Here is a 47,263-nt window from a genome sequence, read left to right as displayed (position 1 = left end):
CCGCCACCCCTGCCGAACCCACCCCCCAGCTCCGCCGGATATCCGTGGTGCGCCCGCCCGACCGGGTGAGCGGCCCGCCCCGCACCTGGGACTGGATCCTCGCCGCCGATCCCGGCCTCGGCCATCTGCAGAACGGCTGGCGCACCCTGCTCGGCATGGTCACCGGGCTCGCGGCCGGCTACGGCACGGGGCAGGCGCTCGGCGTCCCCGCGATGCTGGGCCTGATGGTCGGCGGAATGCTCGGCCTGATGTCGGGCTTCGCGGTCTCCGAGAACACCGCCCGGCGCACCGCCCGCTCGATGCTCTACCTGCCCGTGCCGTACGCCGCGTCGCTGGCGCTCGGCGCCTGGCTGGCGCCGCACCGGGGTCTCGAACTGGTGCTGATCGGGGCCGCGTTGACGGCCACCTTCCTGCTGGTGCGGCTCGGCCCGCTGGGGCTGCTCACCGGGATGATGCTCTTCAACGGGCTGCTGGTCACCATGATCGTGCCCATTCCGACGGCGCTGCTCGGCAAGCTGGCGCTCATCGCGCTCGCCGCCGCCGTCGGCATCCTCGCCGTCCGGCTGCTGCTCGCCCGGCCCACCCCGCGCGAGGACCTGCTGCGCACCCAGCGGGCCTTCGTGGTGCACACCCGCGCCGTGGTGGACGCGGCCGCCGCCGCGCTGGAGCCCGGCGCCCGGCCCGAGCGGGCGCTGCGCCGGATGGACCGCGCCCTGCAGCGGGTCAACGTCACCACCCTCACCATCGACGGCCGGCTCGCCGAGCCCGAGATGGCCGCCGACCCGGAGGCCGCGGAGCTGCTCCACCAGCACCTGTTCGACGCCGAGGTGGCGCTGGACGGGCTGGGCCGCGCGGTGCGCGGCCTCGCCGGCCGGCCCGGGGTGCCCGGCCCGCTGCGGGAGGCGCTGGTGGTGGCCCTCCGCATCGCCCGCGACGCCCATCTGGGCCGGGTCGGCGCGCTGCACCCGGCGGCGGACGTGGTCCGCCACGAGGCGCGCACCGGCACCGCGGACGCCGAGGCGGCCGCGCGGGCGCTGCGCGCCGCGGAGCTGCTGGACGCCCTCGCCGACTCGCTGGCCCGCTGGCTGGAGCTGGGCCGCAGCACCCCGCGGGCGGCCGGCCGGGTGCCGTTCCACCCCACCGTGGTGCTGGAGCGCGGGCTGCCGGCCGGCAGCGGCCCGGCGGCCCAGGAGCTCGTCGACCGCAAGGGCGGCAGCGGCTGGCGCCGGGCGGTGCCCGTGCTGCGGGTGCCGCTGCAGGTCGGGGTCGCCGCGGCGGTGGTGATCCCGGTGGCCGACGCGGTCAGCGGGCACCGCTTCTACTGGGGCCTGATCGGCCTGATGATCGTCTCGTTCGGCACCAACACCACCCACGAGAAGCTCCGCAAGTTCGCGCACCGCATGGTGGGCACGGTGATCGGCGCGGTGCTGGGCATCCTGACGGCCCGTCTGCTGGCGCACATCGGCGGGCGCGCGCACGTCTGGTGGATGCTCGCGGTGATCGTGGCGTGCATCGCGCTGGGCGCCTGGGGCATGCAGCGCAAGTACGCGTACTGGGTGATCGGCCTGGTCGTCGCGCTCTGCCAGATGTACGCCTTCGAGACGCCGATGTCCGGGATGGACGGGCTGCTGGCGCTCCGCCTCGGCGAGAACGCGCTGGGCTTCGCGATCGGCACGGCCGCCGCCGCGCTGATCATCCCCGTCTCGACGCGCGGCGTCCGGCTGGAGGCGGTGCGCGGCTGGCGGCAGGCGCTCGCCGAACTCGCCGAGCAGGTCGCCGAGCGCTGGCGGGAGCCCGAGGCTCCGGTGCGGCTGCGCGGCTCGGCCCGCGCGGTGGACGCGGCGCTCTTCCGGGCGCAGGCGGTGGCCCGGCCGCTGGTGCGGATGCCGTCCGGCCTCGCCTCCCGGCGCGATCTGGGCCTGGGCCTGGCGGCCTCGGCGACCCGGCACGCCAAGCGGCTGGCCACCGCGGCGGACGTCGATGTGCAGCTCTCCCCGCGGGTGCGGGCCGAGGTGGGGCGGATCGCCGGGCGGCTCGCCGAGTCGCTGCGCGAGGTCGACGCGCCCTGGCACCGGATCGCCCCGGCGGCCCGCGCGCTCGCCGCCGACCCGGACGCGGCCCGCCTCGCCGTCGCCCTGGACGAGCTGGCCGCGCTGGACGACACCCTCGCCCGCCTCGCCGAGTCCCGCGGCCGCCCCCTGGAGGACGACCCGGCCACGGCGCCCGTCCGCCCCCGGGCGCGGGCCCGCGGCATCCTGGTGCGCGGCGAGGTGCGGTGCGCCGAGCACCCGGACGGCTGCGCGGGCTGGGTGACGGTGGTCGACGAGCGGGGCCGGCGGCGGGCCCGGGTGCGGATGTGCGCGGGGCGGTTCACCCTCTCCGGGCTCGCCCCCGGCGGCTGCACCCTGGTCGTCTCCGGCGCCCAGCACCCGCCGCGCGCCGAGTTCCTCCTGGTGCGCGGCGGCCCGGGCAGCGAGCAGCACCTTCGGATGCGCCTCTGAGCCCGCCTCCCCGACCCCGCCTCGCCCGTACGGCGGATCTGCGAGGCTGTGGGGGACGCCGAGCGGAGGGAGCGCGCACATGTGCGGACGGTATGCGTCGAGCGCCAAGCCGGAGGACCTGGTCGCGCTCTTCGGGGTGGAGTACCGGGAGCCGGAGGAGACGCTCGCGCCCGACTGGAACATCGCGCCGACCAAGCCGGTCTGGGCCGTGCTGGACCGGCCGCGCAGGGACAGCGGCTCGGAGGAGCCCGTCCGCCAGCTGCGGGTGCTGCGCTGGGGCCTCGTCCCGTCCTGGGCGAAGGACCCGGCGATCGGCGGCAAGATGTTCAACGCCCGGGCCGAGACGGTCGCCGAGAAGCCGGCCTACCGCCGGGCCTTCGCGCGCCGCCGCTGCCTGCTGCCGGCCGACGGCTACTACGAGTGGCACACCTATTCGGCGGCCGAGGCGAAGGAGCGGGGGGTGAAGAAGCAGCCGTACTTCATCCATACCGCGGACGGCTCCCCGATGGCCTTCGCCGGGCTCTACGAGTTCTGGCGCAACCCGGAGGCGCCCGAGGACGACCCGGCGGCCTGGATCGCCAGCTGCAGCATCATCACCACCGCGGCCGAGGAGGAGCTCGCCCCGATCCACCCCCGGATGCCGCTGGTGCTGCCCTCCGACCGGTTCGACGCCTGGCTGGACCCGTCCCTCACCGAGCCCGAGGCGGTCCGCCCGCTTCTGGAGGCTCCGGCGCCGGGGCGGCTCGCCGTGCGGCCCGTCTCGGCGGCCGTCGGCAACATCCGCAACAACTCTGCCGAGTTGATGGCGGAGGCCGAGCCGGCCGGGGGCGGGACGCTCTTCTGACGGGTTGTGCGGGCCGGGAATGGAACGGCGCCGGAGGGCGTTGACACCGTCCGCAGGGATTTGAACGCCGTCCCGGACCCGGAACGACACGACGGAGGTTCTCGTCGGATGAGTGGCATCGCATGCCCCGCTCGGCCGAGCGGCTCGACCGCGCTTTACCCGGCCGCACTATTCTCCATTGCTGGCGGCTCCACCCAGGAGTCCGCCGGCGAACACATGGAGGAGGTGGTTCCGGTCACCGGCACCGAGAAGGCCGAGCAGGCGGCGGCACAGGCCGCGAAGACGGCGGAGGCGCCCGGCGGCGAGAGCGACGAGGAGCGCACCGCGCGATTCGAACGCGACGCGCTGGGCTACCTCGACCAGCTGTACTCCGCGGCGCTGCGGATGACCCGCAACCCGTCGGACGCCGAGGACCTGGTCCAGGAGACCTACGCGAAGGCGTACGGGTCGTTCCACCAGTTCCGCGAGGGCACCAACCTCAAGGCGTGGCTGTACCGCATCCTCACCAACACCTTCATCAACTCGTACCGCAAGCGGCAGCGCGAGCCGCAGCGCGGCGGTACCGAGGAGATCGAGGACTGGCAGCTGGCGCGCGCCGAGTCGCACATGTCGACGGGGCTGCGCTCCGCCGAGTCGCAGGCGCTCGACCACCTGCCCGACTCGGACGTGAAGCAGGCGCTGCAGGCGATCCCGGAGGAGTTCCGGATCGCCGTCTACCTCGCCGACGTCGAGGGCTTCGCCTACAAGGAGATTGCGGACATCATGGGGACACCGATCGGAACGGTGATGTCCCGACTGCACCGCGGCCGCCGTCAACTCCGCGGCATGCTGGAGGACTACGCGCGCGAGCGCGGCCTGCTGCGCGGCGCGGACGCGGACTCCCTGGCGGCGTCGTCCGCCCAAGGCAGCAACGGGGCCGAAGCGAAAGGCGCGGAGTCATGAGCTGCGGCGAGCCGCACGAGACGGCCTGCTCGGAGGTGCTCGACCACCTCTACGAGTTCCTCGACAACGAGATGACGGACGTCGAGCGGGTCAAGTTCCGCGAGCACTTCGACGAGTGCTCCCCGTGCCTGGAGAAGTACGGCCTGGAGCAGGCGGTGAAGAAGCTGGTGCACCGCTCCTGCGGCTGCGACGACGTCCCCGACGACCTCCGCGGCAAGGTGCTCGGCCGGATCCGCCAGCTGCGCGCCGCGGCGGACGTGCCCGGCGAGGCGTGACCGTCTGACCGCCCGGGTCCGACCCGGCGCGCGGCGGCAGGGCGCGCGCCGGTGCTTTGCGCCCGCACCCCCCGTACGGCCCCGTTCGACCCCATCAGGGTCCAGGATGTCCTCGGATGTCCGTGGATTCCCCTTGGGGACGGGCGGGGCCGTATGGTGTCGACGCGCGGCACCCTGCGCCGCCAAAGCGCAGGCCGGGCGGAGAGTTTCGTCGATGGGGTGGGGAAAGTGTGGAAGATTGTCGACCGCTGCGGGCGACACCGTGCGCGGTCGCCGCTGGGGCGGCATCGTGGAGGGATCCGCACCGCTGGGGCCCTCGGTGGATCGGCGGTACGGTGCGGAGCAGCAGGCGGGGCAGCAGGTGGTCCGGCAGTGAGGACGTCGCAGTGAAGTTCTTCGGCAAGTCGCGGAACCGGCCGTCGGCCACCTGGCGGCAGACGACGGACCGCGCGTTCTCGATGATCGACAACGGCCGCTACGAGGACGCGGGCGCCCTGCTGGTGCGCGCCGCGGACCTGGAGCCGTGGCTCTCCGACTCCTGGTACAACCTGGCGCTGCTGCACAAGTTCCGGCACGACTGGGAGCAGGCCCGGATCGCCGGCCTGCGGGCCGTCGCCCTGCTGGACCGCGACCAGGACGCGCCGGACTGGTGGAACCTGGGCATCGCCGCCACCGCCCTGCACGACTGGCCGCTGGCCCGGCGCGCCTGGCAGGAGTACGGCCTGCCGGTGCCGCAGGGCGACGGCGCCATCGAGGCCGACTACGGCTCGGCGCCGGTGCGGCTCTCCCCGCAGGGCGAGTCCGAGGTGGTGTGGGGCCGCCGGCTCGACCCGTGCCGGGTCGAGGTGCTCTCCATCCCGCTGCCGTCCTCGGGGCGGCGCTGGGGCGAGGTGGTGCTCCACGACGGCGTGCCGAACGGCGAGCGGGTGACGCTGGACGGCGACGTCTACCCCGTCTTCGACGAGATCGAGCTGTGGGCGCCCTCGCCGGTGCCGACGTTCGTGGTGGTGCTGCAGGCCGCCACCGAGAAGGACCGGGACGCGCTGGAGCGCGCGGTGGCCGCGGCGGGGTTCGCCGCGGAGGACTGGTCCTCGTCGGTGCGGCTGCTGTGCCGGGCGTGCTCGGAGGGCCGGATGGTGACCGGTTCGGGCGAGCCGGGCGACGAGGCCGAGTTCGGCCACTCCACGGGGATGCCGGGCGGCTCCGGCGAGGGGCTGCCGCCGCACGACCACGGCCATCTGGGGCGTGCGGGCGGCGTGGAGTGGCTCGCCGAGCGCGAGTGCGGCATCGCGGCGCCGACGGGCCTGGTGCGCGGCCTGCTGGACGCCTGGGCCGCGGAGGCGCCGGACGCCCGCGACTACCGGGACCTCGAAGAGGTCTGCTGAGCGGGCGCCGGGCCGGCGCGCGCCCCCCGCGCGGCTAGAGGTCGAGCCCGTACGCGTGCAGCAGGGCCTCGGGGATCGGGTACCAGTCGCGGTCGGGCAGCCGGGTGAAGCCGAGGCGGCGGTAGAGGCGCTGCGGCGTCGCGTTGGAGGCGATCACCGAGAGGACGATCCGCTCCAGGCCGGCCCCGCGGGCGCGGTCGACGCAGGCGCGGACGAGGGCCTCGCCGACACCCCGGCCGCGGGCGGCGGCGTCGACGGCGAGCATCCGGAACTCGGCCTCGCCGGGGCGGGCGATCTCGCGCATCGCGCTGGCGGCGGTGACGTACGTCACCGTGCCGAGGACGGCCTCGCCGCCGTCGGTGGCCACGAGGAGGTCGGCGACGGCCGCGCGGCCGGCGGCGTCGCGCAGGTGGACGAGGTAGCTGTCGTCGGGGGAGAGGCCGGCGCCGTCGACGTACGCGGTCGCGGTGAGCGTGCCGATGCGGTCGAAGTCGGTCGGGGTCGCCTCGCGGATCTGCATGTCCATGCGGTCCAGTGTGCTCACCGCCGCCGCCCCTGTTCGAACTTCGGCGCCTCTGCACCCCGGCACCCCGCCCGGGGCCAGTCGCGCGGTGGCTCAGCAGCAGCGGAAGCCCTGGCGGGGGTCGGACTCGCGGGCCTTCATCCGGCGGATCTCGAACTCGCGCCGCGACAGCGGCTGGTGGCCCGCGGCGCGCTCGCGCTCCACGTAGCGGTCGTAGGCCGACTCGCCCGTCAGCTCGCGGACGTACCACCGGATCTTCGCCGTCACACCGCTCATTCCCGCCGCCTCTGTCCGCCCTCGCTGGTCAGCCCCGCCTCGGCCAGCTCGGCGCGCTCGGCGCGAGTCGCGACGAGCCCCGCCGGGGCCACGTACCGCGACTCTACATACGGCGTCTCCTGGGGGCGATGGGCCTCCGGCCGGCGCACCGCGGCGACGCACACCCGGGCCGCGTCCGCCAGCACGATGACGATGAGCACCGCGAAGACGGCCGAGAGCACCCCGTCCACCGTGGAGTTGGTGACCACCGTGTGCATGTCCCCCATGCTCTTCGCGGGGGCCAGCACCTTCCCGTGCGCGATCGCGTCCTGGTAGGTGCTGCGCTGCGCGAAGAAGCCCAGCTTCTTGTCGCCGGAGAAGACCTTCTGCCAGCTGGCGGTGAGGGTGACCGCCGCGTCCCAGACCAGCGGGACGCCCGTCACCCAGGCCCACTTCAGCCGCCCCGACTTCACCAGCAGCACCGTGCACACCGCCAGCGCCACCGCCGCCAGCAGCTGGTTGGCGATGCCGAAGAGCGGGAAGAGCTGGTTGACGCCGCCCAGCGGGTCCTTGACGCCGGACCACAGGAACCAGCCCCAGAGCGCCACCACGACCGCGCTGCACAGCACCAGACCCGGCCACCAACTCACCCGCTTGAAGGGCTTGATGACGTTGCCGAGGGTGTCCTGCAGCATGAAGCGGCCCACCCGGGTGCCCGCGTCCAGCGCCGTCAGGATGAAGAGCGCCTCGAACATGATCGCGAAGTGGTACCAGAACGCCTTCATCGAGGCGCCGCCGAACGCCTTGGCCAGGATCGTGGAGAGCCCGATGGCCAGGGTGGGCGCGCCGCCGGTGCGGGAGAGCAGGGTCTTCTCCTGAACCGCGTGCGCCGCGGCGGCGAGCTGGCCGGGCGTGATGGTGTAGCCGAGGTTGGCGACGGCGTGCGAGGCGGTCGCCACCGTCTTGCCGATCACCCCGGCCGGCGCGTTCATCGCCAGGTAGAGCCCCGGGTCCAGGACGGACGCGGCGAGCAGCGCCATGATGCCGACGAAGGACTCCATCAGCATCGCGCCGTAGCCGATCATCCGGACCTGCGTCTCCTTCTGGATCATCTTCGGGGTGGTGCCCGAGGAGATCAGCGCATGGAATCCGGACAGCGCCCCGCAGGCGATGGTGATGAAGACGAACGGGAAGAGCGAGCCGGCGAAGACCGGTCCGTCGCCGCGGGACGCGAAGTGCGTGATGGCCTGCATCTTCAGGTCGGGCAGCGCGATGAGCACGCCGACCGCCAGCAGCGCCACCGTCCCGATCTTCATGAAGGTGGAGAGGTAGTCGCGCGGCGCCAGCAGCGTCCACACCGGCAGGATCGAGGCGACGAAGCCGTAGCCGACCATCCACGCGGTGAGCGCCTTGGGGGAGAGGGTGAAGGTCGCGGCCCAGGAGGAGTCGGCGACCCAGTGCCCGCCGAGGATGGCGAGGATCAGCAGGGCGATGCCGATCAGCGACACCTCGGAGATCCGCCCCGGCCGCAGCCAGCGCAGATAGCCGCCCATCAGCAGCGCGATGGGGATCGTCATGCCGATCGAGAAGGTGCCCCACGGCGACCCGGCGAGCGCGTTGACGACCACCAGCCCGAGCACCGCCAGCAGGATGATCATGATGGCGAAGACCGCGACGAGCGCGGCGGCGCCGCCGAACGGGCCGATCTCGTCCCGGGCCATCTGGCCGAGCGAGCGGCCGTTGCGGCGCACCGAGAAGAAGAGCGTCACCATGTCCTGCACGCCGCCCGCGAAGACGACTCCCGCGATGATCCAGATGGTGCCCGGGAGGTATCCCATCTGCGCGGCGAGGACCGGGCCGACGAGCGGGCCGGCGCCGGCGATGGCGGCGAAGTGGTGGCCGAGCAGCACGCGGCGGTCGGTGGGGTGGTAGTCGACGCCGTTGTCGAGGCGCTCGGCGGGGGTGGCGCGGGTGGCGTCGACGCGCAGCACGCGGGTGGCGATGAAGCGCGCGTAGAAGCGGTAGCCGATGGCGTACGAGCCGAGGGCTGCCGCCAGCATCCATGCGGCGGAGACGTGTTCGCCGCGGGCGAGGGCGAGGACGGTCCAGCCGGCGGCGCCGATGAGCGCCACGGCGGTCCAGATGATGACGCGTGTTAATGCGGGCACGGTTGGACGTTAGGGCAGGTGCGTGTCGGCCGCCAGACCGTGGTGGGTCGCTGTTGCCGCTCCTTGTTCGAACCTCGGCGCCTCTGCACCCCGGCACCCCGCCCGGGGTCGGCGTGGCGAGGGCGCCGCGGGTGGCCAAGCCCGCTCAGCGGGGGCGCTGGAGGCGGGCGACGAACTTGTAGCGGTCGCCGCGGTAGACGGAGCGGACCCACTCCACCGGCTCGCCCTGGTCGTCGCGGCTGTGCCGGGAGAGCAGCAGCATCGGCAGCCCGGTGTCCGTCCCCAGCAGGCCGGCCTCCCGCGGGGTGCAGAGCGAGGTCTCGATGGTCTCCTCGGCCTCGATCAGGTGGACGCCGTAGACCTCGGTCAACGCGCTGTACAGCGACCGGTACTTGAGCAGGTTGCGGCGCAGCGCCGGGAACCGCTTCGCCGACAGGTGGGTCGTCTCGATCGCCATCGGCTCCGAGTTGGCCAGCCGCAGCCGCTCGATGCGCAGCACCCGGCCGCCCTCGCGGATGTCGAGCAGCCGGGCCAGCCGCTCGTCCGCGGTGACGTACCCGATGTCCAGCAGCTGGGAGGTGGGCTCCAGGCCCTGCGCGCGCATGTCCTCGGTGTAGGAGGTGAGCTGGAGGCTCTGGGCGACCTTGGGCTTGGCGACAAAGGTGCCCTTGCCCTGGATCCGCTCCAGCCGTCCCTCCACGACCAGCTCCTGCAGCGCCTGCCGGACGGTGGTGCGGGAGGTGTCGAACTCCGAGGCGAGCGTCCGCTCCGGGGGGACGGGCGTGCCGGGCGGCATCGTCTCCGTCATCTGGAGCAGGTGCTTCTTGAGCCGGTAGTACTTGGGCACGCGCGGGCTCTTGTCCGTCGACCCGGTCCCGGACGCTTCGACCATGCCCACCGCTCCTCCTGCCGCGCCCTGCCCCCGCGCCGGTCCGGGGGTGCCGGTTCCGTTCGTCACCGTGTTCCTCCAAGAGAATCGCGCACAGCCAGTTGTAGAACTTTGGCACGTCCGGGCAGGCCGCCGCGCCCCTGCTGCGGCCGGTACGCGCGTTGATCGGGCCGGTACCGGACGCTTCCCTTCAACTCTTGTCAGATTCCGGACACGTAACACGGTGTCAGGCCCGCTTGCAGGCGTCTTGACCCTCCGCATGGTCCATGCCAATGTCTTCATAATGGTCTAAACCATTGTGCGACGCAGGACATCCTACGACTCGCCGATCCGCCCGTCTTGTGCGGTCCTCGTGCGTGTTCGTGATCGTTTACAACGATGTCCGGCAACCTCTGGACATCGCAGCGTGGTCTAGTCCACGATGGAGCACAACACCGCACAGGTGCCGCATGGGCCGGAAGGCCGGGTGTGCCGCCCTGATCCACACCCGCCTCCGAAGGCCGACCCTGCCCCGGGAGCCCCGCACAGCTCCCCGGGCGGACGAGTCGGCGATCAGAACCCGCGGCGCGGCGGAGGGCTGAGGGTCCCTCCGCCGCAGCCGCGGGTTCTCGTCTCCCCGGGAGCGCATCGCGCGCCCGGGGTGCGGCACGCTTCGTCCAACCCCTTTCCGAACCCCTTGAAGAACCGGGGCGGTTGGGCCTAGCCTCGGCGTTCGACCCGCTAGAACACCGGGCGGTCGGTGGCACCAGGAGGATGACGGCAGTGCAGCGCAGGACCTCACGCGACATCCGCACGGCCAACCGCTACGCCGTCCTCCGGCAGGTCATCGCCGGCTCCCCGGCCTCCCGCCAGAAGCTCGCCGCCGCCACCGGCCTGAGCCTCGCCACCGTCGCCAACCTGGTCGGCGAGCTGATCGAGCGGCGCATGGTGCTGGAGGTCGGCTTCGAGGAGTCGGACGGCGGGCGGCCCCGCGGCCTGGTCGCCGCCAACCCCCGCGGCGGCGTCCTGATCGGGGTCGACCTCGGTGAGACCTTCATCCACGCCGAGGCCTACGACCTGCGGCTGGAGGTACTGGCCACGGCCGGCGGCGAGTTCGGCGCGGACGAGAGCCGGCCGGACGCGGTGGCCGACCGGATCACCGCGGCGGTCACCGAGGTCGCCGCCAAGGCCGCCGTCCACGGCGAGGTGCTCGGCGTCGGCGTCAGCGTCCCCGGCCAGGTCGACCGGGAGCGCGGCATCGCCGTCTTCGCGCCCAACTGGGACTGGCGGGACGTCCCGCTGCACGATCTGCTCGCCGCCCGGCTGCCCGGCCCGCTCCACCTGGACAACCCGATGCGCGCCGCGATGGCCGCCGAGCTGTGGTTCGGCGCCGCCCGGGACTGCGCGGACGCGGTCGCGGTGATCCTCGGCACCGGCGTCGGCGCGGGCCTCGCGGTGGGCGGGGCGCTGCACCGGGGCCGCAGCAACAGCGCGGGGGAGTGGGGCCACACCACGCTGGTGCTGGACGGGCGGCCGTGCCGGTGCGGCAACCGCGGCTGTGTGGAGGCGTACACCGGGGCGCCGGGCATCATGCGGACGCTCGCCGAGCTGCGGCCCGGCAGCCCGCTGCTGCGGGAGGGCGACCAGCAGGCGACGGTGCGCGGGCTGGGGCGCGCGGCGGCGGGCGGGGACTCGGACGCGCTGGCGGTGGTGGAGGAGACGGCCCGCTGTCTGGGCGCCGGCGTCGCCGACCTGGTGAACCTGCTGAACCCCGAGGTGGTGGTGCTCAGCAGCTGGGTCGCGGAGGCGCTCGGCGAGACGCTGGTCCGGGCGGTGCGCGGCGCGGTGGCGGCGCGGGCGCTGGCGCGGCCGTGGGGCGCGACGCGGATCGCGCTGAGCCGGCTGGGGAGCAGCGCGGTGAGCCTCGGCGCGGCGAGCTTCGCGCTCGAGGGGGCGCTGGCGCCGCTGCGGGGCCGCCTCGCCGGGTGAGCGGTCGTGTTTCCGCGGGGGCGGGAGCGTGATGGTTTTGATTCTGATCGACTTCGTCTAACCCCTTGCTGAAGTGTTGACGGATGGTTAACGTCACCGCCCACAAACGCACTTGAGCCGTCATCATCAGACAAGGGAGTCGTCATGTCGGCAGTGTCTGGTCCGCACCGCCCCAGCCGCAGAGCCATCCTGCGCTCCGCCGGCGCCCTCGCCGCCCTCGGTCCGCTCGCGGCCTGCGGCAACAACAACGGCCGCGGGGGGTCGTCCTCGGGCGGCGGCAAGTCGATCTCGCAGTGGTACCACCAGTACGGCGAGAAGGGCACGCAGCAGGCCGCGCAGAAGTTCGCCAAGGCCTACAAGAAGGCCGACGTCAGCATCCAGTGGGTGGCGGGCGACTACGGCAGCAAGCTCTCCGCCGGGCTGCTCTCCTCCAGCGGGCCGGACGTCTTCGAGGACCAGCCCAACATCCAGATGGTCAAGGCGAAGCAGGCCGTCCCGCTCGACGACATCGTCGGCCCGGTCAAGGGCGACTACCTCCCCGCGGACATCGCCTCGCACACCATCGACGGCAAGATCTACGGCGTCCGCATGATCGACGACCCGCAGTTCTTCTACTACCGGAAGTCGCTCTTCGCCAAGGCCGGCGTGCAGGTGCCCACCACCCTCGACGAACTGATCGCGGCCGCCGCAAAGTTGACGAACGGCAAGATGAAGGGCGTCTTCCTCGGCAACGACCTGCACGGCATCGCCGCCCCGCTGGTCTGGTCGGCCGGCGCCGACACCCTGACCGCCGATCACAAGCCTGCGTACCACACCGACGCGGTCGTCGGCGGGCTGAAGTCGCTGCGCACGCTGTGGACCAGCGGGCACCTGCTCACCGGCGCGCCCACCGACTACACCGACCCGGGCTCGTTCCTCAACGAGCTGTGCGCGATCCAGTTCTGCGGCATGTGGGCGATGCCCGCGATCCTCGCCAAGTTCCCCGGCGACGTCGGCGTCTTCCCGTTCCCCAAGGTCGGCGACGCGGGCAAGCTGTCGGTCTACAACGGCGGCTGGTCGGCGTTCGTGTCGTCCAAGGCGAAGGACGTCGACGCGGCGAAGGCGTTCGTCAAGTGGCTGTGGATCGACCAGACCGCGTACCAGAAGGAGTGGGCGCTCAACTACGGCTTCCACATCCCGCCGCGGGCCTCCATACGGTCGCAGGCCACCAAGCTGCAGTCCGGCGTGGCCGCCGACGGCGTCAAGCTCTTCAACACCTACGGGCACTTCGACAACCCGGCGTTCACCCCGGCCATGGCCACCGCGCTGCAGGCGGTGCTGGCGGACTCGGTGCGCTCCGGGGGTGACCCCGGCAAGGCCCTCGACAAGTGCGACACCACCGTCAACGGCCAGCTCAAGCAGCTGTTCGGCTGACCCGGCAGGCCGGAGGCATCGCCATGTCGCGCACCACCCGCGCCTTCTGGCTCTTCACCGGACCCTTCCTGATCGGGCTCGTGGTCTTCGTCTACATCCCGATCGGGTGGAGCCTGTGGCTCAGCTTCTTCGAGGCCAAGGGGACGGTGACGCCCACCAGGTTCGTCGGCCTCTCCAACTACGCCGACATGCTGAGCAACGGGGACTTCGTCCACTCGCTGCTCGTCTTCACCGTCTTCGCCGCGTTCATCGTCCCCGTGACGTACGCGGTGTCGCTGGGGCTCGCCCTGCTGGTGCACCGGCTGAGGTTCATGAAGGCCTTCTTCCGGTCGGTGTTCTTCCTGCCGACCGCGGTCTCCTATGTGGCCGCGTCGCTGATCTGGAAGATGTCGATCTTCCAGGGGCTGCGGTTCGGGCTCGCCAACACCGTCATGGGCTGGTTCGGGATCCACTCGGTCTCGTGGCTCGCCTCGCCGCACCCGCCCTGGTACTGGCTGGTCATCGTCAGCCTGCGGCTCTGGCTGCAGTGCGGCTTCTACATGATCCTGTTCCTGGCCGCGCTGCAGAGCATCCCGCCCCACCTCTACGAGGCGGCCGCGATCGACGGGGCCAAGTCGGGGTGGCAGACCTTCCGGTACATCACCTTCCCGCAGCTGCGGGCCACTTCGGTGGCGGTGGTGCTGCTCCTGCTGATCGCCGCGTACCAGGCGTTCGACGAGTTCTACAACCTGCTCGGCTCGGGCACCACCTGGGGGCGCACCCCGCTGCTCTACCTCTACCAGGTGGCGCTCGGCCAGAACCAGGACTATGGGCACGGCAGCGCCGGCGCGCTGGTCCTCGCCGTGCTCATCTGCGTCGTCACTCTGCTCCAGGGCCGGATCCTGGGCTTCGGAAGGGGGGAGGACTGATGTCCAGGAGTCCGATGGGACGCTCCCGGCTCGGCTCCGCCGGGATCTACTCGGCGGTCGCGGTGGCCGCGGTGCTCTTCCTGGTGCCGTTCTACCTGATCATCAGGAACGCCCTCTCCACCGAGCAGGACATCATGGGCGCCGCCTGGGTGTGGTTCCCGGCGCATCTGCAGTGGGGCAACTTCGGCGAGCTGTTCGACGACACCAGCGTGCCGTTCCTGCACTCCATGCTGGTGTCGCTGGAGGTCGGCGTGCTGCACACGCTCGGCACCCTGCTGGTCTGCTCGCTCGCCGGCTACGGGCTGGCGCGGATCCCCTACCGGCACGCCAACAAGGTCTTCTACGCCGTGCTGGCCACCCTGATGGTGCCGGCCTCGGTGACCTTCGTGCCCAGCTTCGTGCTGGTCTCCTCGCTGGGCTGGGTCTCCGACCTGCGCGGACTGATCATCCCGGGGCTCTTCACCGGGTTCACCGCCTTCCTCTTCCGGCAGTACTTCCTGGGCTTCCCCAAGGAGCTGGAGGAGGCGGCCCGGGTGGACGGGCTCGGCTACTGGGGCGCCTACTGGCGGATCGTCGTCCCCAACTCGCTCAACTTCTTCGCCGCGATCGGGGTGATCACCTTCATCAACGGCTGGAACTCCTTCCTCTGGCCGCTGGTCATCGGCCAGGACCAGAGCTCCTGGACGGTGCAGGTGGCGCTCTCCACCTTCATCACCGCGCAGACCATCAACATCCACGAGCTGTTCCTGGCCGCCGGGATCTCCATCCTCCCGCTGGTGCTGGTCTTCGTGGCGCTGCAGCGCTGGCTGGTGCAGGGCGTGGCGCAGGCCGGGATCAAGGGCTGAGCAGCCGATCGCGGGCCGCCGGGGGTGCGGCCGCGTCGGGCGTCGGGGCACCCGCAGGTGACAATGGGCGGGTGCCCTCGATGAACGAACTGGTCCGCGACCACACCGAGCTCTCCGACGACGACCTGGCCCACCTGCATCTGCTGGTCGCCGAGTGGCAGCTGCTCGCCGACCTGTCCTTCGCCGACCTGGTGCTGTGGATCCCGACCGTGGACGGCACCCGGTTCGTCTCGGTGGCGCAGATGCGGCCCAACACCGGTCCGACGTCCTACCAGGACGACATGGTGGGCCGGCTGGTGCCGCGCGGCCGCCGCCCGATGCTGGACGACGCCCTGGACGAGGGCCGCATCGTGCGCGAGGGCGACCCGGAGTGGCGCGAGCAGGTGCCGGTGCGCGTCGAGTCGATCCCGGTGCGGCGCGGCGAGAAGGTGCTCGGCGTGATCGCCCGCAACACCAATCTGCTCACCGTGCGCACCCCCAGCCGGCTGGAGCTGACGTATCTGGAGTCGGCGGCCAATCTCGCCCAGATGATCGCCGCCGGGATGTTCCCCTTCCCCGGGCAGGAGCCGCGCCCCGGCGGCGCGCCGCGCGTCGGCGACGGGCTGATCCGCCTCGACGAGGCCGGGGTGGTGCAGTACGCCAGCCCCAACGCGCTCTCCTCCTACCACCGGCTCGGCCACGCCGCCGATCTGGTGGGCCATCACCTGGGCCGGCTCACCGCCTCGCTCGCCCCGGTCAGCCGCAAGACGGTCGACCCGATGGGGGAGAGCCTGGAGGCGGCGGTCGGCGGACGGGTGCCGCGCAGCGGCGAGGCCGAGGGCTCGGACGGCATCGTCCGCTTCCGCGTCATCCCGCTGACCCCGCACGGCGCGCGGATCGGCTCGCTGGTGCTGGTGCGGGACGTCACCGAGCTGCGCACCCGCGAACGCGAGCTGATGAGCAAGGACGCCACCATCCGGGAGATCCACCACCGGGTGAAGAACAACCTCCAGACGGTCGCGGCGCTGCTGCGGCTGCAGGCCCGGCGCGGCCCGGACGAGGCGCGCTCGGCGCTGGAGGAGGCGATGCGCAGGGTGACGTCGATCGCGCTGGTGCACGACACGCTCTCGCAGAACCTCGACGACACCGTGGACTTCGACGAGATCGTCGACCGGGTGCTGCGGATGGTGGCGGAGCTGGCCCCGGGCGGCGTCGTCCGCACCCGGCGCACCGGGCGGTGCGGGACGCTGCCGGCGGACGTGGCCACGCCGCTGGCGATGGCGCTCACCGAGGTGCTGCAGAACGCGCTGGAGCACGGCTTCGCGGATCTGCACGCCGGCGGCACCGGAGGCACGGTCGAGGTGACGGCGCTGCGCGACCGTGGCCGGCTGCGGCTGTCGGTGATCGACGACGGCGCGGGGCTGCCGGCGGACTTCGACCCGGACGGGTCGGACAGCCTGGGCCTGCAGATCGTGCGGACGCTGGTGGCCGGCGAACTCGGCGGCAAGTTCGAGATCGTCCCGGCGGAAGTCGCGGGAACGCGGGCGGTGTTGGACGTCCCACTTCCGGGGTGATCGGGTATTCGATACCCGACCCGGCGTGAAGTGGCGTTCGCCGGCGCGCAGTTGAGTTGCGGGGCGCGCCGGCGGAATAGGGGGCGCGAACGCGTCCCGAACGTGCTGCTTGTGTGCCGCGAACGCCAACGAGCCCCGGCTTTCGCCGGGGCTCATCGGGGTACGTCAGGTCTGAAGCTGCTGCCGAGGGGTGAGGCGGGGCGAAGCCCTCGGATCAAGAGGCGGCGCTGCGGGCCCGGTTGCGGGCGGCACGGCGCTTCATCGCGCGGCGCTCGTCCTCGCTCAGGCCGCCCCAGACACCGGCGTCCTGACCGGTCTCGAGGGCCCACTTGAGGCACTGCTCGACGACCGGGCAACGCCGGCACACGGCCTTGGCCTCCTCGATCTGCAGCAGCGCGGGACCAGTGTTGCCGATGGGGAAGAAGAGCTCGGGGTCTTCCTCGCGGCACACAGCGCGGTGGCGCCAGTCCATAGCTGCTCCATCTCCTTCTGCCCGGGCCCTGTCGGGTCCCAACGGGCGACGTTCTGCGTCTGGTTGATGCTGCGGGGTCTTGTGAATGTGAACGCTTTCACGAATCCTGTCGCGCCACAAGGGGTGGACGCAGTGTTGCCGCGTCTACGGAGGGTGCTACAGGTGGATTCGGGCGGTTCGTTCGGCCTTGGTGTTGCGGGCTCGTTTCCGACCGCCAAGAAGAGAGTCGCAAACCTCAGCGTTAGATACAAGCCCTTCCGGGAAGGATTTTTGGAATCCCTGGTGAGGCGTGGGTCACAGGTCGCGACCGGAGGGTCGTGAGGTCTGTTGGTTTCAAGTAAAAGGACTTTCGGCTCTTCTGATCACACAATCACACGCAGTGCTCGGCGAACGCCAACGAACCTGGCGGTGGAGACGGGACCCAGGTGGTCCCCGTCCACCTGGAAGGGCAGGGGTGCGGCGGCGGTCAGGGTGAACTCGTCCACGTCATGGAGCGCTACCATGTGCCGCCCTCGCGGTCCGCGGCCGTTCGGGGCGAGCGCCTGGCGGGCGTAGCGGGCGGTGGTGAGCACCGACATCCGGGTCAGTCCGAACATGTCGAGGCCGGTGTCGAACGACGCGTGCGGCGTCAACTGCACCGGGTGGCTGCCGATGTAGGTCCACGGCGAGGTGTTGGAGACGATCGCCAGCGACAGGCCGTCGGCGACCACGTCCTCGCGGACGGTGCCGCCGCCGTCCTGGTCGGGGCGGCTGAGGGTGAGCCGGACGCGCTGCTCGGGCGGCAGCCGGCGCTCGTCCGCGAACTGCCAGAAGACCTGCTGGAGATAGAGCCCCGCGGTGGAGCGGCGGCCCGCGCTGCGGTAGCGCTCCACCCGGCCCACCACGCCGGCGTCGAAGCCCATGCCGGCGGCGAAGGTGAACCAGCGATCCGTCTCGTGGTCGGTGCCCGGGTCGATCACCGCGCGCCCCAGGCCGACGCGGCGGGAGGTGCCGCGCTCCAGCGCGTCCAGCAGGATGCCGGCCGCCTCGACCGGATCGTTGGGCAGGCCGAGGCCGCGGGCGAAGACGTTGGTGGAGCCGCCGGGGACGACGGCGAGGCCGGGCGTGCCCGCGGCGGGGCCCTCGGCGAGGAGGCCGTTGACGACCTCGTTGACGGTGCCGTCGCCGCCGAGCGCCACCACCAGGTCGATGCCGTCCTCGGCGGCCTGCCGGGCGAGCTCGCGGGCATGGCCGCGGTACTCGGTGGCGGCGACCTCGAGGGTGTCGAGCCGGCTCTCCAGGGCGCGTGCGAGCACCTGGCGGGACCGCTCGGAGGTGGTCGTCGCACTGGGATTCGCCACGAGGAGTGCCCGCATGCGCGCCATTATGTACGAGGGCCGCGACGCCCCCGGTGATCGCCCCGGCGCGGTGGCTACCCTGGACGGATGAGCATCCGAGAAGACGAGGCCGTGGCGGCCGGCGCGGCGGCCGCGGATGGCGCGGAGCACGCGGTGCACCGGCCGGGGACGGTGCTGGGCGCGGCGGCGGTGGCCGGGGTGCAGGCGGTCGCGCTCGCGGTGTGGGGGCTCTACATCATGGCGGCGCCGCTCTTCGCCTCCGGCGGGGACCTGGTGCGCGCCGAGGCCGGCGGGGTGGTGCTGCTGCTGTGCGCGCTGCTGCCGGGGATCGCGGTGCGCGGGCTGTGGCAGCTGAAGCGGTGGGGACGGGGGCCGGCGGCGACGCTGAACCTGTGCTGCCTGCCGGTCGGCTACACGGTGTGGCAGCAGGGCGGCTCGCTGGTGTGGGTGGGCATCCTGGTGATGGCGACGGCGATCGCCGGCCTCGTCTGCCTGGTCCACCCCCGGACCAGCGCCGCCCTCGACGTCCACCGCCGCGCCTAGGCTCCGCCCCCGACGCGCCGCCCTCCGCCCCGGCGCCCCGGCCGGACGCCGGGCGTCCGTGCGGGGGCACCGGAAGCCGGGGTGCTACTCCTCGACGAGGAGTTTTTCGCGGAGTTGGGCGAGGGTGCGGGCCAGCAGGCGGGAGACGTGCATCTGGGAGATGCCGACCTCCTGGGCGATCTGCGACTGCGTCATGTTGCCGAAGAACCGCAGCAGCAGGATCTTCTTCTCGCGCGGCGGCAGCTGCTCCAGCAGCGGCTTGAGGGACTCGCGGTACTCGACGCCCTCGAGCGCCTCGTCCGGTTCGCCGAGGGTGTCGGCGACCGCCGGGGAGTCCTCGTCGCTGTCCGGGACGTCCAGCGACAGCGTGGAGTAGGCGTTCGCCGACTCCAGGCCCTCCAGGACCTCCTCCTCGGTGATGCCGAGGTGCTCGGCCAGCTCGTGCACCGTCGGGGAGCGCCCGTTGCGCTGGGAGAGCTCGCTGGTGGCGGTGGTCAGCGACAGCCGCAGCTCCTGCAGGCGGCGCGGCACGCGCACCGCCCAGCCCTTGTCGCGGAAGTGCCGCTTGATCTCGCCGACCACGGTCGGGGTGGCGTAGGTGGAGAACTCGACGCCGCGGTCGGGGTCGAACCGGTCCACCGATTTGATCAGGCCGATGGTGGCGACCTGGGTGAGGTCGTCCAGCGGCTCGCCGCGGTTGCGGAAGCGCCGGGCGAGGTGCTCCACCAGGCCGAGGTGCTGCTGCACCAGCCGGTTGCGGATCTCCTCGCGGCGCGGGTCGCCCCGCTCGAGCTGGGCCAGCTCCATGAACAGGGCGCGCGTCGCGGCGCGTTTGCGCTGGACCGCTGCGGCCTGTTCGTCCTGCTGCTCGTCCGGCGCGGGCGGGTCGCTCTGCTCCGCCGGGTTTCTGGGCTCTTCCACGTGCTCGGCGTGTTCCTTCGCGGGCTGGGGCCTTTGCTGCGGGATGCCGCGGAGGGCCGAAGGATCATCAGGCCGAGGCGGCTGCGGGGGCTGCGGTGCGCGGTTTGCGGGAGTCACTGCGGTGGGGGCTGTCCGGGTTCGGCGCCGCGCTTCTTGTGGAGGCTGATGCTGACGACCTTGTACTGCGGGTCGCCGCTGTCGGCCTCGTCGGCGACGGTGGCCTCCACCTCTCCGGCCAGCGCGGTGAGCACCGTCCACGCGAAGGTGTCGCGCTCGGGGGCGCGGCCGTCGGTGGTCGGGGCCGAGACGGTGACCCAGAGGGAGTCGCCGACCTGGCGGAACGAACAGGTCAGCAGCCCTTCGGGGACCGCCTGCTGGAGCAGGATCGCGCAGGCCTCGTCCACCGCGATGCGGAGGTCCTCGATCTCGTCGAGGGTGAAGTCCAGCCGCGCGGCCAGGCCGGCCGTCGCGGTGCGCAGTACGGACAGATAGGCGCCGTTGGCCGGCAGCCTCACCTCGACGAAGTCCTGCCGCCCGGATTCGCCTGCTTGCTGGGACACCCTCACCTCCACGGTGGCGCACGGCGGGTCGCGTGCTTCGTTGCATGTGCGGACAGTGCTGCGGTTCCTCCACGCCGCGGCGCGACCCGCGGGGCCCGCGCCGCGAGTCCTGCCTGTGACGCTACCGTGCCGAAACCTCGCGTGTCGCCATGGCGTTGGACCTGCACAGGGCCGCGGCGCGCGCGGGTGCCCGGCAGGGCGAGCTCGCATCACATAGTGTAAGTCAGCGGGTACGCACCGTGGCAGGGGGCGACCCGGACTTCGGGGGGAGTCGCGGGGGTTCCGCTCATACCAACTGCATGTCGACATAGCACCAGCGCCAGGCCTGGCCGGGCTCCAGGGTCCTCATGACCGGGTGCCCGGTGGCGAGGTGATGCCCCGTCGCATGGCGTCCCACACTCGAATCGCAGCAGCCGACGTGCCCGCAGGTCAGGCAGATCCGCAGCTGGACCGGGTCGGTGCCGTCGCGGCGGCACTCCGGGCAGGTGTCGTCGTTCGGGGCGGGCTCCGGGGCGGGCAGGTCCCCCAGATGCCGACATGTGCCCATGTCTCCGGTGCTGCTGGCAGTCATGCGGACAGGTTATGCAATCCCCGGACGGGTCCGCCGGAACCGGCGCCGGTGGCGGAACCGGCTCCCGGGGGTCCGCGTCCTCCGGGGAACTGCCGCACACGCCACGGGGACCCCATCCATGACATCCGCGTCCGCCACGTCCGCAGAGTCCACCGCCGCCGTCCTCCGCCTGCTCGCCCCGCACGCCGATCCCGACGAGATCCCGCTCGTCGAGGAGCGCCTCGGCCCGCTCCCGGTGCCCGTCGGGGAGACCGCCCGCGCCGCGCTGCTCGCCGCCCTCGACGCACCCCGCCCCGCCCGCCTCACCGCGCTCGCCGCGGACGCCCGCGCCGCCCGGGTGCTCGACGACGAGGTGGCGTCGGCGCTGGTGGCGAAGGCCCGCCCGGCCCGCTCGCTCGCCGCCCTGCTGGGCGGGGCCGCCGCCGACCCGGGGCGGCCCGCCGCCGCGCGGCTGTGCGAGCTGACGCACCGCCACCTGGGCCCCGACCCGGACCGCTGGTTCGCCGTGCACCGGGCGCTCGCCAAGCACCGCGGCACCCTCGCCGAGCTGCTCGACGCTGCGGTAACGCCGCCCGGCGGGCCCGTCCCGCCGCCGCCGCGCAGCGCGGACGAGACGTTCGCGCTGCTGCTGGCGCACGCCGCGGCCGAGGACCGCGCGGCCGTCGTCCGCCGGCTGACCGGGGCGCCGGCCGCCGCGCTGCTCGGGGAGGGGCCGCTGCCCGCCCAGGCCGTCCTGGACGCGGTCGCCGACCACGGCCCCGTCCCGGCCCGCGTGGTCCTCGCGGGACGCGCCCAGCTGGACGCCCGCGACCTCAAGCGCCTCACCGCGGACGGCGATCCGGCCGTCGACGAGGCCGTCTACGGCAACATGCGGACCACGCCCACGCTGCGCCGCGCCATCGCCGTCCGGGCCGGAGCGGCCGGCCCCGACGGCCCCTCGCGCGCGCTGCGCAAGCGGCTGCTGGCCGGCCGGGAGGGCTGGGAGGTGCTGCCGCTGCTGGTCTCCGGCGACGCCGACCTGACGGCCGTCGGCCTGCGCAACTCCTCGATCCGCAAGGCGGTGCAGCGCCAGGCGGTGCTGCACGTCTGGGAGCGGCAGGGCGAGAAGGGGGTGCGCGCGCTGCTGGCCAAGCGGCCGTCGGTCCGGCTCCTGGACAGCCTGCGGACGTTCGTCGAGGGGCTGCTGGAGGACCCGGGCGGCGCGGCGGGCGCGGCCGCGCTGCGCGCCGCCTGCCGGGCGGATGTGGACCTCGACGACCCGTCGGGCCTGCCGGAGCGGCTGCACAGCGGGGACAGCAACCTGGCCAACACCCGGCGGCGCCCGCGGAGCCGGTCGGCGCCGGGGCGCGGCGCCGCGCGGCGGAGCTGCTCGCCCGGCTCGCGGCGGCGCCGGCCTCGGAGTTCGCGGCGGACGGTACGGAGGCGGCGAACGGGGGGAGCCCGGCGGTGGAGGGGCCGTCGGGGCTGCGGCGCCCGATCGGCCGGCTCGCCGCCCGCGACCCTCACCTGCTGCACCGGTTCGTCCACGCGACCGAGGAGGTGGACGAGCTGCGGGAGTTCGCGCGGCGGCTGCGCGAGGCCCTGGGCGACGAACCGGAGCCCTGGCTGCGGCTGGTGACGGTGGTGGACGAGCTGCGGCGGACGCCGTCCCCGGCCGACAGCGTCCCGGACCTCGACGAGCTGCTGAAGCGGGCCGCCGACGTCCCGCCCGCCGGAACCGGGCCGGACGCGGACCACCCGGCCGTCCTCGCCGCTCTGATGGTCGCGGCGGGCCGGTCGGCCCGCGCCCGGCTGCTGCCCCTCGTCGGCGCCGGGCAGCGCAAGGAGCTGGCGCAGGCGGCCGACAGCCCCGCGGCGGACGGGCTCGCCGAGGACCTGCTCGCCGAGGGCGACCCCGAGCAGCTGCGGCTCCTCGCACGGCGCAGGTACCTGGACCCGGCGATCGCCGACCGGCTCGCCGAGCTGCCCGACCCGGCGATCGCCGAGGCCCTGCTGGAGGCCGCCGGCACGCCGCGCGCCCTGCGGCGCGCCGCCCGCGCGGCGGGCGCCGGCCCCGGCCTCTGCCCCCCGGCGGGCCGCCGCGCCCACACCTACACGACGGGCTGTCACGGGGTGCTGCCCGCGCTGCTGCACGCCCGCGACCCCAGGCTGATCGCGGCGGCGCTGGAGCGGCGCGAGCTGAAGTACACCCTCGCCGAGCAGCTCACCGCGGTGCTGGGCCTGATCGGGGCGGGCGCGGCGGATCGGGTCCCCGGGCTGATCGACCGCGGGGTGCTGGGGCGCTCGGCCGGCGCGTGCGCCGCGTCGGCGCTCGCCGCGTCCGACCCGGCGGCCGTGGTCCGGGCCCGGCTGGACAAGGAGCTGACCACCCGTCGGCTGGTGAAACGGGCGCGGGAGGTCGGGGGGAGCACGGTGGCGCTCACCCGGCTGACGCTGCTGGACTGGCGCGTCGACCGCGCGGAGCTGGCCGCCGCGCACCGCGAACGGCCGTTCATGGGCTGGCCGGAGCTGCTGCGGTACCTGGAGGAGCCGGGGGCGTCGGACGACCCCGGGGTGCTCTTCGGACGGCTGCGCGGGCTGCCCGAGGACGCCCTCGGGCCGATGGGCTGGTTCGACGACGCCGGCGCGGCCCATGCGGCGGACGCCTTTCTCTCCGGGATCGGGGCCGACCGGCTGACGGGCGCTCAGCTGGTGGAGGAGGTCCGCGAAGCGGCGACGGTGCTGGCGTGGCTGGACCGACTGGTGGCGTCCGGCCGCGGCCGCCGCTCGGCGGCCGTGCTGGAGACGGCGAGACGGGTGCGGGCGTCCGCCGCCGGCCCGGCGGCGTGGCGGTGGGACGCCGGGCTCACCGTGGCGGAGGTGCTGGCGGGGCCGTGAGGGGGTTCCCGAGCAGGGTCCCGCGCCGCCCGGCGGGCGCCGCCCGCGGCGCCGGTGGGACAGACTGTTCGGGTGAACGGCTCCCTGATCCTCCTTGTGGCGTGCGCGGTGGCGCTCGCCGGGCTGGCGCGCCGCATCGGCGTCTCGGCGCCGCTGCTGCTCGTCATCGCGGGCCTCGCCGCGACGTTCGTGCCCGGCGTCCCGTCCTTCGCGCTCGACCCGGAACTGGTTCTTCCGTTCGTGCTGCCGCCGCTGCTCTACAAGGAGGCGGTGGACAGCTCCTACCTCAACCTGCGCGCCTCGATGCGGCCGGTGGCGCTGCTCTCCGTCGGCTATGTGCTCTTCTCCACGCTGCTGGTGGGGTGGGTGGTGCACCTGGTGATCCCCGGGATGCCGGCGTCCGCCGCGCTCTGCCTGGGCGCGGTGCTGGCGCCCACCGACGCGGTGGCCGCGTCCGGCATCGCCCGCTCGGTGGGCCTGCCCGGCCGCTTCGTGACGCTCCTTCAGGGTGAGAGCCTCTTCAACGACGCGACCGCGATCACGCTCGTCCGGGTGGCGGTGGCGGCCGCGGTGGGCTCCGGCTTCTCGCTGCTGTCGGGGGTGGGCGAGTTCCTGCTGGCCTCGGTGGGCGGGGTGGCGGTCGGGCTGGTGCTCGGGGTGGTGGTGCAGTGGCTGCGCGTCCGGCTGCGCGACCCCCGGCTGCGGACGGTGCTGTCGCTGCTGATCCCGTTCGCCGCGTACGAGCTGGCGGAGAGCTTCGAGGCGTCCGGCGTGCTGGCGGTGGTGGTGCTCGGCGTCTATCTGGGGCACCGCTCGGCGACGGTGGACTACGCGGCGCGGCTCATCGAGGGCTCGGTGTGGAAGATGCTCGACTTCGTGCTGGAGGCGGTGGTCTTCGCGCTGATCGGGCTGCAGCTGCCGGTGGTGGTCTCGGGGCTGGGCCGGTGGTCGGCCGGTCAGCTCGCCGGGTACTCGGCGCTGGTGCTGGCGGTGCTGATCGTCGGCCGGTTCGTGTGGATGTTCCCGGGGGCGTGGCTGCCGCGGCTGATGTTCCGGTACATCCGCGAGCGGGAGCCGTCGCCCGGCTGGCAGGGGCCGGTGATCATGGCGTGGGCGGGGATGCGCGGGGTGGTCTCGCTGGCCGTGGCGTTCTCGATACCGCTGCGGACGGAGGACGGTTCGCCGTTCCCCGGGCGGGAGCTGATCCTCTTCCTGGTCTTCGTCGCGGTGATCGGGACGCTGGTGCTGCAGGGCTTCACGCTGCCGAAGGTGATCTCCTGGATGCGGCTGCCGAAGGAGGATCCGCAGCAGGCGACGCTGGCGGAGGCGTCCGCGCAGGAGGAGGCGTCGCGGGTGGCGCAGGCCCGGCTGGAGGAGCTGCTCGCCGAGCCGGGCAACCAGCTGCCGGAGGCGCTGGAGGAGCGGCTGCGGGTGGTGCTGACGCGGCGTCGGAACGCGGTCTGGGAGCGGATGGGCGCGGTGAACGCGGAGACGGGGGAGTCGCAGGACGAGACGTACCGCAGGCTCGCCCGGATCATGATCGAGACCGAGCGGGCGGAGTTCGTCCGGCTGCGGAACGAGCGGCGCATCGAGGACGAGCTGCTGCGGCGGCTGCTGCGGCGGCTCGACCACGAGGAGGCGGCGGTCGCGGGGTGAGGCGCCGCGGTTGCGGGGTGATGCTGCCTCAGGGCCTCAGGCGGTGGTGTGGGTGGGGCAGGTGAAGACGGGCCAGCCGTAGCGGGTGCCGTCGCCGGTGGTGGTGTAGGCGTACCCGGCCGGCCGCAGGCCGGCGACCTCGCCGCAGCGGATGCAGGCCTCGCCGTGCAGGCGGCGGAGGGCTTCGGCGTCGAGAAGCTGCAGTTCGGCGGTGTCGGCGTCCGCGAGGGCCTCGGCGGGGTCGGGCGGGCCGCCGTCGGCCGGGGGGTTGGTCACCTTCCTCACGGTAGCCGAGGGTGACCGCGCGGTTGCGGGATTGCGGCGGTGTTCACTCCGGGGCGGGGCGGCGGGCGGATGTGTCGGGGTCCAGTTCGAATATCGCGAAACCGGTTGGCGACGGAGCGACGGACGGTCACCATAGAGGCACGCTGGGGGCTGGAGGCCCGGCGCGGCGCCGGTCCCGCGGCGCGCGCGCCGGGTGCGGGGCACCTTCGGTGCGGTTCCCGCTTGCGTTGCCGCCCCTGCGGTCCCGCCCGGCTCGGGGTGTCAGGTCCGCGTTCGGCCGGCTGGTCCTTTCGCCGCCCTGAACCCCGGCACCCCACCCGACCTGGGCGCGGGGTCCGCGTTCGGGCGGTGGGCTGCTTTGCCGTCCCGGCGTCCCGTCCGGCCTGGGGTGGCGGGTTCGCGTTCGGCCGGCTGGTCCTGTCGCCGTCCTGAACCCCGGCACCCCACCCGACCTGGGCGCCAGGTCTGCGCTCGGGCGGTGGGTTCAGGTTGGGGGGCGGGTGAGCAGGGCGATCACGGCTTGGGCCTGGGGGTGGGGGGCGGGGGAGTCCGGGCGGGTGGTCATGAGGAGGTGGTGGGACGTGCCCACCAGCGCGAGCGCCGCCGCCTCCGTGTCGAGCGCAGCGGCAACGCGGCCGCGGTCGCGCTCCTCGTCGAGGTAGCGCGTCAGGGCCGACTGGATCGCGGCGAAGCCGCGTCCGCCCGACTCCAGCCCCGCGCGGACGCGCTCCGCCGCGCCGGCCCGCGTCACCGCGAGGCCCGCCACCGCCGGTCCCGTCGAGTCCAGCAGCGCGTCGACCACCTCGCCGAGGTTTCCGGCCACCGTCCCCCGTCCCGCCCGCTCCGGCAGCGCCTCCGCGATGCGCGCCGCGCGGGAGAGCCGGTCCAGCACCAGCTCCGCGACGAACTCGTCGATGCCGCCGTCGAAATGGGCGTGCAGCAGCCCCTTCGCGCAGCCCGCCTCGGTCGTCACCGCCCGGCTGGTGAGCGCGCCGGGGCCGTCCCGCCGCACCACCCGCTCCGCCGCCGTGAAGAGCAGCTCGCGCACGTTCGGGGTCGCCACACCGCGCGGGGACACCGGGCCTCCAACCGAGTCGCGGGGATGGCCGAAACCGGCCTGTCGGCCGGTTTGGGCATCTGCCCATACTGTTTGGGCACACGCCCATACTAGGCGGGAGACCGACCATGGAGAAGACCGGGAAGACCGGACGCATCGTCAACACCGAGCAGGCGGAGGCCTGGAACGGCCGCGAGGGAGAGCACTGGGCCGCGCACCGCACCCGCTGGGACGACGTCAACGAGGGCCTCACCGCCCCGCTGCTCGACGCCGCGCGCGTCGGCCCCGGGGACGCCGTCCTCGACATCGGCTGCGGCGGCGGACGCACCACCCGCGCCGCCGCCCGCCGGGCCGCCGCCGGCGGCGCCGGAGGCCGCGCCCTCGGCGTCGACCTCTCCGCGCCGATGCTCGCCGAGGCCCGCGCCGCCGCTCGCCGCGAACAGCTCGCGGACGTCGCCTTCGAGCAGGGCGACGCCCAGGTGCACCCGCTCCCCGAGGGCGCCTTCGACGCCGCGGTCAGCCGGCACGGGGTGATGTTCTTCGCCGACCCGGTGGCCGCCTTCGGCAACATCCGCCGCGCGCTGCGCGCCGGCGGCCGGCTCGCCTTCGCCTGCGCCGCGCCCGTCGAGCGCAACGCGTGGTTCCGGCCGGTCGCCGTGCTGGCCGGGTTCCTCGACGAGGAGGCCGGCTTCGGCGTCCCCGGCGGCCCGGGGATGTTCTCGCTCGCCGAACCGGACCGCATCCGCGAGGTGCTGGACGGCGCCGGCTTCGCCGGCCTCGACCTCCGGCCGCTGGTGACCGAGGGCGTCTGGGGCCGCGACGCCGAGGACGCCGCGGCTTTCCTGCTCGCCTCGGGCCCCGGCGGCCACCTGCTGGAGCGGATCCCCGAGGCCGCCCGGGACGAGGCCCGCCGCGCCTTCACCGCGAGCCTGCGCGGCTTCGAGCGGGACGGCGCCGTCCGGATGGAGAGCACCGCGTGGCTGGTCACGGCCCGCAACCCCGGCCCGCCGCGGTGACGATCACGCGGGTAGCATCCGGCGCATGACCGCCTCCTACGTGTCCGGGCTCTTCTCCCTCGACGGCCGCACCGCCCTGGTGACCGGCGGCAGTTCGGGCATCGGCCGCGCCATCGCCGGCGCGCTGGCCCGCGCCGGCGCCCGCACGGTGGTCGTCGCCCGCCGGGAGGCCGAGCTCGCGGAGACCGTCCACGAGCTCGCCGCGGACGGCTGCGAGGCCGCCTGGGTCTCCGGCGACCTGGGCAGCCGCGCCGGGATCCGGGCCGCTGCGGAGGCGGCGGCCGCGGTCTACGGGGAGCCGGACATCCTCGTCAACTCCGCGGGGATCAACCTCCGTCCGCCCCTCGGCGAGCTGGGCGACGACGTCTGGGACGCCACCATGGCCGTCAACCTGGAGGCGCCCTTCCTGCTCGGCCAGCGGTTCGGCCCGGGGATGGCCGAGCGCGGCTTCGGCCGGCTGATCCACATCAGCTCCCAGCAGGCGCACCGCGCGTTCGTGCAGAGCGGCGCGTACGGGGTGTCCAAGGGGGCGGTGGAGTCGCTGGCCCGCTCGCAGGCCGAGGCGTGGTCGGCGCACGGCGTCACGGCGAACACGCTGGTGCCGGGGTTCGTGCTGACGCCGCTCAACCGCCGGCTGTGGGACGACGCGGAGAAGACGGCGGAGCTGGCCGGCCGCACCATGGTCGGACGCAACGGCCTGCCGGAGGACTTCGCGGGTGCGGCGGTCTTCCTGGCGAGCGCGGCCTCCGGCTATGTCACGGGCCAGTCGATCTGCGTGGACGGCGGGTTCTCGGTGCACTGACGCGGGTGCCGACGGCCGTGCGGAAGGGGGGACAACCCCCGGTCGGATGCGGGGGAGCTTCCCATCGTGGCGGGTGCATGCCCGGACCTAGCGTGAGCGGGGTCGGCCACGGACACGAGGGGAACACGATGCGTCAGAAGCTGCGCGCGGTCATCGGACTGGCGGCGCTCGGGGTCGCGGCGGGCGGGCTCGTCGCCTGCGATCCGCTGCCGGTGAAGCAGTCGTTCCGGGACAGCAGCACGTTCGGCGCCAAGGTCGGCTCGGTGCGGCTGGCGAACGGGGCGGGGGACGTCACCCTCACGGGCACGGCCGCGGCGGGCTCGGCGATCTCGGTGCACCGGACGGTCCGCTACGACCGCGGCGGCGACAAGCCAAGCGGCGCGACGGCGCGGGTGGAAGGCGGCGTGCTGGTGCTGGACGGCTGCGGCGCGGGCACCCGCGACTGCAGCGTCGACTACACCGTGGCGGTGCCGGCGGGGACGCCCGTCAACGGCGCCGTCACCTCGGGGGACGTCCGGCTGAGCGGCGTCGGCGCGGTGTCGCTGGCGGCCACCTCGGGGGACGTCACCCTGGACGGCGTCACCGGCGCGACCCGCGTCGAGGCGACCTCCGGCGACGTCCGGGTGACCGCGGCGGCGGCGCACGACCTGCGGGTCGCCACCACCAGCGGCGACGTCCGGGTGCGGGTCCCGTCCACGCCCTACCGGCTCGCCGTCACCACCGGCAGCGGCGACCGCCGCATCGCCGTCCCCAACGCCTCGGCGTCCCCCCACCACCTCGCGGTGAAGACCACCAGCGGCGACATCACCGTCCAGCACTAAGCGCGCTCAGAACCAGGCCTCGGCGGACAGCGTGCCGTCCAGGACGGCGCGGGCCACGGTGGCGGGGCTCTCCCCCTCGCTGACGGCGCGCGCCCGGATGCGCAGCAGGGCCTGCTGGATGCCGATGCCGAGCTGCACCGCGAGATAGCCGGTGGCCTGGTGGATCTCGGCGTTGTGCAGGCCGGGCGGGGCGTGCGGACCGTTGTTGAGCGCCGGCTTGGTCTGCAGCAGCAGCGGCAGCAGCGCGCGCCGCAGCCGGTGCAGGGCGTGCAGCTGCTCGTCGGTGAGCCGGCCGGGCGCGGTGCGGTAGCCGGTGAGCACGCCGACGGTGACGGTGCCCAGCCGCAGCGGGAGCGCGATCAGCGCGCGCGCCGGGGTGTCCGCGGCGGCCGGCAGGAAGCCCGGCCAGCGGGCGGGGTCGACGACCTCCAGGTCGGGCTCGTCGATGTCGAGGCCCGAGCGCGCGGCCTCGGGACCGGGGCCGTCGCCGAGCGCGAACTGGAGGTCGTCCAGGTCGCGTCCGAACCCGTCGGACGGGTCGCACCACAGCAGCTGCAGCCCGTGGTCCGGGGTGGCGGCGTCGACGGTCAGCGCGTCCTGCCCGAACAGGCCCGCGCTGTCGGCCTCCGGGATGTTCTCCAGGCTCTGGCCGGCGCGTGCGGCGCGGCGCAGCCGGACCAGGAACCGCATTTCGGCCTCGCCGGGCGGCGTCGGACGCCCTGACTCCTCGTCCCCGGCCCGGCCGGGCACCTCACTGCACCGCGAGTTCGTCGGGGAGGCGCCCCTGGGTGACGGCCGAGGCCAGCACGGAGAGCTTCGTCCGGCGATGGCGTGCCGAGTGCCGCAGCCGGGTGAACGCCTCGTCGAGGCTGATCCCGTGCATCGCCGAGAGCATGCCCTTGGCCTGCTCGATGACGACCCGGGAGTTGAGGGCGTGCTGCAACTGGGTGATCACCTCGTCCTTGTCGCGCAGCACGCGCTGGTGCTGCACCGCGCTGGTCGCGGCGTTGGCGAGGGCCTGGGTGAAGCGCAGGTCCAGGGGGGTGAGCAGCGGCGTTCCGGCGGTCATCAGGTTGAGGGCCCCGATGGTGTCGCCGAATCCGCGCAGCGGTACGGCCGCGACGCTGGTGATCCCGGCGTCCAGGGCGCGGGGCGTGAAGTGCGGCCACCAGTGCATCGCGGCGCCGGCCCTGTCGAGGGCGACGGGGCCGAGCGGGGCTCCGCCGCGGGTGCCGTCCACGCAGGGGCCCTCGTCGAACTCGATCTGCTCTTCCTCGAGTTGGCGGAACTCCTCGTCGGAGGCGGTCAGGTACTCGACGCCGCCGATCTGGTCGAGGACCGTGATCCCCGAGGCGCGCACGCCGACCAGCGCGACGACGTAGGCGGTGAGGTCGTGGAGCAGGTCGAGAAGGTCCGCGTCGTCCGGACGCGTGGTCAGGTCGGCGACCGCATCGGCGATGAGCGTGTCGCGTTCGGTGATCGGCATCTGAGGGTCCGAGAGATGTCCGGGAACACGCGGCTCGCGCGGGGGCGTCGGCGCGAGCACCGGCCGGGCACGTCACGGCCGTTGCACTCATTGAGCTTACTGGCAGCCCCTCCGCGCGGCAGGGTCCGACCGGACCCGACGCCCCGGCGCCGTCCCGGGGCGACCGCCCGGACACACGACCGCACCCGGCCCGACGTGCGACGGACCGGGTGCGGACGAGCGCGGGCCTGACCCTCGGTCAGGCCTTCTTGGTCTCCCAGAAGATCTTGGAGACCTCCTCGATCAGGTCGAGGGCCTTCTGGCCGGTGGCCGGGTCGTTGGAGCCCTTCGCCGCCGACAGCGCCTTGAGGGTGTCGTTCACCAGCTGGTGCAGCTGCGGGTACTTCTCGAAGTGCGGGGCCTTGAAGTAGTCGCTCCACAGCACCGAGACGTGGTGCTTGGCCAGCTCGGCCCGCTGCTCCTTGATGATGATCGCGCGGGTGCGGAACGACGGGTCGTCGTTGTCCTGGAACTTCTTCTGGACGGCCAGAACGGACTCCGCCTCGATCCGCGCCTGGGCCGGGTCGTAGACACCGCAGGGCAGGTCGCAGTGGGCGCTGACGGTGATACGCGGAGCAAACAGACGAGAGAACATGTAGGGGGCCTTCCTCGTGATCGTCTTCCCAGACGGGAGACTACTCCGGGGAGGGCGGGTTTGCCCTTGTGCCCCCCGATCCTGGTCCCAAAGTCTTACGGCACGCGCGCGCTGAGGGACTATGGAGGGGTACACGCTTGTCGGGGGTGCCGGCGACGGACGAGGAACGCACCGCGAGGAGGAGCGCGCATGGCGCGGACAGGGCCGCTGTTCGGGATCGGGACGGCCGATGTGACGGGGCCTTCGATGCTGCCGACGCTGCGTCAGGGCGACCGGCTGGTGGTGCGCTACGGGGCCCGGGTGCGCCCCGGCGACCTGGTGGCCGCGCTCCATCCGCTGCAGCAGGACCTGCCCATCGTCAAGCGGGCGGTGGAGCGGCGCGGCACCGGATGGTGGCTGCTCAGCGACAACCCCTACTCCGAGACGGACAGCCGGGTGTGGGGCCCCGTCCCCGACGAGCTGATCCTGGGGCGGATCGTGGGCCGCTACTGGCCGCGCCCCTCGCGGCTGTCGGCCGGGCTGATGGAGGCCGAGTCGGACGGCGCGGAGGGCGACGACGCGGACGCCGAGCGCCTGCGCGCCCGGTAGGCGGCGACGTTGGCGCGGGTGGCGCACCGGTCGGAGCAGTAGCGGCGCGAGCCGTTGCTGGAGGTGTCGAGGTAGACGTCCCGGCAGCCGGCGGCGGCACAGACACCCAAACGGCCGATCCCCCGTTCGGTGACGAAGACGGCGAGCCCCATCGCCGCGACGGCGGCCTCCTGGGCGGAGCGCCCGGCGGCCGGGTCGGCGAGGTGCAGGTGCCAGGCGCCGGGCGAGCGGTGGTCGGTGAGCTGCGGGGTGACGGGGAAGTCGCGGAGCAGCGTGTTGAGGCGGGCCGCGGCCTCCTCGGCGCGGCCGTCCGCGGCGGCCTCGAAGACGGCGCGCAGCCGTCCCCGGGGGGAGGACGCGGAGGCGGCGGGCGCGGCGGCGTCCTCGCCGTTGACGAGGCGCACGGCGTGGGCCGCGTAGGAGGCGAGTTCCACTCCGGTTCACCTCGTCGGTGGTGTCGGTGGCCCGTCCGGGGGTCTCCCGGCGGGTTCGGCGCGCTGAGGGGAGGTTAGTTGCCTCCCGGCGTCCGCGTCATCGTCGCGGCGCTCCCGAGGGGCACGCCGGGAGCGAACACCGGAACGCCCCGGCACCCCGTCCCGCCGAAGGGCGGAGAGGGGTGCCGGGGCGATGCACAGCGGCGACCGGAGGATACGACTGGATCAGTACCAGTTGTTGGCCTGCCAGAAGGCCCAGGCCTGGTTCGGGGAGCCGTAGCGGCTGTCCATGTAGCTGAGGGCCCACTTGATCTGGGTGGCCGGGTTGGTCTGCCAGTCGGAGCCGGCGGAGGCCATCTTGGAGCCCGGCAGCGCCTGGGCCAGGCCGTAGGCGCCGGAGGAGGCGTTGGTGGCGGAGACGTTCCAGCCGGACTCGCGGGAGATGATGTTCGCGAAGGACTGGAACTGGTCGGCCGGGACGATCGACTTGGCGATCTGGTACGCGCTCATGCCCGAGTAGCTGGAGCTGGAGGCGGAGGAGGACGACGAGGAGCTGCTCGACGAGGTGGAGTAGGACTCCAGCTGGGTCGAGGACTGCGTCTTGGCCGCGGCGTTCTGGTGCGCGACGTGGTTCACGTGGTTCGCGTGGTTGGCGTGGTTCACGTGAGCGATGTGGGAAGCGTGGGCGGCGTGGGCCAGGTGGGCCACGTGCGCGAGGTGCGCCAGGTGGGCCTGGTGGTTCACGTGCGCCACGTGCTTCTCGTGGGCGGACGGCGCCGCGGCCTTCTTGGCAGCGGTCGCGGCGGTCGCGGTGACCGTCGTGGTCTTGGCAGCAGCCGGCTTCTCGGCGGCGAAAGCGGTCGTGGCCGGGCCGGCGACGGCGCCCGCGGCGGCGGCGACGGCAATGGCGGCGACGATGGACTTTCGGCCGGGCTTGAGGGCGGTGATCTGCATGGGGGTCGTACCTCTATCGGTTGGCGGTGGAGTACGGGCGGGCGACAGCGACCGCGTCGTCGTTCGGTTGTCCCGTCGTCCCGGTCGGGGGATCTGTCGCCGTCCGAGCTTCCGCACCCCGGTGTCGGCGGGGCCATCTGCGGTTCACGGACGTGAGTTCCGTTCGTCCTTGTGCACAGGACCTGGAGCTCGGTTTGCCGCAATGGCCTGTCGCGGCGGTGGCCATTCTTAGCGGGGCCTTTGGTCCAGGACAAACACCGCTTCTCCTATCGGAACTCGTAGTTCGGACGGTCACGGAGCGTGGCCGCGGCGGAGGTGCCACCTCGACGCCTGACGAACCATCGGGCACGGTGAGTGAGTGCGGCCGTCATGGCCTGCGAAGACTTGGTATGGCGAAATGCCCGAATTGGCCAAGGATGAACTTTATCGCCTTCATGAACCGTTAAGGCGGTGATGGGCGGCCCCCATCCACTACCGCCCTTAGTTGACCCCTCATGGCCTGTGGTGGGGCTCACCGGATTCGGGACGTTTGAGGAGCATGGGAAAGGGACGGGCGGGAAGCCGCCCATCCCTTTTCATCCTTTATATGCGGGTATGACGTCATCCTCCGGGACGACTCGGGTCGTCGAACCGGCGCAGAACCCGCTCGGGGCCGCCACGCGGACCGGTCAGAGCACCTTGCTGAGGAACGCCCGGGTGCGCTCGTGCCGGGGGTCGGCGAGCACCTCGCGGGGATGCCCGGCCTCCACCACCACCCCGCCGTCCATGAACACCAGCGCGTCCCCCACCTCGCGCGCGAACCCCATCTCATGGGTGACGACGATCATCGTCATGCCCTCGTCGGCGAGCCCGCGCATCACGTCCAGCACCTCGCCCACCAGCTCCGGGTCGAGCGCCGACGTCGGCTCGTCGAAGAGCATCAGCTTCGGCTCCATCGCCAGCGCACGGGCGATCGCCACCCGCTGCTGCTGCCCGCCGGACAGCTGCGCGGGGAAGACGTCCCGCTTGTCGGCGAGGCCCACCCGCTCCAGCAGCGCCTCCGCCCGCTGCCGGGCGCGCGCCCGCGGCTCGCGGCGCACCTGCACCGGTGCCTCGGTGACGTTCGCCAGGGCCGTCATATGGGGGAAGAGGTTGAACCGCTGGAAGACCATGCCGATGTCGCGGCGCCGCTCGGCCACCTCGCGGTCCTTCAGCTCGTACAGCAGCCCGCCCGACTCCCGGTAGCCGACCAGCTCGCCGTCGACCCGCAGCCGGCCCGCGTCGATCTTCTCCAGGTGGTTGATGCAGCGCAGGAACGTCGACTTGCCCGAGCCGGACGGGCCGATGACGCAGAACACCTCGCCCGGCTGCACCGTCAGGTCGATGCCCTTCAGCACCTCCACCGCGCCGAACGACTTGTGCACCGCCTCGGCCTGCACCATCGGCAGCTGCCCGGCCCCGGGCCGCTGAAGGAAGCTCATCGCGCACCCCCGGGCAGCCGTGCGTGCCGGACGGACAGGACCAGCGACGCGATCCGCTGCAGCGGCGTCGGCCCCTGCTCCACGGCCGAGCCCTGGCTGAAGTGGCGCTCCACGTAGTACTGCCCGCTGCTGAAGACCGTGGTGATCGCCAGGTACCAGATGGAGGCCACGAAGAGCAGCTCCACGGTCTGCAGGGTGCGGGTGTAGACGTTCTGCGCGCTGCGCATCAGCTCGCCGTAGGTGATCACCGAGGCGAGCGAGGAGGTCTTGAGGAGGTTGATGAACTCGTTGCCGGTCGGCGGCACGATCACCCGCATCGCCTGCGGCAGGACGATCCGCCGCATGGTCTTCCCGCCCGTCATGCCGAGCGCCTGCGACGCCTCCGTCTGCCCGTGGTCGACCGAGGAGATGCCGGCCCGGACGATCTCCGCCATGTAGGCGCCCTCGTTGATGCCGAGGCCCAGCAGCGTCGCGAGGAAGGGCGTCATCACCTGGCTCATCGGGGCGCTGTAGACGCCCGGGATGGTGAACGTCCTGAAGACCAGGGCCAGGTTGTACCAGATCAGCAGCTGGACGAGGACGGGCGTGCCGCGGAAGAACCAGATGTAGAGCCAGGCCACCCCGGAGGTGACCGGGTTGCGGGAGAGCCGCATCACCGCGAAGGCCACCCCGAGGATCAGTCCCAGCAGCATGGAGCCGACGCTCACCAGGACGGTGTTGCCCACGCCCTGGAGCATCACCGAGGCGAAGAGGTAGCGGCCCACGGTCGGCCAGTCGATCTGGCCGACCGCGAAGGCCCAGGCGATCCCGCCCAGGGCGAGCAGCACCAGCACCGCCGCGACCCAGCGGCCCCAGTGCCGGACCGGGACCGCGCGGATCGGGAGGGGGGCGGGGCGGCCGACGGAGCCGGCCGCCTCGTTCAGTCGGTCGCCGTCCGCCACGCCGCTCAGCTCCCGCTCGCCGTGCCGCCGTTGACCAGCGCCTGCGCGGCGGTGATCTCGCCCTTGTCCAGGTGCCACTTGGCGGCGACCTTGGCGTACTGGCCGTTGGCGATGATCGCCTTGACGGCCGCCTGGATGGCGTCGCGCAGCTGGGTGTCCTGCTTGCCCACCCCGATGCCGTAGACGCCGGGCTGGATCTGCTGGCCGGTGACCTGGTACTCGCCGCCCGACTTCTGGGCGTTGTACTGCGCCACGGGGTAGTCGTTGAGGTCGGCGTCCGAGCGCCCCTGCTTCAGCTGCAGCAGCGCGTCGGTGTCGTTGAGCAGCGCGATCAGCTTCAGCGGCTTGCCGGCCGCCTTGCACTTGGGCTGCAGGTCCTGGACGTAGCTCTCCTGGATGGTGCCCTTCTGCAGGGCGACGGTCCTGCCGCACAGGTCCGCCGTGCTGTTGATGTGCTTGGGGTTGCCCTTGGCGACCAGGATCGAGGTGCCGACATTGAAGTAGTCGACGAAGTCGATCTTCTTCTGCCGGAGCCGGTTGTCCGACATCGAGGACATGATCGCGTTGATCCGCCCGGTGGTGAGCGCCGGTATCAGCCCGTCGAAGTCGTAGTTGACGAACTTGAAGGTGACGCCGAGCTCCTTGCCGATCGCGGTGCCCATGTCGGGGTCGAACCCCATGATCGTCTTGCCGTCGGTGCCGTAGAACTCGTTCGGCGCGTAGGCGACGTTGGAGCCGACGGTGACGGTCTTGGACTGCTGGTACTTCGCGGGGAGCTTGGAGAAGAGCGGGGCCGAGCTGCCGGCCGGCCTGCCGCTGCCGGTCGCCTTTCCGCCCCCGCCGCCCCCGCTGCTGCCGCAGGCGGCGAGGACGAGGGCGCCGGAGGCGGCGAGGGCCGCGGCCGCGGCCAACCGGGGGCGAACGGTGCCGATGCGTGTGGTGTTCATGAGGTGCTCGCTTCCCGTTGAGCCGGGGGGCAATTTCTGGGTTTTGTGAGCAGTTGACACGAAACGCCGGACTTCTGTGCCTCGCATGGTGCCAGCCCAGGTGGCATAACGGGGCCATCGGTTCCATCAAAAACACGTAACGGGTGGTTGGATGTGGAGCCGTTCGTCAGTCGACAGGAGGGACCGAGCCATCGTGTTTGCCGCCTACGCCGCGCGGATCGACGCCGAGAAGCCGCTGGACGCCCTGGAGTTGGGGGAGAGGCCCGAGCCGGGGGAGCGGCCCGGCTGGACGACGGTCACCGTGCGGGCCGCCTCGATCAACCACCACGACCTGTGGTCGCTGCGGGGGGTCGGGCTGGACGCCGGGGCGCTGCCGATGATCCTCGGCTGCGACGCGGCCGGCGTCGACGAGGACGGCAACGAGGTGGTCGTGCACGGGGTGGTGGGCGAGCAGGGCTACGGCGTCGACGCGGGGGAGCGTCCGACGATCCTGACGGAGAAGTACCAGGGCACCTTCGCCGAGCGGGTGTCGGTGCCGCGCTGGAACCTGCTGCCGAAGCCGGCCGGGCTCTCCTTCGAGGAGGCGGCGTGCCTGCCCACGGCGTGGCTGACGGCGTATCGGATGCTGTTCGTGAAGTCCGGCGTGCGGCCCGGCGGATCGGTGCTCGTGCAGGGCGCGGGCGGCGGCGTCGCCACGGCGGCGATCGTGCTGGGCACGGCGGCGGGGGTGCGCGTCTACGCGTCCAGCCGCGACGAGGGGAAGCGGGCGCGGGCGGAGGAGCTGGGCGCGGTGGCGGCGGTCGCTCCGGGGGAGCGGCTGCCTACCAGGGTGGACGCGGTGCTGGAGACCGTCGGGGCGGCGACGTGGTCGCACTCGCTGCGGTCGCTGCGGCCCGGGGGGACGGTGGTGGTCGCGGGGGCGACGTCCGGCCCGAACCCCTCGGCGGTGGAGCTGAACCGGATCTTCTTCCTGCAGCTGAGCGTGGTGGGCTCGACGATGGGGACGAAGGGGGAGTTCGCGGACCTGCTCGGGATGTGCGGGGGCGCGGGCGGGGTGCGGCCCGTCATCGACCGGGTCTATCCGCTGGCCGAGGCGCGCGAGGCGTTCGCCCGCGTCGAGGCGGGCGGGCAGTTCGGCAAGGTCGTGCTGACCGTGTGAGGTGCACTCGGTGCGCTGTCGCCGCCCGGCGCTGCGGCGCCCCGGACCCCTGCGGTGCAGGGAGTCCGGGGCGCGGGGGCGGGTCGGCTACCGCCGCCAGTGGGCCGCCGTCGAGGCCAGCAGCTGCGCCGCGCGGGCGAGCTGCGCGGCGGTGACGCCGCTGTCGCGGGCGTCGTCCCGCAGCCGGTCGCGAAAGCGGTCCAGCAGCCGCTCCAGCTCGCGCGCCGGGTCCGCGTCCGGGTCCGTGCGGGCCCAGTCGGGCAGGTCCTCCGGCGGGGTGTCCTCCGCGGCCGCGTCGAACGGGGGCGTGTCGGACGGCGGGGTGTCGGACGGCTCCGAGGCGGTGGCGTCCTCCCAGGCGGTCGGCCCGCCGCCCCAGCCGGTGCTGAAGCTGCGGCCCAGGTCGGAGAGCGTCTCGGTGATCGCCGTCCAGTCGCCCTGCCGGGCGGCGTCCTGCAGCTGCTGCTTGACGCGGCCCATCTCCTCCTGCGCCTGGCGCCGCATCCACTGCGCCTGGTGGCGGGCGCGGCGGGCCTCGTCCGCGGCCCGTCGGTGCTCCTCCTTGGCGCGGCGCGCCTGGTCCTTCGCCTCCTGCTTGGCGCGCTGCCACTCCTGCTTGGTGCGCCGCCACTCCTGCTTGGAGCCGAAGCCGGCGCCGGCGCCGCTGCCGGTCTCCTTCGCCGCGCGGTGCATCTCCTCGCGGAGGCTCTCCGCCGAGCCCTGGACGTCCTCGCGGATGTCGGCGGCGAGCTCGGTGAGGGAGTCGCGGATGTCGGACTCCAGCTCGGCGAGCTCGTCCTGGCGGGCCGCCAGCTCGTCGCGGCCGGCGTCGGTGATGGCGTAGACCTTGCGGCCGCCGTCGACGGTGTGGGTGACGAGGCCCTCCTGCTCCAGCTTGGCGAGCCGGGGGTAGACGGTGCCGGCGGAGGGCGCGTACAGGCCCTGGAACCGCTCCTCCAGCAGGCGGATGACCTCGTAGCCGTGGCGGGGGGCCTCGGCGAGCAGCTTCAGCAGATAGAGCCGGAGCCGCCCGTGTCCGAATACGGGGGGCATCTAGAGGACCTTCCCTTCCACGGCGTCGTCGTCGGGACCGTCCTCGACGGGGCGCTTGAGCAGTGTGATCGAGCCGGAGACGCTGTTGGCGACGAGCTTGCCGCGGCCCTCGCCGAGCCGCCCGGTGAGCTTCTTCAGGCCGAAGCCGCCGGACATCCGCAGCTCGTCGAAGGCGCTGGCGACCCGGCCGCCGGTGGACTGCGCCTCCACCGAGGCGTCGGTGGGGTGCGGCAGCCGGACGGCGATCTCGCCGGAGACGGAGTTGAGTTCGATGCGGGTGGGGCGCTGGTCGACGGGCGTCGTGCCGGGGTCGGCGACGTCGATGGTGAGCACGCCGCTGACGGAGTGCGCCTTGACGCTGCCGCCGCCCTCGAAGACGGTGACGTCGCCGGAGACGGTGTTGCAGCTGAGGTCGCCGGTGACGGCGCGGGCGGTGATCCGTCCGGAGACGGTGTGCGCGTCGACGCGGTTGGCCAGCTGGTTGATGGTCAGCTCGCCGGAGACGCCGTTGACGCTCACCGGGCCCTGCAGCCCGCCGACGGTGGCGTCCCCGGTGACCACGCCGACCATCGCGGCGGCCTTGCGGGGGACGGCGACGGAGACGACGGCGTGCCGGCGGTTGTGCTGGCTCCAGCCGAAGTTCTCCAGCCACTTCCCGATGCCGCCCCAGGTGAGGTCCTGGTAGGTGACGGTGAGCCGGCGGCCGTCCTGACGGACGATCAGGGGCGGGCCGACGATCTCGGTGACCTCCAGGCGGGCGGGGCCGTCGGTGGGCACCACGTTGACGGCGCCGCCGACGATGCGCACGTTCAGCTCGGTGATCTCGACGTCGTCGAAGGTGAGCTTCTCGTCGGCGTCCACGGTCCATTCCCGCATGGCGGCCCTCCCGTTGGGGTTGCGCTGCCGTGCCCTCTGCACGGCAGTTCGCGATATGTCGTGTGCTCGTGCAGACCACGATATATCGCGAGTGGGGCGGTGTCCAGAAGCCTTCCTCCGGGTCTCCTCTCAGTCATCGTCCTCGTCGTCGAGACGGGCCAGCCAGGTCGCCAGCCGCTCGACCGGGACCTCGAACTCCGGGTTGAGGTCGACGAACTCCCGGAGCCGCTCGGCCAGCCACGCGAGGGAGACCTCCTCCTCGCCGCGCCGACTCTCCAGCTCCTCGATGCCACGGTCCGTGAAATACATGGCCTCAGCGTACTGACCTGCGAAGGAGTGCACGGACCGACCTCACGGGATGCTCCCGGTAGCCGCCGTCCGCCAGACCCGCGCGGCGCTCGAACGCATTGCGGGACGCCGGGTCGCCGGTGCGCAGCAGCGACCAGCCGGCGGCGGCCAGGTACAGGGGGAGCATCGGCAGCCCGAGGCAGGCCGCCCACTGGTCGGCGTGCCGCTCCTCGTGCGCCAGCAACCGGGGGTCCTCCAGCAGCCGTTCGCGGGGAAAGCGCAGGCAGATGACGTTGCCGACGGTGAACGCCGGGGCGGGCGGCAGCGACAGCCGGTGGTAGCCGTCGGCGATCAGCAGGCCGCGCGGCCCCCGGTGGACGCGCGCGCCGCCGGCGGCGGCGACCAGGAGGCCGAGCGGGGTGGCGAGGTTGACGGCGTTCCATGCGGCGCGGGCGCGGTGACGGGGCGTCATCGCCCCAGCCTATTGCGGGAGGAGGACGACTTCGTCGCGGTCGAAGGCGACGGCGACAGTGGAGCCGGGGACGGGCGCGTCGCCCAGCCGGCAGGTGGCCTCCAGCGCCGGGCCGCGCTCCGGGTCGAGCGCCAGGGTGACGCTGTCCGCCGGGCCGCCGCGGAAGGTGCGGGCGGTGACCGAGGCCCGCAGCGACGCCGCCTCCGGCGCGGCGAGGCGCACCCCGCCGGGGCGGACCAGCAGCAGGTAGCGGCCGTCCGCGGCGTCCTTGGGGACGGGCACCGGACCCCACGGCGTCTCCGCCTCGCCGCCGGAGGCCGTCGCCGGGACGAGGTTGCCGAAGCCGAGGAAGCGGGCGACGAACTCGTCCGCCGGTCGCCGCCACAGCTCCTGCGGGGTGCCGGTCTGGGCGATCCGGCCGTCGTGCATCACCACCACCCGGTCGGCGAGCGCGAAGGCCTCGCCCTGGTCGTGGGTGACGGCCAGCACGCTGGTGCCGAGCCGGGTGAAGACGGCGCGCAGCTCCTGGACGAGGCGCTCGCGCAGCCCGCGGTCGAGCTGGCCGAGCGGCTCGTCCAGCATCAGCAGCCGGGGCGACGGGGCGAGGGCGCGGGCCAGCGCGACCCGCTGCTGCTCGCCGCCGGAGAGGGTGGCGATCGGGCGGCGCGCGGCGTCGGGGAGGCCGACCAGGCCGAGGAGTTCGGCGACCCGCCGCTCGGCGGCGGCGCGCGGGGCGCCGTGCATGCGCAGGCCGAAGGCGACGTTGCCGCCGACGTCGCGGGTGGGGAAGAGGGCGTGGTCCTGGAACATCAGGCCGACGCCGCGGCGGTGCGGGGGCGTCGACGCCTGGTCGGCGTCGTCCAGCAGGATGCGGCCCGCGGTGAGCGGCTGGAGGCCGGCGACGGCGCGGAGCAGCGTGGACTTGCCGCTGCCGGAGGGGCCCAGGATCGAGACGATCTCACCGGGTTCGAGGGTGAGGTCGACGTGGTCGAGGGCGGGGGCGTCGCCGAAGGTGACGGCCGCATCGTCGACGGTCAGCAGGCTCATGGTTGCTCCTTCGTCTCGCGGTGCGCCGTGCCCGCGGTTCGCCGCCCTGGACCCCGGCGCCCCATCCCCTCGTGGATCAAGGTCGTCCGCATCTCAGATCTCCCCGGGCTCGCGGGGGCGGAGGCGTTCGAGGGTGAGCATGGAGGCCGCCGAGACGGCCATCAGGATGACGCTCATCGCCATCGCCTGGCCGGTGTTGATCTCGCCGGCCCGGCCCAGGAAGCGCGCGATGGCCACCGGCAGCGTCGGCTGGTCCGGCCGGGCGAGGAAGACCGTCGCGCCGAACTCGCCGAGCGACACCGCGAAGGCGAAGCCCGCCGCCACCAGCACCGCGCGCCGCACCATCGGGAGGTCGACCTCGCGCCAGACCCGCCACGGCGACGCCCCCAGCACCGCCGCCGCCTCCCGCAGCCGGTCGGAGACCGCCCGCAGCACCGGCAGCATCGTCCGCACCACGAACGGGATCCCGACCAGCGCCTGCGCCAGCGGCACCAGCCAGAACGAGGAGCGCAGGTCGAGCGGCGGCCGGTCCAGGGAGATCAGGAAGCCGAAGCCGACCGTCACCGCCGAGGTGCCCAGCGGCAGCATCAGCAGCAGGTCCAGCCCGCGCCCCACCCGGCCGGTGCCGCGGCGGGCCAGCGCCACCGAGGCGAGCCCGCCCACCACCAGCGCCACCACCGTGGCCAGCACCGCGAACCGCAGGCTGTTGGTGATCGCCTGCCAGGGCGGGACGAAGAGCGTGGAGTCGCCGCCGCCGGCGAACAGCGCCCGGAAGAACGCGAGCGTCCAGCCCCGCGAGGAGCGCACCGAGTCGAGCACCAGCATCGCCAGCGGCACCACCACCAGCACCGCCATGAAGAGCAGGTTGCCCGCGAGGAAGAGCCGCTCCCCGGTGCTCCGCGGCGGCCGCTCGGCCTGCCCGGCGGCCACCATGCCGAGCGCCGACGTCCGCCGCCGCACCGCCGTGCCGTGCACCAGCAGGACGACCAGCACCACCGCGAACTGCAGCAGCGTCAGCACGGCGGCGGCCGGCAGGTCCAGCAGATCGGCGGTCTGCCGGTAGATCTCCACCTCCAGGGTGGCGTAGCGGGGGCCGCCCAGGATCTGCACCGTCCCGAAGGAGGTGAAGGTGAAGAGGAAGACCATCAGCGCCGCGGCGGCCACCGCCGGGGCGAGCGCCGGCAGGGTGACGGTCCGCCAGGCGCGCCAGCGGCTCGCGCCCAGCACCATCGCGGCCTCCTCCTGGCGGGGGTCGAGCCGCGACCACAGCCCGCCCACCGTCCGCACCACCACCGCGTAGTTGAAGAAGACATGGGCGATGACGATCGCCGCCGGGGTGGAGTCCAGGGTGACGCCGAACCAGTCGTCGAGCAGCCCGCCGGAGCCCAGCAGCGCCAGGAACGCGGTGCCCACCACCACGGTGGGCAGCACGAACGGCACCGTCACCAGCGCCCGGACCAGCGACCGCCCGGGGAAGCGCAGCCGGGAGAGCACATACGCCCCGGGCAGCCCGACCGCCAGGGTGAGGCCGGTGGAGGCGAGCGCCTGCCAGGTGGTGAACCACAGCACATGGCGCACCCCCGGGTCGGCCAGCGTCGACCAGGCCGCGTGCCACTGCCAGGCGCCGTCCTGGTGGAGCCCGAGCAGGACGATCCGCACCACCGGGTAGGCGAAGAAGACCGCCAGGAACAGCAGCGGGAGCGCGGCCAGGGCCAGCACGGTCAGGACGGTCGTCCGGCGGCGGGTCATGCGGCGATCACTTCAGGACGAGACTCGACCAGGCCTTCACCCACTGGTCGCGGTTCTTGTCGATCACCGCGGGGGCGAGGGTGTGCGGATCGGCGGGCACGTCCACGTACTTCGTCCACGCGGTGGGCGCCTTGACGTCGCCGCGCGAGGCCCACATGTACATCTGGTCCGGCACCTCGGCCTGGTACTCCCGGTTCAGCAGGAAGTCGATGAGCTTCTTGCCGCCCTCGGCGTTCTTGGCGCCGTGCAGCAGCCCGGCGAACTCCACCTGCCGGAAGCAGGTGTCGGCGATGATCCCGGTGGGCGCCGCCGAGGCGGGCGTCTTCGCCGGGTCGGAGACCTCGGCCGGCGGGCTGGTGTCGTAGGAGACCACCAGCGGCCGGGTGCCGTGGCCCTTGGCGGCCGCGGCGCCGGTGAAGTCGGAGTCGTAGGCCTGCTCCCAGCCGTCGACCACCTTCAGGCCGTTGGCGTCGAGCTTCTTCCAGTACCCCTGCCAGCCGGAGTCGCCGTACTTGGCGACGCTCGCCAGCAGGAAGGCGAGGCCGGGGGAGGAGGTGGCGGCGTTCTCGGTGACGAGCAGGTTCTTGTACTGCGGCTTCGCCAGGTCGTCCATGGTGGTGGGGACGGCCAGGTGGTGCTGCTGGAAGTACTTCTTGTCGTAGTTGACGCAGACGTCGCCGTAGTCGATCGGGGTGACGCGGTGCTGCCCGGCGTCCAGCTGGAACTTCGCCGGCACCTTCGCCAGCCCGGCGGCGGCGTAGGGGGTGAAGAGGCCGGCCTTCTCGGCCTTGCCCAGCAGGGTGTTGTCGACGCCGAAGAAGACGTCGCCCTGCGGGTTGTCCTTGGTGAGGACGGCCTGGTTGACCGCGGCCCCGGCGTCCCCGGAGCGCAGGATCTTCAGCTTCAGCCCGGAGGACCTCTCGAAGTTGGCCTGGGCCTTCTTGGAGATCGCGAACGAGTCGTGGCTCACCAGCGTGACGGTCTTGGAGGCGGCCCCGGTCGAGGTGCCCGAGGACGATCCGCAGGCGCTGAGCGCGACGGCCGAGGCCGCGGCGAGCGCGATGGTGGCAGTGGTCCTGCTGATGGCGCGCATGATGACGACGCTTCCCTCCGCCGGCATTACCCGGATCAGGTACTTCGGGTCGGCGGAGTGCCATCCGCCCTCTCAGCCCGTGGTCACCGAGCTCCCCGGCGGCCCCCGTGCACAACGAAGAAGGGGCCCGCATCGGCCATGGTAGACCGATGCGGGCCCGTGCCCTTAACCAGGTGTTATCGCGGGTGCTACCAGAGGCCGGAGCCGGTGATCCGGCGGGCGACCCGGTTGGAGATCCAGATCAGCAGCAGGCCGACGGCCGACTGGAACATGCCGATGGCGGCCGCGTAGGAGTACTGCGGCAGCTCCGAGGCGAGACCCACCTTGTACACGTAGGTGTCGATGACCTCGGACGTGGAGAGGTTGAGCGAGTTCTGCATCAGCAGGACCTTCTCGAACCCGGTGGTGAGCGCCTGCCCCATGTTGAGGATGAACAGGATGATCGCCACCGGCATGATCCCGGGCAGGTCGATGTGGCGCATCCGCTGCAGCTTGGTGGCGCCGTCCACGATCGCCGCCTCGTGCAGCGACGGGTCGATGCCGGCCAGCGCGGCGAGGTAGACGATCGTGGAGAACCCGAGGTTCTGCCAGACGCCCGACCACACGTAGATGTGCCGGAACAGCCCCGGCTTTCCGAGGAAGTCGACCGAGTTGATGCCGAACAGGTTGAAGAAGTGGTTGACGAGGCCCATCTGCGGGTCGAGGAAGAGACCCAGCATGCCGACGATGACCACGGTGGAGATGAAGTGCGGGGCGTAGGAGACCATCTGCACGGCGCGCGAGAACCACTTGCGGGCCGCGTAGTTGATGGCCAGCGCCAGGATGATGGGCAGCGGGGTGCCGGCCGCCAACTGGTAGAAGTTGAGGATGACCGTGTTCTCGATGATCTGCCAGAACTGGTAGATGTGGAAGAACCGGTCGAAGTTGGCGAAGCCCACCCAGGGGCTGCCCCAGATGCCCTTCAGCGGGTTGTAGTCCTTGAAGGCGATCTGCAGGCCCAGCATGGGCCAGTAGTTGAAGATCAGCAGAAAGGCGACGGGCGCCGCCAGCAGCGCGTACAGCTGCCAGTCGCGCTTGATGTCGCGCCGCAGCAGCTTGCGCTTGCGCGCCTTGGTCTCGGCCGCGGTCAATTCGGTCCGGTAGCCCGGTGTCGTCATCGCGTCATCACCCCTTGAGCGAGCCGATCATCAGGCCCTTGACGAAGTGCTTCTGGACGAACGGATAGGCGATCAGCGGGGGCACCGTGGCCACCACGATGAGCGCGTACTTCAGCAGCTCCTGAAGGTTCTGCTCGGCCAGCAGCTTGGTGGCGTCGCCGATCTGGCTGGGGTCGAAGATGTTCTGCACCAGGATTTCCCGCAGGATCAGCTGGAGCGGGAACTTCGACGGAGTGGTGAGGTAGATCAGCGCGTTGAAGTACTGGTTCCACTGGGTGACCGCGACGAAGAGCGCGTTCACCGCGATCACCGGCTTGGAGAGCGGCAGCACGATCCGGAAGAAGAACCGGAAGTCGCTGCACCCGTCGACCTGGGCGGCCTCGTGCAGTTCCTCGGGGAGGGTCGCCTTGTAGAAGGTGCGGGTGACGATGACGTTCCAGACCGCCACCGCGCCGGGCAGCACCAGCGCCCAGCGGGTGTCGAGCAGCCCCAGGCTGTGGACGACCAGGTAGGTGGGGATGATGCCGCCGCTGAAGAGCATCGGGATGGTGAAGAACACCATGATGATGTTGCGGCCGCGCAGGTTGGGCCGCGACAGCGGGTAGGCGGCGAAGAGCGTCAGGGTGACGCTGATGAAGGTGCCCACCACCGCGTAGAAGATCGAGTTGGCGAAGCCGGTGACGATCGCCTTGTACTGCAGGATCGTGTGGTAAGCCTCGAGACTGGGGTGGACGGGCCACAGCCAGACGTGGCCGGAGGTGACGGCCGCGGGGGAGCTGACGGACGCCGCCAGCACGTACACCAGCGGGTAGAGGACGAGCAGCAGGAAGAACGTGAGGACCGTGTAGTTGGTGACGGTGAAGGCGCGGTCCGAGCGGTTCTCCCGTACCGAGAGCGTGGCCATGGGGCCTCCTCGATGGGATCGGATCGGGGCGAAAGCCCTTGGTCAGGAGTACTTCGCGTCGTATGCGGCCTGCTGGACCTTCACATAGCGGTCACGGCCCATGCGCTTGATGGTGTCGGTGTAGCTCTTCCAGTCGCTGTCGCTGTCGGGATTGAGCTGCCCCAGGCAGAACTTGGCGATGTACTGCGGGATGTAGCCGGAGAAGAGGGTGGCGACCTCGGAGGCGACGCCGACCTGCTTGTCCGTCAGGTACTGCGGGGGCAGCACCTTCTCCTGCGGAACCCGGTAGGGGTAGAGGCTGGCCTTGGTCTGCTCGTAGAGCTGCTTCTCGAAGACCGGGGCGGTGGGCGCGACGACCTCGCCGAGGCGCAGGTCGTCGGAGCGGTACATCATGCCCATCTGGGACCAGGAGTCGCCGACCTGGACCGGCTTCTTGAGGTCGGGCTCCCAGATGCCCCGCCGGCCGTTGATGCCGACCGACTTCGCGTCGCCCCACTTCCAGTTGACGCCCAGGGTGCCGTTGTAGGCGCGCAGCCCGGCCTCGCACTCCATCAGCCCGTCGCCCCACATCAGCGCGATCTCGGGGTTCTTGCAGGCGCTGGTGATCATGTAGCGGCCGGGGTCGAGCGGCTCG

General features: G+C 72.9%; 48 protein-coding genes and 1 riboswitch. Of the genes, 19 read left to right on the top strand and 29 right to left on the bottom strand.

What is annotated here, in order from left to right:
- Positions 1–1,340 precede the first annotated feature (1,340 nt).
- The 5 genes from BIV57_RS26825 (at position 1,341) to BIV57_RS21610 (ending at position 5,947) form a co-directional block, all read left to right on the top strand.
- Entirely contained in the window at positions 1,341–2,501 is a 1,161-nt protein-coding gene (locus BIV57_RS26825; protein WP_419185761.1) for an FUSC family protein, read from the top strand.
- A gap of 79 nt (positions 2,502–2,580) precedes the next feature.
- Entirely contained in the window at positions 2,581–3,345 is a 765-nt protein-coding gene (locus BIV57_RS21625) for an SOS response-associated peptidase (RefSeq protein ID WP_071658546.1), read from the top strand.
- A 108-nt stretch (positions 3,346–3,453) separates the two neighbouring features.
- Positions 3,454–4,287: a sigma-70 family RNA polymerase sigma factor gene (locus BIV57_RS21620; RefSeq protein ID WP_079170565.1), complete on the top strand. Its 834-nt coding sequence runs from the start codon at positions 3,454–3,456 to the stop codon at positions 4,285–4,287.
- Complete coding sequence (gene rsrA, locus BIV57_RS21615) at positions 4,284–4,562, top strand: mycothiol system anti-sigma-R factor (RefSeq protein ID WP_071658544.1); 279 nt, start codon at positions 4,284–4,286, stop codon at positions 4,560–4,562. Before BIV57_RS21620 ends, rsrA begins: the two co-directional genes overlap by 4 nt.
- A 386-nt stretch (positions 4,563–4,948) precedes the next feature.
- Positions 4,949–5,947, top strand: a complete 999-nt coding sequence (locus tag BIV57_RS21610) for a tetratricopeptide repeat protein (protein WP_071658543.1) — start codon at positions 4,949–4,951, stop codon at positions 5,945–5,947.
- Positions 5,948–5,981: 34 nt separating this feature from the next.
- On the opposite strand, the gene BIV57_RS21605 is transcribed toward BIV57_RS21610, so the two are convergent.
- From BIV57_RS21605 to BIV57_RS21590, 4 genes are all read right to left on the bottom strand, one after another.
- The gene (locus BIV57_RS21605) at positions 5,982–6,473 is read right to left on the bottom strand and encodes a GNAT family N-acetyltransferase (RefSeq protein WP_071658542.1); all 492 of its coding nucleotides are present in this window, start codon (positions 6,471–6,473) and stop codon (positions 5,982–5,984) included.
- Between the two features lie 90 nt (positions 6,474–6,563).
- Positions 6,564–6,746 carry a YbdD/YjiX family protein gene (locus BIV57_RS21600; protein WP_079170564.1) on the bottom strand — a complete coding sequence of 61 codons (183 nt, stop codon included), beginning with the start codon at positions 6,744–6,746 and terminating at the stop codon, positions 6,564–6,566.
- Entirely contained in the window at positions 6,743–8,893 is a 2,151-nt protein-coding gene (locus BIV57_RS21595; protein WP_071658541.1) for a carbon starvation CstA family protein, read from the bottom strand. The genes BIV57_RS21600 and BIV57_RS21595 overlap by 4 nt, the downstream gene beginning before the upstream one ends.
- Positions 8,894–9,038: 145 nt before the next feature.
- Positions 9,039–9,785, bottom strand: a complete 747-nt coding sequence (locus BIV57_RS21590) for a GntR family transcriptional regulator (protein WP_071658540.1) — start codon at positions 9,783–9,785, stop codon at positions 9,039–9,041.
- Between the two features lie 750 nt (positions 9,786–10,535).
- On the opposite strand from BIV57_RS21590, the gene BIV57_RS21585 reads away from it, so the two are divergent.
- The 5 genes from BIV57_RS21585 to BIV57_RS21565 all read left to right on the top strand — a co-directional run bounded on the left by BIV57_RS21585 (position 10,536) and on the right by BIV57_RS21565 (position 16,469).
- Complete coding sequence (locus BIV57_RS21585; RefSeq protein ID WP_071658539.1) at positions 10,536–11,750, top strand: ROK family transcriptional regulator; 1,215 nt, start codon at positions 10,536–10,538, stop codon at positions 11,748–11,750.
- 144 nt (positions 11,751–11,894) lie between these two features.
- Positions 11,895–13,163, top strand: coding sequence for an ABC transporter substrate-binding protein (locus BIV57_RS21580; RefSeq protein WP_071658538.1), 1,269 nt, complete (start codon positions 11,895–11,897; stop codon positions 13,161–13,163).
- Positions 13,164–13,186: 23 nt separating this feature from the next.
- A complete protein-coding gene (locus BIV57_RS21575; protein WP_079170563.1) occupies positions 13,187–14,071 on the top strand; it encodes a carbohydrate ABC transporter permease in 885 nt (294 codons plus the stop codon).
- A complete protein-coding gene (locus tag BIV57_RS21570) occupies positions 14,071–14,916 on the top strand; it encodes a carbohydrate ABC transporter permease (RefSeq protein ID WP_071658537.1) in 846 nt (281 codons plus the stop codon). Before BIV57_RS21575 ends, BIV57_RS21570 begins: the two co-directional genes overlap by 1 nt.
- 80 nt (positions 14,917–14,996) lie before the next feature.
- Positions 14,997–16,469, top strand: a complete 1,473-nt coding sequence (locus BIV57_RS21565) for a sensor histidine kinase (RefSeq protein ID WP_071658536.1) — start codon at positions 14,997–14,999, stop codon at positions 16,467–16,469.
- 214 nt (positions 16,470–16,683) lie between these two features.
- Here BIV57_RS21565 and BIV57_RS21560 read toward each other — a convergent pair whose 3' ends face one another.
- The gene (locus tag BIV57_RS21560; protein WP_071658535.1) at positions 16,684–16,941 is read right to left on the bottom strand and encodes a WhiB family transcriptional regulator; all 258 of its coding nucleotides are present in this window, start codon (positions 16,939–16,941) and stop codon (positions 16,684–16,686) included.
- A gap of 362 nt (positions 16,942–17,303) precedes the next feature.
- On the bottom strand, positions 17,304–18,296 hold the full coding sequence (locus tag BIV57_RS21555) for a diacylglycerol/lipid kinase family protein (protein ID WP_071658551.1): 993 nt from the start codon (positions 18,294–18,296) through the stop codon (positions 17,304–17,306).
- Positions 18,297–18,365: 69 nt separating this feature from the next.
- Between BIV57_RS21555 and BIV57_RS21550 the strand changes: the two genes are divergently transcribed.
- Positions 18,366–18,821: a hypothetical protein gene (locus tag BIV57_RS21550; protein WP_139275751.1), complete on the top strand. Its 456-nt coding sequence runs from the start codon at positions 18,366–18,368 to the stop codon at positions 18,819–18,821.
- Between the two features lie 84 nt (positions 18,822–18,905).
- Here BIV57_RS21550 and BIV57_RS21545 read toward each other — a convergent pair whose 3' ends face one another.
- The 3 genes from BIV57_RS21545 to BIV57_RS21540 all read right to left on the bottom strand — a co-directional run bounded on the left by BIV57_RS21545 (position 18,906) and on the right by BIV57_RS21540 (position 20,849).
- Positions 18,906–19,859, bottom strand: coding sequence for an RNA polymerase sigma factor SigF (locus tag BIV57_RS21545; RefSeq protein ID WP_419185759.1), 954 nt, complete (start codon positions 19,857–19,859; stop codon positions 18,906–18,908).
- Positions 19,856–20,302 carry an ATP-binding protein gene (locus BIV57_RS23665; RefSeq protein ID WP_079170562.1) on the bottom strand — a complete coding sequence of 149 codons (447 nt, stop codon included), beginning with the start codon at positions 20,300–20,302 and terminating at the stop codon, positions 19,856–19,858. Before BIV57_RS23665 ends, BIV57_RS21545 begins: the two co-directional genes overlap by 4 nt.
- Positions 20,303–20,588: 286 nt before the next feature.
- On the bottom strand, positions 20,589–20,849 hold the full coding sequence (locus BIV57_RS21540) for a UBP-type zinc finger domain-containing protein (RefSeq protein WP_071658550.1): 261 nt from the start codon (positions 20,847–20,849) through the stop codon (positions 20,589–20,591).
- A gap of 142 nt (positions 20,850–20,991) precedes the next feature.
- On the opposite strand from BIV57_RS21540, the gene BIV57_RS21535 reads away from it, so the two are divergent.
- The 3 genes from BIV57_RS21535 (at position 20,992) to BIV57_RS21530 (ending at position 25,406) form a co-directional block, all read left to right on the top strand.
- The gene (locus BIV57_RS21535; RefSeq protein ID WP_071658532.1) at positions 20,992–22,491 is read left to right on the top strand and encodes a hypothetical protein; all 1,500 of its coding nucleotides are present in this window, start codon (positions 20,992–20,994) and stop codon (positions 22,489–22,491) included.
- Positions 22,413–23,750: a hypothetical protein gene (locus tag BIV57_RS25455; protein ID WP_175548821.1), complete on the top strand. Its 1,338-nt coding sequence runs from the start codon at positions 22,413–22,415 to the stop codon at positions 23,748–23,750. Before BIV57_RS21535 ends, BIV57_RS25455 begins: the two co-directional genes overlap by 79 nt.
- A 72-nt stretch (positions 23,751–23,822) precedes the next feature.
- On the top strand, positions 23,823–25,406 hold the full coding sequence (locus tag BIV57_RS21530; RefSeq protein WP_245797842.1) for a Na+/H+ antiporter: 1,584 nt from the start codon (positions 23,823–23,825) through the stop codon (positions 25,404–25,406).
- Between the two features lie 36 nt (positions 25,407–25,442).
- Here BIV57_RS21530 and BIV57_RS21525 read toward each other — a convergent pair whose 3' ends face one another.
- Complete coding sequence (locus BIV57_RS21525; protein ID WP_071658530.1) at positions 25,443–25,682, bottom strand: hypothetical protein; 240 nt, start codon at positions 25,680–25,682, stop codon at positions 25,443–25,445.
- 493 nt (positions 25,683–26,175) lie between these two features.
- Positions 26,176–26,769, bottom strand: a complete 594-nt coding sequence (locus BIV57_RS21520) for a TetR/AcrR family transcriptional regulator (RefSeq protein ID WP_071658529.1) — start codon at positions 26,767–26,769, stop codon at positions 26,176–26,178.
- A gap of 107 nt (positions 26,770–26,876) precedes the next feature.
- On the opposite strand from BIV57_RS21520, the gene BIV57_RS21515 reads away from it, so the two are divergent.
- The 3 genes from BIV57_RS21515 to BIV57_RS21505 all read left to right on the top strand — a co-directional run bounded on the left by BIV57_RS21515 (position 26,877) and on the right by BIV57_RS21505 (position 29,387).
- Positions 26,877–27,764, top strand: a complete 888-nt coding sequence (locus BIV57_RS21515) for a class I SAM-dependent methyltransferase (RefSeq protein WP_071658528.1) — start codon at positions 26,877–26,879, stop codon at positions 27,762–27,764.
- 25 nt (positions 27,765–27,789) lie between these two features.
- Positions 27,790–28,566 carry an SDR family NAD(P)-dependent oxidoreductase gene (locus BIV57_RS21510; RefSeq protein WP_071658527.1) on the top strand — a complete coding sequence of 259 codons (777 nt, stop codon included), beginning with the start codon at positions 27,790–27,792 and terminating at the stop codon, positions 28,564–28,566.
- Positions 28,567–28,694: 128 nt separating this feature from the next.
- Positions 28,695–29,387 carry a DUF4097 family beta strand repeat-containing protein gene (locus tag BIV57_RS21505; protein ID WP_071658526.1) on the top strand — a complete coding sequence of 231 codons (693 nt, stop codon included), beginning with the start codon at positions 28,695–28,697 and terminating at the stop codon, positions 29,385–29,387.
- A gap of 6 nt (positions 29,388–29,393) precedes the next feature.
- Here BIV57_RS21505 and BIV57_RS21500 read toward each other — a convergent pair whose 3' ends face one another.
- The 3 genes from BIV57_RS21500 to sodN form a co-directional block, all read right to left on the bottom strand.
- Entirely contained in the window at positions 29,394–30,137 is a 744-nt protein-coding gene (locus tag BIV57_RS21500; protein ID WP_139275750.1) for an ANTAR domain-containing protein, read from the bottom strand.
- 1 nt (position 30,138) lies between these two features.
- Entirely contained in the window at positions 30,139–30,873 is a 735-nt protein-coding gene (locus BIV57_RS21495) for a GAF and ANTAR domain-containing protein (RefSeq protein WP_071658524.1), read from the bottom strand.
- Positions 30,874–31,111: 238 nt separating this feature from the next.
- Positions 31,112–31,507 (bottom strand): superoxide dismutase, Ni, encoded by a 396-nt coding sequence (sodN, locus tag BIV57_RS21490; RefSeq protein ID WP_071658523.1) that lies wholly within the window; start codon positions 31,505–31,507, stop codon positions 31,112–31,114.
- Positions 31,508–31,696: 189 nt separating this feature from the next.
- On the opposite strand from sodN, the gene sodX reads away from it, so the two are divergent.
- Positions 31,697–32,095 carry a nickel-type superoxide dismutase maturation protease gene (gene sodX, locus BIV57_RS21485; protein ID WP_071658522.1) on the top strand — a complete coding sequence of 133 codons (399 nt, stop codon included), beginning with the start codon at positions 31,697–31,699 and terminating at the stop codon, positions 32,093–32,095.
- Here sodX and BIV57_RS21480 read toward each other — a convergent pair.
- From BIV57_RS21480 to BIV57_RS21460, 5 genes are all read right to left on the bottom strand, one after another.
- On the bottom strand, positions 31,993–32,529 hold the full coding sequence (locus tag BIV57_RS21480) for a CGNR zinc finger domain-containing protein (protein WP_071658521.1): 537 nt from the start codon (positions 32,527–32,529) through the stop codon (positions 31,993–31,995). The genes sodX and BIV57_RS21480 overlap by 103 nt on opposite strands.
- A gap of 225 nt (positions 32,530–32,754) precedes the next feature.
- Entirely contained in the window at positions 32,755–33,483 is a 729-nt protein-coding gene (locus BIV57_RS26265) for an aggregation-promoting factor C-terminal-like domain-containing protein (protein WP_071658520.1), read from the bottom strand.
- Positions 33,484–34,151: 668 nt separating this feature from the next.
- Positions 34,152–34,943 (bottom strand): amino acid ABC transporter ATP-binding protein, encoded by a 792-nt coding sequence (locus BIV57_RS21470; RefSeq protein WP_071658519.1) that lies wholly within the window; start codon positions 34,941–34,943, stop codon positions 34,152–34,154.
- Entirely contained in the window at positions 34,940–35,884 is a 945-nt protein-coding gene (locus tag BIV57_RS21465; RefSeq protein ID WP_419185754.1) for an amino acid ABC transporter permease, read from the bottom strand. Before BIV57_RS21465 ends, BIV57_RS21470 begins: the two co-directional genes overlap by 4 nt.
- A gap of 5 nt (positions 35,885–35,889) precedes the next feature.
- Positions 35,890–36,831 (bottom strand): ABC transporter substrate-binding protein, encoded by a 942-nt coding sequence (locus BIV57_RS21460; protein ID WP_071658518.1) that lies wholly within the window; start codon positions 36,829–36,831, stop codon positions 35,890–35,892.
- Between the two features lie 193 nt (positions 36,832–37,024).
- Between BIV57_RS21460 and BIV57_RS21455 the strand changes: the two genes are divergently transcribed.
- On the top strand, positions 37,025–37,990 hold the full coding sequence (locus tag BIV57_RS21455) for a zinc-binding dehydrogenase (protein ID WP_071658517.1): 966 nt from the start codon (positions 37,025–37,027) through the stop codon (positions 37,988–37,990).
- Between the two features lie 87 nt (positions 37,991–38,077).
- Here BIV57_RS21455 and BIV57_RS21450 read toward each other — a convergent pair whose 3' ends face one another.
- The 10 genes from BIV57_RS21450 to BIV57_RS25450 all read right to left on the bottom strand — a co-directional run.
- Complete coding sequence (locus BIV57_RS21450) at positions 38,078–39,043, bottom strand: PadR family transcriptional regulator (protein WP_071658516.1); 966 nt, start codon at positions 39,041–39,043, stop codon at positions 38,078–38,080.
- On the bottom strand, positions 39,044–39,919 hold the full coding sequence (locus tag BIV57_RS21445) for a DUF4097 family beta strand repeat-containing protein (RefSeq protein ID WP_071658515.1): 876 nt from the start codon (positions 39,917–39,919) through the stop codon (positions 39,044–39,046).
- Positions 39,920–40,048: 129 nt separating this feature from the next.
- The gene (locus BIV57_RS21440; protein WP_071658514.1) at positions 40,049–40,228 is read right to left on the bottom strand and encodes a DUF6104 family protein; all 180 of its coding nucleotides are present in this window, start codon (positions 40,226–40,228) and stop codon (positions 40,049–40,051) included.
- A 4-nt stretch (positions 40,229–40,232) separates the two neighbouring features.
- Entirely contained in the window at positions 40,233–40,679 is a 447-nt protein-coding gene (locus BIV57_RS21435; protein WP_071658513.1) for a hypothetical protein, read from the bottom strand.
- Positions 40,680–40,688: 9 nt separating this feature from the next.
- Entirely contained in the window at positions 40,689–41,726 is a 1,038-nt protein-coding gene (locus tag BIV57_RS21430) for an ABC transporter ATP-binding protein (protein ID WP_071658512.1), read from the bottom strand.
- 93 nt (positions 41,727–41,819) lie between these two features.
- Positions 41,820–43,475 carry an ABC transporter permease gene (locus tag BIV57_RS21425; RefSeq protein ID WP_071658511.1) on the bottom strand — a complete coding sequence of 552 codons (1,656 nt, stop codon included), beginning with the start codon at positions 43,473–43,475 and terminating at the stop codon, positions 41,820–41,822.
- 7 nt (positions 43,476–43,482) lie between these two features.
- Positions 43,483–44,568, bottom strand: a complete 1,086-nt coding sequence (locus tag BIV57_RS21420; protein WP_071658548.1) for a thiamine ABC transporter substrate-binding protein — start codon at positions 44,566–44,568, stop codon at positions 43,483–43,485.
- A riboswitch (TPP riboswitch) is annotated at positions 44,563–44,676 on the bottom strand. Its footprint overlaps the gene before it by 6 nt.
- 80 nt (positions 44,677–44,756) lie before the next feature.
- Positions 44,757–45,725, bottom strand: coding sequence for an ABC transporter permease (locus BIV57_RS21415; RefSeq protein ID WP_071658510.1), 969 nt, complete (start codon positions 45,723–45,725; stop codon positions 44,757–44,759).
- A 7-nt stretch (positions 45,726–45,732) separates the two neighbouring features.
- Positions 45,733–46,629: a carbohydrate ABC transporter permease gene (locus tag BIV57_RS21410; protein ID WP_071658509.1), complete on the bottom strand. Its 897-nt coding sequence runs from the start codon at positions 46,627–46,629 to the stop codon at positions 45,733–45,735.
- A gap of 42 nt (positions 46,630–46,671) precedes the next feature.
- Positions 46,672–47,263: type 2 periplasmic-binding domain-containing protein (locus BIV57_RS25450; RefSeq protein ID WP_217651752.1), on the bottom strand; the 592-nt coding region annotated here is incomplete at its 5' end.

The organism is Mangrovactinospora gilvigrisea (assembly GCF_001879105.1).
In the GTDB taxonomy this organism is placed as follows: Bacteria; Actinomycetota; Actinomycetes; order Streptomycetales; family Streptomycetaceae; genus Mangrovactinospora; species Mangrovactinospora gilvigrisea.
The sequence above is the reverse complement of the archived record's forward strand: the minus strand, read 5'-3'. Positions and strand labels throughout refer to the sequence as shown.

Bases quoted from the DNA above. Each gene is read 5' to 3' on its own strand.
- BIV57_RS26825 (WP_419185761.1), top strand. From the start codon at position 1,341: ATGATCGTCTCGTTCGGCACCAACACCACCCACGAGAAGCTCCGCAAG.
- BIV57_RS21625 (WP_071658546.1), top strand. From the start codon at position 2,581: ATGTGCGGACGGTATGCGTCGAGCGCCAAGCCGGAGGACCTGGTCGCG.
- BIV57_RS21620 (WP_079170565.1), top strand. From the start codon at position 3,454: ATGAGTGGCATCGCATGCCCCGCTCGGCCGAGCGGCTCGACCGCGCTT.
- rsrA (WP_071658544.1), top strand. From the start codon at position 4,284: ATGAGCTGCGGCGAGCCGCACGAGACGGCCTGCTCGGAGGTGCTCGAC.
- BIV57_RS21605 (WP_071658542.1), bottom strand. From the start codon at position 6,473: ATGGACATGCAGATCCGCGAGGCGACCCCGACCGACTTCGACCGCATC.
- BIV57_RS21600 (WP_079170564.1), bottom strand. From the start codon at position 6,746: ATGAGCGGTGTGACGGCGAAGATCCGGTGGTACGTCCGCGAGCTGACG.
- BIV57_RS21590 (WP_071658540.1), bottom strand. From the start codon at position 9,785: ATGGTCGAAGCGTCCGGGACCGGGTCGACGGACAAGAGCCCGCGCGTG.
- BIV57_RS21585 (WP_071658539.1), top strand. From the start codon at position 10,536: ATGACGGCAGTGCAGCGCAGGACCTCACGCGACATCCGCACGGCCAAC.
- BIV57_RS21580 (WP_071658538.1), top strand. From the start codon at position 11,895: ATGTCGGCAGTGTCTGGTCCGCACCGCCCCAGCCGCAGAGCCATCCTG.
- BIV57_RS21575 (WP_079170563.1), top strand. From the start codon at position 13,187: ATGTCGCGCACCACCCGCGCCTTCTGGCTCTTCACCGGACCCTTCCTG.
- BIV57_RS21570 (WP_071658537.1), top strand. From the start codon at position 14,071: ATGTCCAGGAGTCCGATGGGACGCTCCCGGCTCGGCTCCGCCGGGATC.
- BIV57_RS21565 (WP_071658536.1), top strand. From the start codon at position 14,997: ATGAACGAACTGGTCCGCGACCACACCGAGCTCTCCGACGACGACCTG.
- BIV57_RS21560 (WP_071658535.1), bottom strand. From the start codon at position 16,941: ATGGACTGGCGCCACCGCGCTGTGTGCCGCGAGGAAGACCCCGAGCTC.
- BIV57_RS21555 (WP_071658551.1), bottom strand. From the start codon at position 18,296: ATGCGGGCACTCCTCGTGGCGAATCCCAGTGCGACGACCACCTCCGAG.
- BIV57_RS21550 (WP_139275751.1), top strand. From the start codon at position 18,366: ATGAGCATCCGAGAAGACGAGGCCGTGGCGGCCGGCGCGGCGGCCGCG.
- BIV57_RS21540 (WP_071658550.1), bottom strand. From the start codon at position 20,849: ATGGGCACATGTCGGCATCTGGGGGACCTGCCCGCCCCGGAGCCCGCC.
- BIV57_RS21535 (WP_071658532.1), top strand. From the start codon at position 20,992: ATGACATCCGCGTCCGCCACGTCCGCAGAGTCCACCGCCGCCGTCCTC.
- BIV57_RS21515 (WP_071658528.1), top strand. From the start codon at position 26,877: ATGGAGAAGACCGGGAAGACCGGACGCATCGTCAACACCGAGCAGGCG.
- BIV57_RS21510 (WP_071658527.1), top strand. From the start codon at position 27,790: ATGACCGCCTCCTACGTGTCCGGGCTCTTCTCCCTCGACGGCCGCACC.
- BIV57_RS21505 (WP_071658526.1), top strand. From the start codon at position 28,695: ATGCGTCAGAAGCTGCGCGCGGTCATCGGACTGGCGGCGCTCGGGGTC.
- BIV57_RS21495 (WP_071658524.1), bottom strand. From the start codon at position 30,873: ATGCCGATCACCGAACGCGACACGCTCATCGCCGATGCGGTCGCCGAC.
- sodN (WP_071658523.1), bottom strand. From the start codon at position 31,507: ATGTTCTCTCGTCTGTTTGCTCCGCGTATCACCGTCAGCGCCCACTGC.
- sodX (WP_071658522.1), top strand. From the start codon at position 31,697: ATGGCGCGGACAGGGCCGCTGTTCGGGATCGGGACGGCCGATGTGACG.
- BIV57_RS26265 (WP_071658520.1), bottom strand. From the start codon at position 33,483: ATGCAGATCACCGCCCTCAAGCCCGGCCGAAAGTCCATCGTCGCCGCC.
- BIV57_RS21470 (WP_071658519.1), bottom strand. From the start codon at position 34,943: ATGAGCTTCCTTCAGCGGCCCGGGGCCGGGCAGCTGCCGATGGTGCAG.
- BIV57_RS21460 (WP_071658518.1), bottom strand. From the start codon at position 36,831: ATGAACACCACACGCATCGGCACCGTTCGCCCCCGGTTGGCCGCGGCC.
- BIV57_RS21450 (WP_071658516.1), bottom strand. From the start codon at position 39,043: ATGCCCCCCGTATTCGGACACGGGCGGCTCCGGCTCTATCTGCTGAAG.
- BIV57_RS21445 (WP_071658515.1), bottom strand. From the start codon at position 39,919: ATGCGGGAATGGACCGTGGACGCCGACGAGAAGCTCACCTTCGACGAC.
- BIV57_RS21440 (WP_071658514.1), bottom strand. From the start codon at position 40,228: ATGTATTTCACGGACCGTGGCATCGAGGAGCTGGAGAGTCGGCGCGGC.
- BIV57_RS21435 (WP_071658513.1), bottom strand. From the start codon at position 40,679: ATGACGCCCCGTCACCGCGCCCGCGCCGCATGGAACGCCGTCAACCTC.
- BIV57_RS21430 (WP_071658512.1), bottom strand. From the start codon at position 41,726: ATGAGCCTGCTGACCGTCGACGATGCGGCCGTCACCTTCGGCGACGCC.
- BIV57_RS21425 (WP_071658511.1), bottom strand. From the start codon at position 43,475: ATGACCCGCCGCCGGACGACCGTCCTGACCGTGCTGGCCCTGGCCGCG.
- BIV57_RS21420 (WP_071658548.1), bottom strand. From the start codon at position 44,568: ATGCGCGCCATCAGCAGGACCACTGCCACCATCGCGCTCGCCGCGGCC.
- BIV57_RS21415 (WP_071658510.1), bottom strand. From the start codon at position 45,725: ATGACGACACCGGGCTACCGGACCGAATTGACCGCGGCCGAGACCAAG.
- BIV57_RS21410 (WP_071658509.1), bottom strand. From the start codon at position 46,629: ATGGCCACGCTCTCGGTACGGGAGAACCGCTCGGACCGCGCCTTCACC.